Origin of the sequence: Enterobacter sp. 148H3 (assembly GCF_034107425.1) — a bacterium.
GTDB lineage: Bacteria > Pseudomonadota > Gammaproteobacteria > Enterobacterales > Enterobacteriaceae > Enterobacter > Enterobacter vonholyi.
In genome coordinates, this window is the sequence record NZ_JAWNEI010000005.1 from 1 (window position 1) to 57,671 (window position 57,671).

Annotated in this window: 48 protein-coding genes and 5 pseudogenes (1 of these 53 running past the window's edge); 33 read left to right on the forward strand and 20 right to left on the reverse strand. The window is 52.5% G+C overall.

The window, feature by feature from the left end; genetic code table 11:
* A pseudogene (locus tag USH94_RS08550) lies at positions 1 to 502 on the forward strand (hypothetical protein); the annotation flags it as partial.
* A gap of 283 nt (positions 503 to 785) precedes the next feature.
* Here USH94_RS08550 and USH94_RS08555 read toward each other — a convergent pair.
* From USH94_RS08555 to USH94_RS08580, 6 genes are all read right to left on the reverse strand, one after another.
* On the reverse strand, positions 786 to 2,057 hold the full coding sequence (locus USH94_RS08555; RefSeq protein ID WP_228728730.1) for a phospholipase D family protein: 1,272 nt from the start codon (positions 2,055 to 2,057) through the stop codon (positions 786 to 788).
* Between the two features lie 505 nt (positions 2,058 to 2,562).
* Complete coding sequence (locus USH94_RS08560) at positions 2,563 to 5,136, reverse strand: DEAD/DEAH box helicase family protein (protein ID WP_320731320.1); 2,574 nt, start codon at positions 5,134 to 5,136, stop codon at positions 2,563 to 2,565.
* Positions 5,133 to 7,343, reverse strand: coding sequence for a site-specific DNA-methyltransferase (locus USH94_RS08565; protein ID WP_258525062.1), 2,211 nt, complete (start codon positions 7,341 to 7,343; stop codon positions 5,133 to 5,135). The genes USH94_RS08560 and USH94_RS08565 overlap by 4 nt, the downstream gene beginning before the upstream one ends.
* 382 nt (positions 7,344 to 7,725) lie before the next feature.
* A complete protein-coding gene (locus USH94_RS08570) occupies positions 7,726 to 8,172 on the reverse strand; it encodes a putative zinc ribbon protein (protein WP_111965518.1) in 447 nt (148 codons plus the stop codon).
* Positions 8,173 to 8,426: 254 nt separating this feature from the next.
* Positions 8,427 to 8,645 carry a helix-turn-helix transcriptional regulator gene (locus USH94_RS08575; protein WP_111965517.1) on the reverse strand — a complete coding sequence of 73 codons (219 nt, stop codon included), beginning with the start codon at positions 8,643 to 8,645 and terminating at the stop codon, positions 8,427 to 8,429.
* Positions 8,646 to 8,784: 139 nt separating this feature from the next.
* The gene (locus USH94_RS08580; protein ID WP_111965516.1) at positions 8,785 to 9,414 is read right to left on the reverse strand and encodes an inovirus Gp2 family protein; all 630 of its coding nucleotides are present in this window, start codon (positions 9,412 to 9,414) and stop codon (positions 8,785 to 8,787) included.
* A gap of 1,162 nt (positions 9,415 to 10,576) precedes the next feature.
* Here USH94_RS08580 and USH94_RS08585 point away from each other — a divergent pair.
* From USH94_RS08585 to USH94_RS08635, 11 genes are all read left to right on the forward strand, one after another.
* On the forward strand, positions 10,577 to 11,503 hold the full coding sequence (locus USH94_RS08585) for a hypothetical protein (protein WP_111965514.1): 927 nt from the start codon (positions 10,577 to 10,579) through the stop codon (positions 11,501 to 11,503).
* Positions 11,504 to 11,922: 419 nt separating this feature from the next.
* Complete coding sequence (locus tag USH94_RS08590) at positions 11,923 to 12,387, forward strand: hypothetical protein (protein WP_111965513.1); 465 nt, start codon at positions 11,923 to 11,925, stop codon at positions 12,385 to 12,387.
* Between the two features lie 54 nt (positions 12,388 to 12,441).
* Positions 12,442 to 12,801, forward strand: coding sequence for a hypothetical protein (locus tag USH94_RS08595; RefSeq protein ID WP_010434179.1), 360 nt, complete (start codon positions 12,442 to 12,444; stop codon positions 12,799 to 12,801).
* 80 nt (positions 12,802 to 12,881) lie between these two features.
* Positions 12,882 to 13,094: a hypothetical protein gene (locus USH94_RS08600; RefSeq protein ID WP_111965512.1), complete on the forward strand. Its 213-nt coding sequence runs from the start codon at positions 12,882 to 12,884 to the stop codon at positions 13,092 to 13,094.
* A gap of 110 nt (positions 13,095 to 13,204) precedes the next feature.
* On the forward strand, positions 13,205 to 14,026 hold the full coding sequence (locus USH94_RS08605) for a DUF932 domain-containing protein (RefSeq protein ID WP_111965511.1): 822 nt from the start codon (positions 13,205 to 13,207) through the stop codon (positions 14,024 to 14,026).
* 79 nt (positions 14,027 to 14,105) lie between these two features.
* Positions 14,106 to 14,585, forward strand: coding sequence for an antirestriction protein (locus USH94_RS08610; protein WP_111965510.1), 480 nt, complete (start codon positions 14,106 to 14,108; stop codon positions 14,583 to 14,585).
* Between the two features lie 10 nt (positions 14,586 to 14,595).
* Positions 14,596 to 14,829, forward strand: a complete 234-nt coding sequence (locus USH94_RS08615) for a hypothetical protein (RefSeq protein WP_111965509.1) — start codon at positions 14,596 to 14,598, stop codon at positions 14,827 to 14,829.
* Positions 14,826 to 15,308, forward strand: coding sequence for a RadC family protein (gene radC, locus USH94_RS08620; RefSeq protein WP_111965508.1), 483 nt, complete (start codon positions 14,826 to 14,828; stop codon positions 15,306 to 15,308). Before USH94_RS08615 ends, radC begins: the two co-directional genes overlap by 4 nt.
* Before the next feature lie 13 nt (positions 15,309 to 15,321).
* Positions 15,322 to 15,543, forward strand: coding sequence for a DUF987 domain-containing protein (locus USH94_RS08625; RefSeq protein ID WP_111965524.1), 222 nt, complete (start codon positions 15,322 to 15,324; stop codon positions 15,541 to 15,543).
* 22 nt (positions 15,544 to 15,565) lie between these two features.
* Complete coding sequence (locus tag USH94_RS08630) at positions 15,566 to 15,925, forward strand: type IV toxin-antitoxin system YeeU family antitoxin (protein ID WP_111965507.1); 360 nt, start codon at positions 15,566 to 15,568, stop codon at positions 15,923 to 15,925.
* Positions 15,926 to 15,974: 49 nt separating this feature from the next.
* Positions 15,975 to 16,349 (forward strand): TA system toxin CbtA family protein, encoded by a 375-nt coding sequence (locus tag USH94_RS08635; protein ID WP_111965506.1) that lies wholly within the window; start codon positions 15,975 to 15,977, stop codon positions 16,347 to 16,349.
* Between the two features lie 76 nt (positions 16,350 to 16,425).
* Here the strand turns inward: USH94_RS08635 and USH94_RS08640 are convergent, their stop codons facing one another.
* Together USH94_RS08640 and USH94_RS08645 are read right to left on the reverse strand one after the other, a co-directional pair.
* On the reverse strand, positions 16,426 to 16,884 hold the full coding sequence (locus tag USH94_RS08640) for a hypothetical protein (RefSeq protein WP_258525061.1): 459 nt from the start codon (positions 16,882 to 16,884) through the stop codon (positions 16,426 to 16,428).
* Positions 16,885 to 16,887: 3 nt separating this feature from the next.
* On the reverse strand, positions 16,888 to 17,877 hold the full coding sequence (locus USH94_RS08645) for a glycosyltransferase (protein ID WP_111965505.1): 990 nt from the start codon (positions 17,875 to 17,877) through the stop codon (positions 16,888 to 16,890).
* Between the two features lie 606 nt (positions 17,878 to 18,483).
* On the opposite strand from USH94_RS08645, the gene USH94_RS08650 reads away from it, so the two are divergent.
* The 3 genes and pseudogenes from USH94_RS08650 to USH94_RS08660 form a co-directional block, all read left to right on the forward strand.
* Positions 18,484 to 19,272 carry a helix-turn-helix transcriptional regulator gene (locus USH94_RS08650; RefSeq protein ID WP_111965504.1) on the forward strand — a complete coding sequence of 263 codons (789 nt, stop codon included), beginning with the start codon at positions 18,484 to 18,486 and terminating at the stop codon, positions 19,270 to 19,272.
* A gap of 335 nt (positions 19,273 to 19,607) precedes the next feature.
* Positions 19,608 to 21,776: a hypothetical protein gene (locus USH94_RS08655; RefSeq protein ID WP_111965522.1), complete on the forward strand. Its 2,169-nt coding sequence runs from the start codon at positions 19,608 to 19,610 to the stop codon at positions 21,774 to 21,776.
* A gap of 491 nt (positions 21,777 to 22,267) precedes the next feature.
* Positions 22,268 to 22,414: pseudogene (locus USH94_RS08660) on the forward strand (integrase); the annotation flags it as partial.
* Positions 22,415 to 22,560: 146 nt separating this feature from the next.
* On the opposite strand, the gene USH94_RS08665 reads toward USH94_RS08660, so the two are convergent.
* A complete protein-coding gene (locus USH94_RS08665) occupies positions 22,561 to 22,806 on the reverse strand; it encodes an ogr/Delta-like zinc finger family protein (protein ID WP_111965503.1) in 246 nt (81 codons plus the stop codon).
* A pseudogene (locus tag USH94_RS08670) lies at positions 22,803 to 22,994 on the reverse strand (glycoprotein 3); the annotation flags it as partial. The pseudogene USH94_RS08670 and the gene USH94_RS08665, both read right to left, overlap by 4 nt.
* 144 nt (positions 22,995 to 23,138) lie before the next feature.
* Between USH94_RS08670 and USH94_RS08675 the strand changes: the two are divergent.
* The 6 genes and pseudogenes from USH94_RS08675 to USH94_RS08700 all read left to right on the forward strand — a co-directional run.
* Positions 23,139 to 23,318: pseudogene (locus tag USH94_RS08675) on the forward strand (IS3 family transposase); the annotation flags it as partial.
* Between the two features lie 542 nt (positions 23,319 to 23,860).
* Positions 23,861 to 24,394 carry a fimbrial protein gene (locus USH94_RS08680; protein WP_240168130.1) on the forward strand — a complete coding sequence of 178 codons (534 nt, stop codon included), beginning with the start codon at positions 23,861 to 23,863 and terminating at the stop codon, positions 24,392 to 24,394.
* Between the two features lie 91 nt (positions 24,395 to 24,485).
* Entirely contained in the window at positions 24,486 to 25,187 is a 702-nt protein-coding gene (locus USH94_RS08685; RefSeq protein ID WP_111965520.1) for a molecular chaperone, read from the forward strand.
* Positions 25,188 to 25,240: 53 nt separating this feature from the next.
* Positions 25,241 to 27,916 carry a fimbria/pilus outer membrane usher protein gene (locus tag USH94_RS08690; protein ID WP_111964160.1) on the forward strand — a complete coding sequence of 892 codons (2,676 nt, stop codon included), beginning with the start codon at positions 25,241 to 25,243 and terminating at the stop codon, positions 27,914 to 27,916.
* A gap of 8 nt (positions 27,917 to 27,924) precedes the next feature.
* On the forward strand, positions 27,925 to 28,965 hold the full coding sequence (locus USH94_RS08695) for a fimbrial protein (protein WP_181574020.1): 1,041 nt from the start codon (positions 27,925 to 27,927) through the stop codon (positions 28,963 to 28,965).
* Positions 28,966 to 28,974: 9 nt separating this feature from the next.
* Positions 28,975 to 29,556, forward strand: a complete 582-nt coding sequence (locus tag USH94_RS08700) for a fimbrial protein (RefSeq protein WP_111964158.1) — start codon at positions 28,975 to 28,977, stop codon at positions 29,554 to 29,556.
* A gap of 626 nt (positions 29,557 to 30,182) precedes the next feature.
* Here USH94_RS08700 and USH94_RS22530 read toward each other — a convergent pair.
* A pseudogene (locus USH94_RS22530) lies at positions 30,183 to 30,436 on the reverse strand (restriction endonuclease subunit R); the annotation flags it as partial.
* Between the two features lie 263 nt (positions 30,437 to 30,699).
* On the opposite strand from USH94_RS22530, the gene USH94_RS08705 reads away from it, so the two are divergent.
* Positions 30,700 to 34,215 (forward strand): AAA domain-containing protein, encoded by a 3,516-nt coding sequence (locus USH94_RS08705; RefSeq protein ID WP_111964157.1) that lies wholly within the window; start codon positions 30,700 to 30,702, stop codon positions 34,213 to 34,215.
* 142 nt (positions 34,216 to 34,357) lie between these two features.
* Here USH94_RS08705 and trpS read toward each other — a convergent pair whose 3' ends face one another.
* Positions 34,358 to 35,359: a tryptophan--tRNA ligase gene (trpS, locus tag USH94_RS08710; protein WP_111964156.1), complete on the reverse strand. Its 1,002-nt coding sequence runs from the start codon at positions 35,357 to 35,359 to the stop codon at positions 34,358 to 34,360.
* A 198-nt stretch (positions 35,360 to 35,557) separates the two neighbouring features.
* On the opposite strand from trpS, the gene fosA reads away from it, so the two are divergent.
* A complete protein-coding gene (gene fosA, locus USH94_RS08715) occupies positions 35,558 to 35,980 on the forward strand; it encodes a FosA/FosA2 family fosfomycin resistance glutathione transferase (protein WP_111964155.1) in 423 nt (140 codons plus the stop codon).
* Here the strand turns inward: fosA and USH94_RS08720 are convergent.
* On the reverse strand, positions 35,966 to 36,973 hold the full coding sequence (locus USH94_RS08720) for a LacI family DNA-binding transcriptional regulator (protein WP_111964154.1): 1,008 nt from the start codon (positions 36,971 to 36,973) through the stop codon (positions 35,966 to 35,968). The genes fosA and USH94_RS08720 overlap by 15 nt on opposite strands.
* A 185-nt stretch (positions 36,974 to 37,158) precedes the next feature.
* On the opposite strand from USH94_RS08720, the gene USH94_RS08725 reads away from it, so the two are divergent.
* Entirely contained in the window at positions 37,159 to 38,250 is a 1,092-nt protein-coding gene (locus USH94_RS08725; protein ID WP_111964153.1) for a cellulase family glycosylhydrolase, read from the forward strand.
* A gap of 47 nt (positions 38,251 to 38,297) precedes the next feature.
* On the forward strand, positions 38,298 to 39,719 hold the full coding sequence (locus USH94_RS08730) for an MFS transporter (protein WP_111964152.1): 1,422 nt from the start codon (positions 38,298 to 38,300) through the stop codon (positions 39,717 to 39,719).
* Here the strand turns inward: USH94_RS08730 and USH94_RS08735 are convergent.
* The 4 genes from USH94_RS08735 to USH94_RS08750 are packed head-to-tail and all read right to left on the reverse strand — an operon-like array spanning position 39,682 to position 44,428.
* The gene (locus USH94_RS08735; protein WP_111964151.1) at positions 39,682 to 40,503 is read right to left on the reverse strand and encodes an alpha/beta fold hydrolase; all 822 of its coding nucleotides are present in this window, start codon (positions 40,501 to 40,503) and stop codon (positions 39,682 to 39,684) included. The genes USH94_RS08730 and USH94_RS08735 overlap by 38 nt on opposite strands.
* Before the next feature lie 30 nt (positions 40,504 to 40,533).
* Complete coding sequence (locus tag USH94_RS08740) at positions 40,534 to 42,153, reverse strand: MFS transporter (RefSeq protein ID WP_111964150.1); 1,620 nt, start codon at positions 42,151 to 42,153, stop codon at positions 40,534 to 40,536.
* Entirely contained in the window at positions 42,150 to 42,557 is a 408-nt protein-coding gene (locus tag USH94_RS08745) for a DoxX family protein (protein WP_111964149.1), read from the reverse strand. Before USH94_RS08745 ends, USH94_RS08740 begins: the two co-directional genes overlap by 4 nt.
* Positions 42,557 to 44,428: an amidohydrolase gene (locus tag USH94_RS08750; RefSeq protein ID WP_111964148.1), complete on the reverse strand. Its 1,872-nt coding sequence runs from the start codon at positions 44,426 to 44,428 to the stop codon at positions 42,557 to 42,559. Before USH94_RS08750 ends, USH94_RS08745 begins: the two co-directional genes overlap by 1 nt.
* Before the next feature lie 218 nt (positions 44,429 to 44,646).
* On the opposite strand from USH94_RS08750, the gene USH94_RS08755 reads away from it, so the two are divergent.
* The 5 genes from USH94_RS08755 (at position 44,647) to USH94_RS08775 (ending at position 51,869) form a co-directional block, all read left to right on the forward strand.
* Entirely contained in the window at positions 44,647 to 45,333 is a 687-nt protein-coding gene (locus USH94_RS08755; protein WP_047059056.1) for a hydrolase, read from the forward strand.
* 61 nt (positions 45,334 to 45,394) lie between these two features.
* Complete coding sequence (locus USH94_RS08760) at positions 45,395 to 45,616, forward strand: DUF1427 family protein (protein ID WP_111964147.1); 222 nt, start codon at positions 45,395 to 45,397, stop codon at positions 45,614 to 45,616.
* Entirely contained in the window at positions 45,613 to 45,873 is a 261-nt protein-coding gene (locus USH94_RS08765) for a XapX domain-containing protein (protein WP_111964146.1), read from the forward strand. Before USH94_RS08760 ends, USH94_RS08765 begins: the two co-directional genes overlap by 4 nt.
* Positions 45,874 to 45,896: 23 nt before the next feature.
* Positions 45,897 to 46,277, forward strand: coding sequence for a response regulator transcription factor (locus tag USH94_RS08770; protein ID WP_111964145.1), 381 nt, complete (start codon positions 45,897 to 45,899; stop codon positions 46,275 to 46,277).
* Between the two features lie 9 nt (positions 46,278 to 46,286).
* On the forward strand, positions 46,287 to 51,869 hold the full coding sequence (locus USH94_RS08775) for an ATP-binding protein (protein ID WP_111964144.1): 5,583 nt from the start codon (positions 46,287 to 46,289) through the stop codon (positions 51,867 to 51,869).
* Between the two features lie 3 nt (positions 51,870 to 51,872).
* Here the strand turns inward: USH94_RS08775 and USH94_RS08780 are convergent, their stop codons facing one another.
* Positions 51,873 to 52,490 (reverse strand): response regulator transcription factor, encoded by a 618-nt coding sequence (locus tag USH94_RS08780; RefSeq protein ID WP_111964143.1) that lies wholly within the window; start codon positions 52,488 to 52,490, stop codon positions 51,873 to 51,875.
* Between the two features lie 284 nt (positions 52,491 to 52,774).
* Between USH94_RS08780 and USH94_RS08785 the strand changes: the two genes are divergently transcribed.
* Together USH94_RS08785 and USH94_RS08790 are read left to right on the forward strand one after the other, a co-directional pair.
* Positions 52,775 to 53,377, forward strand: a complete 603-nt coding sequence (locus USH94_RS08785; protein ID WP_008501342.1) for an ATP-dependent Clp protease proteolytic subunit — start codon at positions 52,775 to 52,777, stop codon at positions 53,375 to 53,377.
* A gap of 142 nt (positions 53,378 to 53,519) precedes the next feature.
* On the forward strand, positions 53,520 to 54,641 hold the full coding sequence (locus tag USH94_RS08790; RefSeq protein WP_111964142.1) for a cupin domain-containing protein: 1,122 nt from the start codon (positions 53,520 to 53,522) through the stop codon (positions 54,639 to 54,641).
* Between the two features lie 60 nt (positions 54,642 to 54,701).
* Here the strand turns inward: USH94_RS08790 and USH94_RS08795 are convergent, their stop codons facing one another.
* Complete coding sequence (locus tag USH94_RS08795) at positions 54,702 to 56,120, reverse strand: PLP-dependent aminotransferase family protein (protein ID WP_111964141.1); 1,419 nt, start codon at positions 56,118 to 56,120, stop codon at positions 54,702 to 54,704.
* A gap of 176 nt (positions 56,121 to 56,296) precedes the next feature.
* Here USH94_RS08795 and USH94_RS08800 point away from each other — a divergent pair, with 176 nt between their 5' ends.
* On the forward strand, positions 56,297 to 56,458 hold the full coding sequence (locus USH94_RS08800) for a DUF1127 domain-containing protein (RefSeq protein WP_045357378.1): 162 nt from the start codon (positions 56,297 to 56,299) through the stop codon (positions 56,456 to 56,458).
* 39 nt (positions 56,459 to 56,497) lie between these two features.
* On the opposite strand, the gene USH94_RS08805 is transcribed toward USH94_RS08800, so the two are convergent.
* Positions 56,498 to 57,671: the 3' portion of a PLP-dependent aminotransferase family protein gene (locus USH94_RS08805; protein WP_111964140.1), read on the reverse strand. The gene runs 215 nt beyond the window's last position; the window shows 1,174 of its 1,389 coding nt (coding positions 216–1,389); its start codon lies beyond the right edge, outside the window; the stop codon is at positions 56,498 to 56,500.

The window sequence follows — 57,671 nt, forward strand, 5'->3', positions numbered from 1 at the left end:
CCATAATGTCATACCTCCAATCATCAAATCCATTGATAATAATGCGCAAATAAAAGCTGATTACAAAAGATATAGAAAGGACAGATACTTCAAGAAATTTAAAAAAATAAAGCCAAGGAAAATATGGGGTTGTGATTCACCAATCGAACTTTTTTTACTTCAGGCAATGGACAGCCTAGGTTTAACACCTGAAATTCAGACGATAATTACTAAAGATGGACTCACGATCCCTAGCTTGCATAAATTGTGGGAAAACTCTCGCTCACGTAAACGCTTGAATGCCATAACAGATGCTGACTTCTATTTTCCTGAAAAAAAGTTGGCAGTTTTTTGTGATTCTAAAGAGCATCATTCGTCCAAGGAATCTACTGATAAAGACAGTAGTATTGATAAGTCCTTAGCAGAAATTGGTATTTTTAGCATAAGGATCTTTGGTAAGGATATTGTGGCAGATCCCATAACATGTGCGATGAGAGTCAGGGACCGTTTGAACGAGTTATAAGTTAAAAATAATTTTTTTGGGTTTGATTTGAATAATGCCGATGGGCCTGAATGTTCAGGCCTTTAATCAGGGATGCGACTGTCGCCGCTCATTCTGAATGTGAGATATTTTAACCGCAGCTATGAGCGAGGAACGGAAGTTGACTTAATTGTAATAGAGAACACGGAAGCTTTGATTGTGGATGTTCCGATTAAACTGGGCATCGACAACTTGATTACCAGTGCTGTTCTGAAATAAGTATATTCTCTTTATTCAGATATTCACATTAATTATTTTTTTACAACTATTCATTTATTTGACGAATTTTATTTCCAAAGTATCTCAACACCTTAGTTGTTCTACCGTTGATTACAGGTAACTCTTCATTATTTATCCAGCCAATAAGTTCCTGAATATTCGATTTACCAAAATGGTTTAACTTATATTCCCTATCGTAAATACAGTCAGCCATGCGCGATATAGTATCCCCTGTGCCGTATAGAAGATACGTCAGAGTATTTTTAACCTGTTTTTCACTATTGTACTCAATGAATGAAGATTTCAATGTTTCGAGGCCACCTTTGTAGAATCGGAATCGGTCATGGAATGAATGTAAAACACATAGGGCATCAACTATATTATCCATTGATGCTGCTTTTATTGACTCTTTTGAACCCAACACCCCTTTAATTAAAGGATAATTAACTGGCACAATTCGATCTTCAAAATGCTCCCATTTCGTTGTTAACCATTCATCAATAAGGATTTTAGTTCTATATTTTTGTTGTTCATCCCATCCAAGAGGCTGGTCTTTCCAAGTATCTTGGGTTGCATAAAAATCTCGAACAAAGCTGAAAAATGAGTCAATTTCTAGTCGTAATGGAATTAAATCTCCATCTACTTTTCTTTCATGGTTATTATACACATTTTCAATACGGCGAAAGGCCGTTACAGCTTCTTGATAAGATTTCTGGTAAGTGCCCAAAAATATAGATTTATTAGTGGTTTTCTTGCTGCCACGGCTGATATTTGAGAAATTCACATCACCTATTATATCGGTAATAGTATTTTCCATTTCTGACAAAGATCTGTTTACCTGTGAGAATTTACTATAAATGCTGCGATATTTTTTTATAGCATCTTTTGTTAGAACTTCTGCTTCATCCCAATATTCAGCAAAAAGCTCTTGAAGATCAGCGAATCGATGATCTTCAGCGTCAAGTCCTACCATAACCTCTTGGTTAGATAAAGTGGCAGATCGAGTTAGGTTAGCGGATCCCAATAAGATTGTTTTATCGCCAAAAATGTATAGCTTTGGGTGAAAAGAATTACTTGTGAAGAATCTAGCTTCTACGTTATCGTGATTTAGAAGTTTCTCAAGTGCCACAGGTGAGGTTGGAAAACCAAGGCGAACAATGATTCTCAAATGACACCCTCTAGCAAGGAATTCATCAATAATATCAGATTCTGTAAAAAATGCTGATGCAATAAAAAGATCCATACCATCTTCAATATGGTTGATGATACCGTGTTTAATGAAGTCATTCTTTGAAACTCGATTAGTATACAAATCCATCAGTATTATCCTGTAGATGTTCTGGCAAACCGGACCATGCACTTTTAGATATCTTGAGCTGCTTCTCATATTAAGATAACACAATATCAGCAACTTCTGCTCTCGGCACAAAGCGGACTGCCAATTGGGTCCGACTCTGTGCTATCGCTGTGTCAGGTCAAATATGAGCTAATGTATCTCAAAATCATTCTTATACACTTTATCATGTAGTTAATCCGCTCGTATCACCGTATCTTAACTCGAATTGTTATGGTGGTGCTGACCCATTTGAGGCCTGTATTTTCCTCGACAGCGATCATATTAGGGGGTGGGGAGCCCCGTCATAAGGGGTGAGCGGATATGTAGATGCAGGCTGAATGGTATCCTTCCATAATCCTAATTAATTGGATTATGTGACTGAATTTTATGAAAAATTATTTGGTGAGGAAGGAGGGCCGAGGATAGTATTTTATAAGAATGGCCTTTTATAAGTAAAAGGCCATTTCCGTTCTTGATAATCAATAGATTACTGATAATAATCCGCAAGATTGCTGCTAAATAATGATTCTGCATTTTCAGCCGCAGCTACAGCATCCTGAACATCCTGCCGTTTCAAATCCAAAACCCGCAATTTACCCTTCACTTCGGCGACGGATTCGATTCGTCTGAAAGCATCGGAATGATGTTTGGCATACAACGCCAGCCCTTTTAGTTTGGGTAAAGCATCAGCCAGATGTAGGCCATGTGGATCTACTAGATCCACAACCACTTCGCTATTCTGTTCGGCAAAGAACAGGAAATCGGGACGAACAATTTTGTATTGTTCGGTTTCAACATAGGCGATGCCTAGTGACGACTGCCCTGTGTATTGTGGATTACGATACCAGAAAGCAAATCCTTCACGCTTGGTTTCGGTCTCGAAAACCGTGGTTTCCCAATGGTTCAACTGAGCAGGATAGTTCCCGCTTTCATCACACAACAGATGGTGCTTCCAGGTTGGAAGAGCAGTTTCCATCTCTCCTTCACGAGCCCGGGTCATTTCAAACTTGTTTTCTGGCCTAACTAAATCTACGTCCTGCGGTTCGGTACTCATTTCGACGATTTGACGATAGGCCTCTTTACGCTCATCTTTCAATGATTTGATCTGCGGTGTGTACTCGGCCAGCCATGCCTTCGCCAGTTTATCCGCCTCGCCATCGAAGTAATCCTGCACCTCCATCACTAGACCTAGGCCAGCAACGGTTACACGAGCTTCCATGATCGCTTCCAGGTACTCCTCTGCATCCTTTTCTCGATCCGCGACCTTATCGGCCAGATATTCCACATAGGTACGTGAAACATCCGGGCTGAAGATTCGGGCTGCACGCCGGTAGGCGTCATCAATCACCGCTACGTCCGCCTCCTCCCAGAATTCATTGAAGGTCATTGCTTTGTTCTTCAGGCTGGCAACCACCGCCTTACCATCTACAACGAGCACTGCATTGCGCTTGTTTTTGATTTTTTCAGCATTTTCTGTCTGGAACTTGTCCAGGACAGCGTGCAAAGCAGCATGGACTTTCCTGACTGCCCCATCAAGAATGCCGTCATCAACCAGTTCCTGTGCCAGCGCGGTCAGACGTCTGGCGGGTCTGGCTCCTTTCTGTGGTCGGGTTTGCGAAGGTAGCACTTCAAATGCTTCCCATACGGCAGCTGAAGCCGCCGGGTTAGGTTTCATCTCCACAGGGTTAACTAGGATGCGTCCGCTCGGAGGAGATGTATCATCGCCCTTAAACAAGGTATTGACGACATCTCTCACGGTATTAGTATTAAACTTGGGCAGCAGGCATTCTACTGAGTTTAAGCGCTCATTACCCGGAATACGTCTTGCCAGTGGAGTACGCACCATACGCCCCAACAATTGCGTAATATGCGTCCTGTCGCTGGCAGCGCGGAAGGAGACCATCACTTCGGCACGCGGGCAATCCCAGCCAGTGCTGATAGCATCTTTAGCAATCAGTACACGCACCCAAGTTGATTCCTGCACCCGCTGCGGTTCAATATAAGGTACTTGGTGTTGGCCGAAACGCTGCGTGGTATGTTCACCGAAAACATGAGCAACACTGTCAATGGGCAATTCGGGGTAACGAGAGAATAGCGTATCCAGCCAACGCCCCACTTCGTTCGGGTCAGGCGTATTGGGTACCTGGAATACCATCAGCGGCACTACTTCGCGCACAGTTTCCTGCTGTTTTGCATACTCTGCCCATGCATCGGTCACTTCCCTGAGTCTGTCGGCAGCACGGCGTACCCACACGGTATCAAAGTCACCGGCTTCATCTGGTACACCAAGAATGATATCGTCCTTGATAAGTCCAGATTCCTGCACTTTAGCCGAGTCAACCATCACATTCGGCAGTTTGACATGATGACCAGCATTCGCAATGGCTTTGTCGAAACGTTCAACTGTGGCGGAAATACCCCACACTACTGGAATACCCTTAACTCCAGCCGAACCATTGATGAGCCGTTGTACAATGGTACTTTTAGCTGCTTCGCTGGAAGTCGTAGACGAACCCATCCCCCTGTGCGCTTCGTCCAGTACCAAATAAAGTGTCAGATCCGGGTCTTCGATGGTGTTCTGGATGGTATCCCACAGCGTATAAGCCTGTGCATCAGGGGCTGCTTCGAAAAGCCCGCCCTTATCATCAAACCCGCGCACCAGCAGGCTTTTTTTGCCAAACTTCTGCGTGTTAAGGAAATAGATTTTTCCAGCCTGAAATTTGCGCCGACTGAAAGGATGTTCAACCACCACCATATCGTTGTAGTTGATACGGTCACTGGCTTCCATCAAGCGAAAGCGAGTTTGCTCGTTCAGTGCAGGATCGTCACTGAACCAGATCACTACCGCGCCAGGATCGGCATCGAAATTAAATTCGTCGTCACCATGAAACAATGCTTCAAACGCAGCGGCAGCCATGACGGTCTTACCCGCACCGGTCACTGCCGTTAAAGAGAAGGCACTCTTGTCATTTTCGTTATGCCAGTAACGGCGAGCTTTTCCGAGATTCACCAGCGAATCACGTACCGCATCGCGCTGGTAGTCCTTGAGAGTGAACTTCATTCTGTTAATTCCCCACTGGTGAAGCTGAAATTGGTCAGGTACGATTCGTACAAACGTACCGGCTCAACACCTTTTGGCAGACGCCTGGTGACAGCCTGGAAGTGGCGGTCATCGTCAGTGACGATAAAGGCTACCCGTACGTCACTAGCATGGCTAATGGCTTCAATGAAAGGTGTGGCCTGATCCACAGCCGACAGCAGGCCATAAGCATCAGCTACTTCCCATCCTTCAGCAGGCAGTTTTTCAATACGATTGCCGCGCGCGCCCGCGCGTAGCCACAGCAACGGCGCAATGCGTGCATAGGCTAGGTTATGGCTAACCGACTTCTCAGCTTCGTAGGTCAGGGTGAAGAACTCAGCGTTTTCCTCGAACCCTTCAGACATGGGGAATACATCAGTAATTCTATATTCTCCTTTAATCTGTGTATCATCAGGGGTTTTACCTGTGATAGCAGCTTGCACACGCGGCTTGGTAATGTAATCGCAAATCCCTCGTTCTTCCCAACCAGAATCACCGGGACGTAATCCTTGTTCACGTAACTTTTTTTGTTCGTCGGCAGCTACTTCGTTATTAGTGACGGAGATGCACTGACGACGTCCACCATCTTGCTTGTTCAGGCGCATGACCGCGTGGGCAGTTGTTCCAGAACCACTGAAGAAATCGAGAATAATTGCTTCGGGCTTGTTAGCAACGAAAAAGCGAAGTGCGTCTTCAACTGCATATAACGATTTTGGAAATGGAAAACGCCGGCCTGGAAGCAGAGCGCGGATAATGTTCGTTCCATGACTTCCAGCATCATGTGAAGTCATATTCCAAATAGTTTTTGGTGCTGTTGAACGGCTACCTTCTGTATAGGCAGTAATTAATGAACCATCGGCATTCCGTCCCGTGACCTGAATAACACCATCTTCGATTAGCTGAAGCTGATTAAAAGAGAGGTAGTAAACCGGAACAGATTTTTTTGCCAAATCCACTCGTCCGAGACGGACTGCTCCACGGGAGATTAATTCCCGAAGAGTGGAGGGCACAACGGACCAACTGTACTGTTGCCCATCGTTAGAGGGAGGCCATACGGCAATAGTTCCCTCAGGAGTAGTAACTGGATCTTCTTCATCGAGCGGAACTGTGTCGCCAACCGAGTGAATTCCAGAGCCATCCGTTTTAATATAGATTGGATACCATGATCCAGGATTGTGTGGTCGGAGCCCTTTTCGACCTGTCCGGGCAAGTCCTCGCCATCTGACATCGCCGTCCTCTGAGTAGTCGCGATCCGTTAGCATATCTCGACTCCAACGGGTCAACTTCGAGCTACCGAAGGTAACAAAGAAAATGTATTCGTCAATTCTGGAGAATTCATTAGCGCGCGCTGTTCCTTTTGGATTTATCACGCTACTAATCATTTGTATGCTTCCTTCTGGAAACGTCTGTTCCAGCAGCAGTCCCAATCTTAAATACTCTTTTTCATCAATGGTGACGATAAGTACAGAATCAGCGGGGTTCAACAATTCCTTTGCAATCTTCAATCGGCGCTCCATGAAAGCTAACCACTTACTGTGCCGATACAAATCTTGTTCTTCGACGTAGTCGTTGTTGTACTTCCAGTCCTTTGCACCTGTGTTATACGGCGGGTCAATATAGATGGCGTCCACCTTTCCCCTATGGGTATAGGTCAACGCCTTCAACACATGGTAGTTCTCGCCATTGATCACTGAATGGAAAGGCTTGTCTCCACCTCGTTGCACTTTTCCCGTACTAACTAGACCCGGCCAGATCGTGTCACGAAATTCAGCTATAACTACAAGGTCGCTCAGCGCTACAGTTTGAGTCTCGACCTCAACCGTGCCCAGCAACTCCAGATCAGCGACCTTCCTCGTCTTGTGGATGGTTTTAACCTGCCACAACCGTTGATCACCTTTCTTAGTAGAACCACGCTCTGGCAGAACGCGAACCTTGTCCCCTTTGCGAATAGGTCGCAATGGTAGTTCTACTACTTCAGGGCTATGTCGTTCGAAATTCAGCCCGAAGGGAAGGCGTGATGACAGGATCTTGATTTCTCGATCTAGGTCAGCACCCAGTTGTGGGTCTTTGGCCTTCGCTTTAGCAATTAAATCAGTCAGCCTGGACATATATTCCTTTTTTCTTATCAATTCTGAGCAATGCAAGTTCTGAACGTTCGGTTCGTAGGAACTCCCAATACGTTGATCCATTGACGGAATCAGAACATTGAAAAATTGGCTGTAATACTAACATTAATCAACGACTTCATCGATCCTAAAACCGAGTGTCACAGGTTAATACCAGCATGTCTGTAGCCCGGTTCTCGTTATCTAAGTGACATCAGACAATCCAAATAATTTCAAACATATATCACCCCATCGAGCACAGCCACTCATACGGCGATCCTACTGGTTCTCCCTTGTTGTTTCATTTTCTGAGTGGGTAAAACTATTTAATAAACAATAAAATCTTAACACCATCAGTAGGGAAGTGGCCGCTCTGCCCACACTATGCTCATGTTAAAATCATGGTTGCTCATGTGACAGACCAAGTGAAGCTGTTGTTTGGCCTCTCCCCAACAAGTAGAGCAATTCAAGTGTAATTATTCTGCCAGCAGGCTTCCTCAATACTGTAAATACCGGCCCCGCAGGTAGTGCAGCGTTTTTCCCCGCTGTAATGATTAGCGCACCAGACGCAGTACCAGGCCAGCGACATTACCGGGGAATCCGGGGTGTTAAAAAGACTGCATAATGTTCTGTTGCGTATCTCCGCTTTCACTGCCGGGTCAATATGCGCACAGCTCATCAACGTATTGGCAGCTACTGTCCTCTGGTCATGTTCGAACCAGGGTGAGTCAGCGTGCGTGCCAATATGGAAGATGAGTCGACAGCCACAGGATACGCAGCTCCATACCTGTCCAGGCATGTTCGCCGCTTCACTGGTTGTCACAAAATGTCCACGGTGGTCACTGGCGAGGTAGCACTTCAGCATACGAATTTCGGCGTGCTGATTCTCACTGGTGATGGTCTTAAAATTCATCGGACTGACTCCTTACCACCATACGACATGCAGGCAGGTACCGTCCCGGAACGAGATGGCTGTCTGTGTGGAGGATGGTGGGTTACAAGTTGCTTATGGATGACTGGAACTGATGGTTCAGGGCTTTCGGCTGCAAATGGGGCAGGGTTTCACGCCGCAATAGCGCCGTTCGCAACGTTCGCACTGCCAGCGGAGTGTTATGCAGTTAGCTACTTTACGGGAATGACATTTCCCTGTGGGCGAGGGCTTTATATTCAGGCTCCCCGCGAGTCTGCAATACGCTGTTGCATCCAGCTTTCTACTTCGCTTTTATACCAACGGGAACTCCGTCCCAGCTTGATGGGTTTCGGGAATTCGCCATCCTGAATAAGCTTGTAGAACCACTTGTCGGTCATACCTGTGTATGTGGTGATGTATACCATGTCGATAAGTGGGTCTTCTGCGCAAAGAATGGGGTAAATGGCTGTAGTCATGGAATCTCTCCCTCTGAAAATGAATGACGGGAGGAGTCCGGCGTGGTTGAGTTCTATTGCACGCCAGTACTCCTTCAGAGGATAGGGATTGCCAGTAAAAAAAATACCGTGTTACAGCCAGAACGAAGGTGTAGCCAGCCTACCCCTGGCTGGCACCCATGGAACGTGTATCAGCGGAGTAATGTTTTGTCCGCTCTTTTGCCAGGTAACTTGCACGGAAGACCAGGTCTTCGTACTGCTGATAAAATACAGGTTTGTCACGCTCAAGAATGTAAGAGCCACTTTCCGGGAAATGGACCAGGCGGCTGTATTCGGGATAATCGGTTAACCCCAGTGCGCTCAGCCAGGCTTCGTGTATCATGTTCCACAGGCTGCTGTATCCCGCCGATCCCAGAGACCGGAATAAGTCTTTATTGAAGAACAGTAGCGCGTGGTAGTGACTGTGCAGAGCCGTTTCAGTTTCCCTGACCCAGAAATAACGTAACTTGCAAGAACAATCCCGCAGGCCTCTCAAACAACGTTGTTGACGATAATGGCCGATCTTTGCTGTCAGGGAGCGAGTAAAACGCGCCATGACGTTAGATGAGGTATTAGGGTGACAGCAGATACTGTCGTCTGCTGCCCATTCAGGGGAAAAGTGTAAATCTACCCTCAGGGCAAAGGTTCGTGGATACTCAGCTATAGCACAAGCCATGACATTCTCCAGCCGTTCTAAATAGCGTGAATTAAACGGGGAATGACGATGGTCCAGTAATGCTTTATTAAACATAGCGTAACTCCTAGTATTATTTGGAAATAGGTGGACTATCAAAGAAAGCGCATGGTAATGTTCGCAGGTAGTCAGCGGAGGCCGCCTGCGCGTAGTACATACAAATGGTGAATCAGGTATTTAATTACATTGTTTAACAGGCTTGTTATAGAAATAAACTTGCGCGCTTATTAAAGACTTTGCATAGTTGGTTGGCTATTAATTACATTGTTCGTGGCTTGATTTTTATCGGGCTTTTAGGTATCGAGAGACATAACCATGACTACAATGAGAAATCATTTGATATTCCCTATGATATCATTTCATTGGCAATAAAGATAATGGTTGAACAGTGACTCGTATCAACTAACAAGTGTATACTTATTGGAAAGGGTGTGGTGGGATTTAATATTGTGAGAGGTTATGTTATAAATAGATTGTAATTGAATATGTATTAGTCACCATGATATAACTTAATCTCACCTAAGAGTGGTAATGATGCATGCCTTAATCAGAAAAGACATATATTACTATTACCAACACAAGAAGCTAAACTCTCAAAGGTAAAAACAGGTCTTACACGATAGTTTTTGTATTTTTAACAGAACAGCATCACTCTCAAGTTAGTCAGTCTGCTATACAGCATTTTTTGTCACTTCAGAACAGTTATCTATCGAGTTTCACTGGGAGTGCTTACGACCTGTCTAAGACGATGACAAGTTCATGGCGGGAGTAACAACTGAGGGCGGTTTCGCGTTAATTCCCTGGTATTCTTGTCGCATATCTGTTTGTCAGTCTGGTAAAAAATAACATATCAAGTTCCACGCCTGCCATGGAATAATCGTTGTCCTTTCTGCACGGGTCCTCAATGAGCCGGTATAACAAACCACCCTGCATCTCTGCCCTAAATACCAGACCGGGGCCTCCAGCGCCATCCTTTTTATCCGGTACCTTACCATGCAGAATCCGAAACTGCCTGCGAGCATGAACAATCCCCACCATGCACAGCAGATAAACCGCATAAACCCAGTATGCAGCTATAGTACATTTCACTCCTTATTCTCAATGATTATTTCTACAAGTCATGCCATTTTTTTACCACAACAAATGTTACTTTATTGCATGGCTATGTTATAAGGTCATAGTGACTTATGGTCCTGTTGCCCGTTGAAAAGGAAACCAGATGAAGGCTTACAACATGATGGACGATTTCAGGTTCCTCTACCCCAGGAAATCTGACATGCATAAGAACATAAGGCGAGACAGAGGACATCTGAACATGTTGGTAAATACTTGGTGTCTTTTTTATAATGACAGCGTTAGAGAAAAAGCCATAGATCTCATTACTGAATTAAATTATTACTATGAGGGGATTACTGATGGCGAGATCATGTTCTCTGATGAATGCTCTCCTGAATATAAAGAACAAATCATTGCAGTAACAAGGCAGTGTATCTATAAAAAAATGTCGGCATACCGAAGACTGAGAGACTATCATCACGAAGTGCTAAGATCTCATCCCAAAGCAGGGTATGTTTGCTTTTCTCTGGATATTGATAAAAACACACACAACTACCTGACGACCGATGTCCATAATAACCTCATTAAGGATTTGGTAAAGAAATTCACTAATAACTTTAAATCCCTGACGTTGTATTCACACGTAGCAGCATATTTCTGGGTTCTCCTTCGACGCCGTGATGGATACCCCTATCTTCATTTCACCCTCTACTTCAAAGAAAAAGATTTCAACCATGTGGTTGGATTATCGATAAACAAAACATGGTTGAATGTTCTGGAAAAACAAGGTCTCAAAGGAAGTATTCGTTACTTTATAATAACAGAAGATTTTATTGGTCCTCGTTTATCAAAAGGAGGTGTTGCCGGAGACAGGTGCCTCTATGAGGTCAGCCCATACCACGATGACGAAAAAAATGAGTTGTTCATTTATAATGACTATAATGGAGCGGATATACTCCAGGAGATGTCCTCCAATATAAATAAAATTAATAACAAAGTGTTTGAGTTACACCTGTACACACTGTCAAAGCTGACTTTTGTTTTTCCTGGAAAAAACAAAAGTCAGGGGTTCTCGAAAATAAAGAAATAAGCCAGATTTTGATTCATCACCCGAAGAGTATGCTGGCGCATATTCAGCCCTGCAGTTCACATTACCGGTAGCATTCCACCAGCTATCGTCTGTTGATACACATAGTAACGTGTGATGCCCACCATAAACAAAAACCTACATAATCTGTCTCCTCCTGCTTTTCAGTAAATTTTGAGATACATACCATCCTCCTGAAGCGAAGCCCGACTGTCGATAAACCCTGTGGGGCTTTTCGATAAATATCTTTGTTTAACTACGATCGATTTTGTCGATCGGACCGATCGAATTTCATTGTTATCCCCTTCACCTATGTGGCTATAAAATCCCCATGGGATACTTATGGCTGTTAATGTTCTATTTAAAATCAGATAGATATCTCCTTTCTGGTAGGGGATTCTACAACCAAAGGAGTTTTAATAATGAAAAGAAAAATGATGCACACTTTTCTGCTGGCCTGTTCACTGATACCCGTACTGGCACAGGCCTTCGGTAATCATGAGACATGGAGCAAGGGCTGGGCCCAGGGAGTATCAGAGTTTGTTATCAACGGGGAAGGTCAGTCGCAATTGTCTCTTACCTGCGAGGATTACGGCTCGCAACCGACCACGATCATATTCACTGATGCCAGTGGGCATCAGGTCAGTATGGACGGGGATAAAAACCTTCAGCTCAGCATTGACGATGGAGTACCCATTGATATCAGCGAATCTGAGAGTCGGGTGGGTGGTAACAACCTGGCGCAGGCCTGGGCTCAGTTACGTAATGGCAAACAGGTCTCAGTGACAGGAGACGGTGTTAAGTCTGCCATTTTCACGCTAGCCGGGGCGGCTAAGGTACTACCGGCATTCGGGACACACGGTTGCGTGGGTAAAGATGCACTCTAGCCTGCATCTGAGTTTGACGCCTGTTGATTACGTTATTTTAAAAAGGAACAGATTATGAAATTTAAACACATGCTGGTGCCCGCACTGCTTGCACTCTCAGCTCATACGCTGGCAGAGCCAGCGCCGACCATCAAAGTGGAGACTAGTAATCAGGTTCATCCTGCCGGAACACGCTATGTCACGGTCGTTGTCACCTCGCTGGATGATAGTATCAAAGTTGAAAAGATAGATGTGAACCGGGGTAACTGTCGTATTGATAACCAGAAGTACCTATATTCCAGCAATAAGGAAACTATTCTGCCCGCCTCCTTGCGCTACGGGGAGTCCGTCAAAGTAAATTTTTATAATAACTGCGTTGCTTCAGAAGTCGTCGTCACTACTGACAAGGGGGGATGGCGTTACACCTACCACTGAGCCACTTTCCTATATCAGCTTCCTCAAATAAATCTTCACTCCACCAGAGGGCTGCCGCCAGGCAGTCCGGAGCAAACCCTATGATCTTTCTGAAAATGCTGGTGACGGCCCTGAGCCAGGCACTTACCTGGTGCGGCGGGCATCAGGCCCGGCAGTTTATTGAAATTCGCCTGCGTCAGGCAGGCTACGATGACAACAGTATTGATAAAGCCCGGGAAGCGGTCACGTTGCTGGTCACTGCACTTATCACCGCCCTGATGGCGCAGATACTGAAGATTCTGGATACGCTGTAGTCCTGCCCGCCATAGCCCTCCCACAGTGAACAACATATCTGCCCCTGCCTCCTCACGGAGCAGGGGCTTTTGCTTTTATGCCTTCAGATTAATCAGATGAGGAATCAACTATGCGATTAGCCAGCCGTTTTGGTCGGGTGAACCAGATTCGCCGTGACCGTCCCTTAACCCGCGAAGAACTGATGCAGCATGTCCCCAGCGTCTTCGGGGAAGACAAGCACGACTCCAGAAGCGAAAAGTACACCTACATACCCACCATTACCCTGCTGGAGAACCTTAAACGTGAAGGGTTCCAGCCATTCTTTGCCTGTCAGTCACGAGTGCGCGACCAGAGCCGACGGGAACATACAAAGCATATGCTGCGCCTGCGTCGTGCCGGTCAGATAAACGGTCAGCAGGTACCGGAAATCATCATTCTGAATTCGCACGATGGCGCATCAAGTTTTCAGTTGCTGCCGGGGATATTCCGAAGCGTCTGCACCAATTCGCTCGTTTGCGGACAGTCGTTTGGCGAGATCCGCGTGCCACACAGGGGCGACGTTGTCGGGAAGGTGATTGAGGGGGCCTATGAGGTTCTCAGCGTCTTTGAGCGGGTGGAAGAGAAACGTGACGCCATGCAGTCCGTGCAACTCCCGTCACCCGCACAACATGCACTGGCTAAAGCGGCGCTCACATATCGTTTTGGGGAAGAGTACCAGCCAGTGACTGAATCGCAAATTCTTGCACCTCGCCGCTGGCAGGACGAGAGCGATGACCTGTGGACCACTTACCAGCGCATCCAGGAAAACCTGCTGAAAGGCGGACTAAGTGGCCGTACCGCGCAGGGGAAACGTACCCACACCCGCCCAGTAAACGGGATTGATGGCGACATTAAGTTAAACCGTGCGCTCTGGGTGATGGCGGAGAACATGCTGAACCTGTTGGACAGGTAATCACCCGCGCCCCGCCACCGAAATCAATCCCCGGCCCGAGACCTCCATTCGACATCTACATGCATAAGGAAAAATTAACATGACCGATATTATTAATGTCTACGATAACAATCAGATACCTCACCAGGCTGGCGATAACGGTTCTGCACCTGCTCTGGCTGCCACGCCTGTGCTGGACGAACAGCGTGTGGAATTCTGGCCGCAGTACTTTGGCAACATTCCACAGTGGATAACCCTTGAACCGCAGGTCTTTGCGTGGATGGACCGGTTCTGCGCTGACTACAGCGGCGGTATCTGGAGTTTTTATTCTCTCAGCAACGGCGGGGCCTTCATGGTTCCGGAAACGGACAACGATGCCTTCTGGTCGCTGTTCAACACTATGAATGGCAACGCCGCAGACATGAGCGCCGAAGCCGCCGGGATTGCAGTCTGTCTTGTCGCTTACAGTCATCACGCTTGCCGCACGGAATGCGACGCCATGACGGAACATTACTGGCGTCTGCGTGACTATGCGCTGAACCACGCAGAATGCAGCGCCATCATGCGCATTATCGACTGAGCGTCCTGCCATGCCGTATGAACTGTCTCACCTGAATGCCCTGTGGGATGCGCTGGGGAAAACAACGGTCAGGGATGAGGACGGTGACGTTGTGACCGACGACCCCTTCCTGCATTTCCCGACGGGTACCCCTCTCTTCCATATCTGGTCATGGTTTGAATCCCTGCACGACGGGTTCGTCGTTGCCGTGAAACTGTACAACACATCCCCTCCCGACACGTCAACAGACAGGAAAAGCAAATGAATGCCACCACTTGTTCCCCTGATCGCGGGGGAATATCTCCCGCAGCACAGCGCACCATCAGACGCGCACTGACCTTACTGGAACGCCAGTTACGCGAACCCGGCGAGGCATTCACCTCCAGCCAGTCGGTCCGCGACTGGCTCCGTCTGCAGCTCGCCACGCTGGAGCGTGAAGTCTTCATGGTGCTCTTCCTTGATAACCAGCATCGGCTTATTGCTCATGAAACGCTCTTCACTGGCACCATCAACCATACGCAGGTACATCCCCGTGAAGTGATAAAGGCAGCACTGAAATACAACGCGGCTGCCATTGTGCTTTCACACAATCATCCGTCAGGTTATGCGGAACCCGGCCATGCCGACCGACTGCTCACTGACCATCTGAAGCAGGCACTTAAACTCGTGGATATCTGCCTGCTGGACCACCTGGTCGTGGGAGGCATGGACATCGTCTCGTTTGCCGAGCGTGGCTGGCTTTAGGGAGAGAATAATGATGAGAATCATCAGTAAACGTCAGGCAATGGCGATATACCGCCAGCATTCTGAGTCCCGGCTGTTTCGCTTCTGTACCGGGAAATATAAGTGGTCCGGCAGTATCTGCCATTACCACGGCAGGGAAGTGCAGGATATCCGGGGTGTGCTGGCCGTGTTTGCTGAACGCCGACAGGACCGCAACGGTCCGTATGTGATCCTGCGCAGCGTCACCCTGAATTAACGCACCGTTAAGGAGTACTTATATGCAGAAAGCAACCCGTGTCATCAACCATAACATCGCGGAACCCTGGTGGGGCCTCAGACGCAACATCACGCCGTGTTTTGGTGCCCGGCTGGTACAGAAGGGGAACCACCTGCATTACCTTGCTGACCGCGCCAGCATTGCCGGGACATTTAATGACGCAGATTTACGCCATCTGGACCAGGCATTTCCGGTACTGATGAAACAGATGGAGCTCATGCTGACCAGCAGCGAACTCACGCCCCACATTCAGCGCTGCATTACGCTCCACGCAAAAGGGCTGATATGTGAGGCCGATACGCTCGGCTCCTGTGGCTATTTGTATATCGTAATTTATCCGACATCTGCAACAACCGCATAAACCACAGACACTTTTCCTTAGTCAAACCAACCAACAAAGAGCGCAAACCATGCAAACACAATCCCGACCCCCTCAAAGGGCGGCCTCGCCACTTCTGTCGTTAATAGAAATCTGGCAAAAATTACTGGAGTATCTGCTGAAACAACACTACGGTCTGATGCTGAATGACACGCCGTTTGGCAACGACGAAGTGATCCAGAAGCACATTGAAGCGGGCATCTCACTGTGTGACGCGGTGAATTTTATCGTGGAAAAGTACGACCTGGTGCGTACTGACCGTCACGGTTTCAGCGTTAAAGAGCAGTCTCCGTTTATCGGCAGCATTGATATGCTCCGCGCCAGGAAGGCTACCGGGCTGATGACACGCAAGGGATATAAAACCGTTACTGACATCACAGGTGGCAGATCCAGCAGAGGGAAATAATGACGTTAGCTCTGATAGCTGACGCCGACACCGTCAGCTATCAGCCCCTCAGGCACCAGCACAACGACTGGTGCTTTTACCAAATCATCAACAGTTGATACAGGTGTTCGCTCAGACAGCTCGTATGGCGGTAACACCTTAACGGAGATATCTGTCTGCAGTAGAGGAGGGTACGGCAGGACGCCGCCAGAACATCGGGAGTCATATCGTCTGTCAGAAGGGAGCTTAATTCCGGGGCGTTCAGTAAAATGAAACACTTCTCCGGGAGCATGCCACCGGCATTCCCTTTCGGAAAATAACCGCCCAGATAAAGTAAGACGGCCAGCAGCCGGAACTGTCGGGTGAGTACCGCTTCAGTGTCCCGGTAATGTGCGGCTATCCACAGGCATTCCCGCAGCATAAATCGCCGGGTCCGTTGGGTGAGGTCACCGCCTTTGTCATACCAGCGTTCGACGATATCCCTGGCAGAGCGAATGGAGTCATTACCCGTTGTCGCAGTTTGCCACGACCGTGCCAGAAGCGTCGAGATATCCATGGATTAACGTCGCGCCTGCGAAACGGCTGCGGGAGTATTGCGGACACCAGGCAGATAAATATTGCGAACCAGCTTCAGGAGGAAAAAGACATCGCTCAGGTTGCTCACGCCGGGTACCAGATGGCGAAAGGCTATCCGCACACGAAAACGCGCCCGAACCGCCTGCCGGTCATTCACCCTGCGCCGGTACAGGCCCAGAAAGTGACGGCTTTCCACCAGCGCATGCCTGACCAGCGCTCGTCTGACAGACCGGTACAGCGTCTGTGTACTGAGTGCCAGAATATCTGCAATCACATCGCTATAGCTGAACGCGCGGATATCGTAATAATCCGGGCGGTGGGTAATTGACGCCGGGTTATTCACCCAGAAGTAATCCTGTCTGTCAGAGAAATAAAACCGGCCATCTGCGGCGGCAAGCTCTATCGTCCAGAGAATATCCTTGTGGCTTTTCCCTTCCTGGAATCTCAGGTCATGCTCGCGGATATACGCTGAACGGATTATCTGCAGCCACAGGTAATGCGGCCACTCCCTCTGACTGACGCAATGGCGTATCCAGTGTTGCCCCGTCAGCGTCTGGCCGTAAGGCTGTCTGCGGTGAACGGTATGCCGCAGATGTCCGGCGCTGTCTGTATGCCGGGCATTGAAAAGGACGACATCGGCCCGTGCTTCGCGGGCTGTGCGCAGCCGCTCCTGCAGAAAATCTGCCGAAACCCGGTCATCCGCATCCAGGAACACCACCCATTCGCCACGGTGAATCGCCAGTGCAGCATTACGGGCAGCATACACACCCTGATTTTCCTGACGAATGAGAATAAGCCGTTCATCTGTAATGGCGCTGAGTACCGTCCATGTTTCGTCGGTTGAACCGTCATTCACAACAATGATTTCAGCACTGAGCGTTGTTTCGCCAAGCAGTGCATGGACCAGAGCTCCGATGCTGTCAGCTGCATTGAAGGCAGGAATGATGACGCTGATATCGATGTTGATTTTCATTGCACTAAGGGAATGTAAACAGAGGAAAGGTTCAGAGTTGTCACCCCATAAGGGGCAATAACCTGCCGGGTATGAAACATTATCAGGAAGAGCGTTCAGGTGATTTCCGTGCTGGTGTGGATACCACTCGTTTTTCTCTGATTTCCTGGTTAACCACCATCAGACAGTCATCGCAGAATTCTTTATCCAGCCCGAAAATCCGGTCCAGAACGCCTCTTTTCTTGTTACATCTGGCACATCTTTTCATTCCATCACCTGCTGTCGCATTCCCATGCCGTGCCCGCAGGACAAAAGAAGGCCGCCCGCCAGAAGACAGGAAATAAATTAATAAACAATACGTTAAATGAGTTTTTTGGAATTTAGCACAGGCAGTGCCGGGGCTGATAATTCATTTTGCAGATCAATTTTTATCAATCGATCGGTTTAATCGATCATCTTTTTCACTCTGCGTTAAACACCATCCGTGTTCCTACACACCATACTCCGGTAAGAAAGTGCTTTTACATTAACGAATATTGCCTTCCGATATTAAACTCATTTTTGTGTTTTTTACTCTTTTGTGTGTTTTAATGGCATCCATTACTTCTTAGTAGTAGGAATGTCATCTTGCAAAACAAAATCAAAGAACTTCGTACCCAACTATCAATCACTCAACGTGAGTTGGCAGATATGGTTGGTACCAGCCAACAGCAGATCCAGCGTATCGAAACAGGGAAGGTTGCGGCCAAGTTGGGACTGGCGCAAGCAATCAGCGCGGTCTTAAAAAAGCCATTGAGCGCTGTTTTTCCAGATAGCGATAAATTGCTGAAGAAACTACGCAATCAAGGTAGCCGTAGTGACGATGAGCTGGAAAATATCGCGGCTAATGGCATTGAAATGGATGGCTGCATTTGGACGGTGAAACTCTGGCTACGAGGGCAACAAGCTTATTTGCTGTTACCTATTTCCCCAGCTGATAAGCGTCGTTTTTACTCACACTTTCAGGAAAGTGTAGCGCCAGACCGTGAGCTTTTTTTTGTTTTTGACTCTGAGCGGCATCGTTACGCTTTAAATTCCCGAGAGGTGATTTTTCACCAATTCTTGTTTGATGGTTTTGCACCTGCTCCTGATGATGAGGACAGTGAAGGAAGCTATGGGAATGTTCATATCACCATGGTGAACGGTGGACCAGTTATTGGGCTGTACTGTGAGCCTGAGGTTTCGGACGACGACGAAATCGATGATATTGGTCAAATGAATGCATTTTTTGACATTCTTGAATCAGAGCCGGAATCAACAGAGCGATATCAGTTAACCGACATAGATGGAGAAGATGCTTTCATCCGTATTGGCTCTATTGCGATGGTCCGAATAGATCTTGATGCTTTGGAGTCTGTCGAGGAAGATGATTCATAACAGATTTCGGCATCTTAAATCTGTTGTATTAGCTCAGACTTGGTCTGACCGTTTTCACTGGCAGCACACAATCAAATTTGACAGTCTGCTTTGATCGAAGAGCAGAAGTCCGTAGTTGAGTCACCATGAAACTTGCTAACAATGCCGTGTGTCAATCAACTGGGAACAGGTCAACCATGGTCTGGCTAAAGTGGATCGGTAATATGCAAATTTATTTAGGTAGAAGTAATAAAAAGATCACCGGAATTCTATAATGTCTGTTCTTGTCTAAGGGCGGTTCCTTGAACCGCCTGCGATTTGGCTACGGTAGACTTATTGAGAATTTGCAGACCACCATGGCGAAGGTCGTCGGTGCCAGCTACGGGGAAAGGGAGATCATCTTGTTCGTAAATATTGACTTCGACAATCAATCGGCAGTTGCCAGTATTTCGTTGGAAGGTTGGGCTCAGCCGCTTGTCGAATTCCTCGCACAGTATTTTACCATCCACAAAGACATGCTCCATCTGGACTACTCCCACCTATCAACTGAGTACCCCAGTGTTCCGGTTAGGAATTGGATATGTAGTTCGCAAACAGAGCGTGAGCACTTTATGTTCGAATTCGAGAACGCGGCACAGCAGGGGCAGATAGCGCTGACCTTAAAAATTCTCGGACACGGATCCACGGGGATCGAGAAGTCGTCCTCTATCTTGGACCCAAATTCTTACCGGCGTGCTCAGGATACTTTCTGGGATGGCATACTTAATGATAATCCCCCGGGCTTACGTAAAATCATTTTGGCGGAAATCGAGCCACGTGCGATTTGGGTGGACTGGTTGCTCGCTGACCGTTCATATACTCGGTATAAATATTTGGACGATCAGGAGATCATGAAGGCGTTGGTGGTCAATACGTCCGAGGAAGATTGCATCAATGTCCTTCAACTAGTCGACCCTCATCAGGGGGCGAATAATTGGGCTTTCGATCAACTGGTCAAGCAGCATTGGCAGCGTGTATGCGGCTACCTGGAAAAACATATCGACATGTCGTCGGGCTATCCAAGCGACAGAAGGCTTGAGCTCGTCTTCTCTCTATTTGCGAATTCGCCGACAGTGCAGACGTCCCGGTGGGCTTGCGAACAAGTTTTTGAACGAGCAGATCCGTCAGTCTTTCCTGAGCTAATCCAACATTGCCGCACGATATTTCCGGAGGATGTACGTAATCTGTTCCTGCGCTGGAACATCCGTTCGCAGAAAGAGAAGAAAGACAATATCAAGGAGTGCGTTGCCAAAGCCTTCTCGAGGCTTGCTACATTGTACGTGGATACCATACCCTCGGACCTCGCGCTTGCGGCGGCTTGGCACGAGTTTGGAGACCCAGCGCTGTCTAGCCAGCAAAGCGTCGCTGCCAGCCTCAGAGAATTGCCATCTCTGGAGAGGGGTCGAGAAACGCTGTGGACACAACTAGGCCCGGCCGCCCGTGAGGCCTGGCGACAGGATCTGTTCGATCAGGTGAATGAGGAACCTGAATTAGCCCAGGGGCTCCTCAATTTTGCTTGCCTTTGGCTCGAGCAGACGGCATTCGCCGAAGTCGAGCCAGTGCTTTTGCGATTGATGGATGACGAGGAACATCTGGCGTTTGCGAATCGGCTTGTCGGCACTGATGTAAGGCAACTGCAACTGAGGTGCAAGGGACTACTGCGGTCCAAGCAGGGTTCACTGGACCTAGAGGGGCCGGTAGGCCGGGGCGAGGGAGCCACTGAGTTGCCTAGCGTAGGAGCCCAAACTTGGCTGAGCGACCCTTCCGTGGAGCAAGTCATCTATAGGGCGCTTAGCCAGATTGAGGAAGAATTTTGTCGCGAATATTCGGAGACCTGGGGAGAGGACGAGGAGGCCCATACGGCGCGCCTCCTGACTCTGACGAAGGAGGCGATTGGCAACGTAAGCAGCCAGTTGCGCCAGCTCTCGGTTACGACGCGGGCGAGGTATCCGAGCCTGACAGTGAAGGTGCGTCAACCCAGCAAGCGGGAGGAAGGGGCGAACACACCAGCCGGTGCCCCGCTGGGGGCAGACGTGCTGTTCCTGAGCCGTATCGTGGAAAAGGGGGAAACAGTGATTCAGCGTGCGACCCTTATGCAGGTGAAAAAGCGCAGAGGCACTGATTCGGGGCGGGGGTTCAGTTCAAGGGTAGGCATCGACCTGAAGCAGTGCGAGGACATACTCAAGCAGTCAGAACACGCCTACTATCTGTTCGCGACTCCGGCCTCGCCTCGCCCGGTTCTCTGGGTTGCCCCAGCTCGGCTCGTTAGGAATTTGACCCAGTTGCACACGAGCAAAACCTCAGTTTCGGCGATGCAGGTGCGGGACGCCAGCTGCTCCTACGCGGATTTTTTTCTGCACGAGCTTGTTGGCCTGTGGGCTGGCGACGAGCATGAGGACATCATCGCCGTCGCCAACGGCGTTCCTCGGCTTGGGCGAACACCTCGCCACATTGTTGAAATCGAGGTTCGCCGCCAATCTGATTAATGCTTCGGGGAGAAATCATGCTCCAACTATAGGGCAGGATCATCTACCGAGGCAGGGTTAGTCCAGTCTAATTGACCTACACCCCGTTGATTACCACAGATTGTTCTCATTAACGTCCGCTCCTGGCACAGCGCTGCCTGTCAGATTAGGTTGAGATCTGTGCCATAACGGTGTCAGAGCAAATCTGAGCTAATACAACTCAGCCATGTTTGTCCGGGTTCGATGCCGAAAAACAATGAATTTACTTGTTGGTATCTGTGTTGGTATAAGATGAAAGTGTTTTTTAATAGCTATTTTAAATCATGAGGTTGAATGTTATGTGCGAGTCCGGCCTTCGCACCATCAGTACTTCTAGGATCATTCTAGAAATTTCAATTATCCTTTAAAAATCAATGCATTTGTCGTTTTTACGCCCTGAGTCGTCCAAGATAGTCCATTGAAATCCGGATGTCATTGGGGGCATCTTAACTTCGATTAGAAATGTGCCCCAAATGAAGCTTAACGTCAGACAGATCGAGGCCGCTAAGCCAAAAGAGAAAACCTACAAATTGGCCGATGGTAGCTGTTTTTATCTCGAAGTTTCGGGCAAGAGTTCTAAATACAGGCGCATGAAGTTCAGACGCTCCTCTCAAAAAAAAAGATCGCCTCGCAAAAAATATGTCTTCTTTAATGGCGCGCAATGCTCTTCCCGCCAAGCCTGCCTGCTTAAGGTGCCGCTTTGTTCGTCTGACAGGCGTCATAGGCCTGCTGTAAGGTCAGGGTGGTCACGGGTTGTCTCTCCTGATTAGTGGCGGAACGGCGAGCTGTAGCAGCCTTTTACCCGACGGGGTGCCACGGGGGCTGTCGGCAACGGCGCGGGTTTCTCATAGATGACCGGAGAACGTATCACTTCAAAAATCGACTCATGCGTTTTAAATGTCGCCGAGCAGTGCATATTCTGACACTGCAGGTAACTTTCTTTGACGCTCTCAGACATATAGCGGCTGGTGCGAACGTGGGCCGCCGTGCGGCAGAAAGGGCATCGCATCATGACAATAGCCCCCGTGCTTTCAGGTCAGCTTCACATTCCCGCATTTTTTCCTGCCAGACTTTCCGCTGAACGGGCGTGGCCGCAACGTCATGCTTGCTATGCGGCAGCGTGGAGGCCGACAGCCTTGTTCTGAACAGCACCGATTCATCGGTCAGACGGATATCGCAGCCCTTTACGGCCTGATCAATCCACGCTTTCATCTGGCTAATAGCCGCCGCGGATTCATCTATGCGTCGGGCATTAGTTAGAGAGAGGCGCTTCTCTGACTGTCTCAAGTTGTTCCATTGCAGGTTTAAGGTAGTCGGGAAAAACTGCGGTTTGAGTGATGTCAGGTCATCGACATCACTTATATCTGCACCTGACAGGACTGGTTACTACTGGCAGTGGTTATCGTTTTCTTCGACCGTAACGTTGTCGGCTGGTCGATGAAGCACACTCTCTGATGCTAACTGGTTCTCGGCGAGATGATGATGGCCGTCTGGAGTCGAAAACCGGACGGCGAGGTCATCGTTCGGAGGACTTTGAACGCGCCTCGCCGTGAGGACAGTATTCGTCTACCGCGTGGGAACAGCCCAGTTTATGGGGTAAATTAACTTATAGCTTAGAAAGTGAATTATTTTTAGATAATTAAACTGTTTGTTCCATTCCCTTCGCCGCAACAGCGTTACCAATTTCTCAAGCGTTTAAGTTACAATTCAGTTAACAGGTCTAATGTTCTTGTTACTTTTTTATCGCTTTATTAACAGGGGGGACACCCTCGGTCTTACCTTTCTTATCCAGCGTGTGCGCTTAATTGAAGAGCGTCAGGATATTGTCAGCGTCGCTATCAAAAAATGAACTAACTATTGTAATTTTATATTTTCAAAAAATTAACAATTCAATAATTATACATTTTTCTATATTTTTTCACTATATGAATGTTGTACAAAAAAGGACATATGTTTTGTATTGTTTTTCATTCACCGAAATTATAATTATGCTCGGTTAAAGGAATTGATTAATCAATGTTCTTATATTGATTAACTTTTTGGTCTTCACGAGTAAGGATTTTTGTATGAAAACAAGATTTAATGGCGGCATGAAACTTTTGACTTTACTGGTAGCTTTTTCTGGTATCACACATACAGCTCTAGCGGCTGATGGAACAGTGAAGTTTAAAGGTAATATACTTGATACAGCATGTACAGTTGATTCTGGAAGCGCAGATCAAACAGTAACATTAGGTGATGTAGCGAAAGCAGCTTTTAAAGCAAAAGATGATACTGCTGCACCAACTAAGTTTAGTATTAAGCTGACTGCGTGTCCAACTGGTACTGTCAATGTGAAATTTGATGGAGTCAGCGATCCCGCGAATCTAGATTTGCTTAAACTTGATACAGGACAAACTGCTACTGGTGTCGCAATCCAAATTACAGATGCACAGAACAATCTGATTAAATTACACGAATCGAATTCACTTTCAGCCGTTACAGTTGCAACGGATAAAACAGCGACCATGAACTTTATTGCACGTTATCAGGCTACCAGCGCGACTGTTGGCTCTGGTACTGCTAATGCGACAAGTCAGTTTACGGTTATTTATAACTGATATGAGGATATGGGTATTTATTACTAATAAATACCCATATAGTTTTTAAATGTTTTTTGATAATAAAGTGTTTTTTAGGAGGCTCACTTTTATGAATATGAGAATTACTACTCTATTATTTTCGTTAGGCCTCTTTACTGCTAGCGTTCAAGCTGGGGTAATCGTTGGGGGAACGCGCATTGTCTACAATGGTAGTGCAAGAGAAGTTTCGCTATCGGTAAAAAACGCTGATAAATCCCCTTACCTTATTCAGGCATGGGCTGACGACAATGGCGCTGATGGTAAAGTTAAATCAGCAAATAAACCTCCTTTTGTTGCAACACCACCTCTTTTCCGTCTTGACGAAGGGACAGAGAATTTGATTCGTATAATCAGGACTGGGGGAGATTTCCCTCAAGATCGCGAGTCAGTATATTGGATGAACATAAAGTCTATCCCTTCAGTAGCACGTAATAACGATAAGAATGTATTGCAAATATCCGTAAAAACACGGATTAAGCTATTTTATCGTCCAGATGGAATACAATCACCAACCGAAGATGATTTTAATAAAGTATCATTTAAGCGAAGCCAGGGCAAGGTTGAGGTTATCAACCCTACACCCTATTACATAAGCTTTTATACTTTAAAAGTAGGTGGGGTTTTATTAGACACAACTAATGTAATGGTTCCCCCAAAGGCTAGTGCGACTTACAACTATGCTGGTGGCAAAAGTTCAAGCGATAAGGTCGCCTGGCAGTTTATTAATGATTATGGTGGAAATAGTAAAGTCATTTGGTCCCAGCTGAGATAAGTTTTTAGAAGATTATATTGGTAATATTTATAATTTTCTAGAGCAAATAAAGTATGATTTCTTTAATCTTTAAAAGAAAATTAAATCGTCTCTCTGGTTTTGTTTGCCAACGTCCTTTGCTATTTCATCCAAAAGTAAGCTTAATACACGTTGGTGTCACACTAACTTTATTTCTATTCGCGAAACAAAGTTTAGCGGAAGAGATTTTTTTCAATCCTAATGCTCTGGAAATTGATAATCCCAATACAACTCCGATCGATTTATCTCGCTTTTCAACTAAGGGCGGCCAAGCTCCAGGTACTTATCGCGTTGATATTTATATTAATAGCGAGCTTCAAGAAACCCGTGATGTAGAGTTTGTTGAGGGAACGACAGGTAAACTGATGCCAAAGCTCACGTTAGGGCAATATAGACGATGGGGTGTTGCCATAGACTCCGCTGCTGAGCTAAAAGATGTGGCTGAGGATAAAGTAATTACAGATCTGAGTAGCTATATTCCCTCAGCAAAAATAATATTCGATTTTCAACATCAGATATTAAAAATTTCTGTTCCACAGGCGTTGATGAGAACAACTGCTCAGGGAACAATTGATCCCCAATATTGGGATGAAGGCGTTACTGCGTTGTTGCTGAGTTACGGTTTGAGTGGATCAAGAGAGTGGCATAGTCAGGGGGTTAATGACAATTATTTTCTTAATTTGCATAGCGGTTTTAACATCGGTGGTTGGCGTCTGCGTAACTACAGCACTGCTATGCTTAATAAAAACAGCGATAATACTGGAAATAATAACGAGGCATCGAATGAAAATAATCACCTTAATTGGGATTCAATTGATACCTACATACAACATGATATCCCTTCAATAAAGGGGCAATTCATCGCGGGTGAAAGCTATACACCTTCTGATGTTTTCGATAGTCTCCCCTTTCGTGGTGTGCAGATTGGCTCTGATGACAATATGATGCCCGACAGCCTACGGGGATTTGCTCCAACTATACGTGGCATTGCTAATAGTAATGCTCAGGTAACGGTAAAGCAAGACGGAAACGTGATTTATCAAACTTATGTTTCTCCTGGAGCATTTTCGATTAAAGATTTGTATCCGACATCATCAAGTGGTGAGTTACAAATAATAGTTAAAGAATCTGACGGTTCAGAGCATACATTTATACAACCCTTTTCTAATGTTGCTGTAATGCAACGTGAAGGGAATCTCAAGTATGCTGCAATGGTAGGGAAGTATCGTCCTGTTAGTTCTCACGATGATAACTCTTTAATAGAACAGTCAACATTAATTTATGGATTACCTCATGACATGACGGTCTATGGAGGGGTTCAACATTCGCCAAATTATCGATCAGCCGCATTAGGTTTAGGTGTCGGTTTAGGTGATTGGGGTGCCTTCTCAGTGGATGCAACTCAGGCCAATACATCGTTAACGACAAATGAAGGAGATATAAATAAAAAAGGTCAGTCATATCGCTTTCAGTATTCAAAAAGTATTGCCGCTACTGACTCGACAATTAACTTAGCTGGTTATCGTTATTCCACTAAAGGGTTTTACACTCTGCAGGAGTCGCTGGACTACGACCAGCCTGATGATACATATAATAATAACTGGCATGGTAACAAGCGTAGTAAGCTCCAATTAACGTTCTCCCAAAATCTTGTGGGACTTGATTGGGGGTCCTTAGCAATATCAGGGTACCAGCAAGATTATTGGAATGAAGAGGGTTATGAGCGTAATCTTTCGGTAAGCTATAACAACTCTTTTGTAAATGGCATTGCGTGGTCATTAATGTATATGTATACGCAATATACAAATAAAAGTGCAAATACAAGTTCAAATACGCATGCTAATAATAACAAACAAGTTTCGATCAATGTCAGTATCCCATTAGGAAAATGGCTTCCAGGTGCTTATGCTACCACTAGTATGAATAGCGATCTTCATGGTGGCATGTATAGTCAGGCTGGAATTAGTGGTACTGCACTTAAAGATAATAATCTTTCTTATTATATGTCTCAGGGTACGGGAAATAACAATCAAAATTATAATGGTCAGGTGGGGATGGATTATAAGGGAAGCTATGGGGAATTAAATGTAGGTTACAACTATAGTGATAACTCCAGGCAGGTAAATTATGGTGCACAAGGATCTGTAGTGCTCCATCAACATGGTATCACTTTTGGTCAGCCTTTGGTTGGCGATATTTCAGCGCTGGCACTTGTTGAAGCTCCAGGGGCGGACAATGCTAAAGTAAATAATGGCACTGGGCTGAGTACTGACTGGCGTGGCTATACTATTGTACCTTATTTAAATTCCTATAGACGTTCTCGTATAGCCCTTGAACCATCAACATTGAAAGATGATGTTGATATTAAAAATAACGTTACAACTGTTGTACCAACAGCAGGTGCCGTAGTTGCTGCTGCTTTCAAGACTAATGTTGGACATCGAGTGTTAATAACATTTCAACAGGATAAATTTGCAGTGCCATTTGGTGCAATGGTTTCTGTCGATGGTAGTGAAAACCCGGATGTCGGTATTGTGAATGAGAATGGCGAAGTATACCTGAGCGGTCTTCCAGAGCGTGGAAGCATAACCGCAAAGTGGGGTTTAAATAACGAAATGAAATGTCACGCTGATTTTGTATTACCGGCTAGTACCGGTAAAAATAAAAGCAATTATATCGGCTTGCAACAAATCAATGTTATCTGTAAATGAGAAACGTTATGGCATTTTTAAAAATAAAATACAATCTTTATCCGTTATTTATTTTTCTTGTAATATTTTTCGGATATTCACATCATGCGAGTGCAGTTACGGGTTGGTGTACTCCTACAGGCGGCACTCCATATCATTTCGATATCGATTTTACATCTACAATTACCGATCCTTCTCTCGATAGTCCAGGCAAGATTATAGATCCTGTAGATTCGTGGGATTTAGGAACAACGTATAGTATTACATGTGATTGTGATGGTACAAACAGAGCAAGAATGTTTTCGGGGCGCTCAACTCTTACGCAGTATGGAGTTTTTAATAGTAAGGCATATTATAATTTAAATGATAATATGGCTATTGCGACGACTATTTTTGTCGGAGGGAATGGTTATTATACGGTTCCATTCGAAAATATCAGTAATAATTCACCGGATAAAGCCTGTAATACCCCGATTAACACTGCTAACTCCGGCTCAAAAGGAAATGTTTCCTTATATATTAAAAAAGGCTTTGTTGGTTCAATTGATATCCCATCAACTTTAGTAGCATCTATGTATTCAACAAAAGCGACGGGGAGTTATTCTTCTACTCCTATATCTCAAGTATATATCAGTGGGACTATAAGCGTCCCACAGTCATGTAAAATTAATGATGGGCAGATTATAGATATAGATTTAGGCCGGCTGGTAGATACCTCGCTAAAAACTAAGGGAGCGAAACCCGACGGGTATGAAGAAAAAACTGCATCGGTAAACTATAGTTGTACTAATATAGCAGAAGGTATTAAGGTTAAGTTTAGCTTTAATGGTCAGGCCGCGCCTGGGGATTCCAGTTCACTTTTAACCACTAATAGTGATATTGGTGTGCGAATTGAAGATCGTAATGGGGCGATTGTCAGTCCCAATAGTGGAGACTTGCTCACGCAATTTGATGCAAGTACACAAACAGGGAATGCTTTGTTTAAAAGTTATCCGGTTAATGTGTCAGGAAATATGCCAGTTCCGGGTAAATTTACGGCGACAGCCACCGTTATGATGAATCTGGAGTGAATCGCTAAAATGAATCAATTCTTTAAGATCTTCTCTAATTACTTACATATCTGTAAGCCGAGCATTGTTTATAAAAATAGTGTTATTGCGATAATTTTATTTATTCCGCAATTAGTCTATGCTTTAACTGCACTCGAGTCGGTGCCAATTAAATTTCATGGTGAAGTTTTTGCTGCCACATGTGATATTAAAGGCATTGCAGACCAAACAGTAACCCTTGGCGATGTGAGTACAATTGATCTTGCTGAGGCGGGCGATGTATCTCGTGCGATACCATTTTCGATTACGGTCACCTGCCCTGAGAATGGACCAAAAAAAGCAGTCGTGACCTTTAGCGGCACAGCAGCATCCGACCCATCACTACTAGAATTAGATAGTGTTACCGGTGCGGCAACTGGCGTGGCGGTTAGAATTAACCAGGGTGATACTACGACTGAATTGAAACTTAATAATCCCTCAGCGGCCATAGCTCTCATTGGCGGGGATAATCTATTAAGTTTTAATGCGCAATATCAGGCTCTCGTATCGCGCCCTCAGATAACTCCTGGTGTTGCAAATGCAACCGCTCAGTTCACAGTTACTTACCCTTAACAACGTAAATCGGTGAGGTATGTGGCGCGAAATTTTATTCTTTTTAACCATCTAATTCCATGTTCTTTACATCAATTACATGTTGGTTTGCATTAAAACTGAATTAGGTGGTTTGCAACTTTATCTTTAAAGAGTAATCGTCATAAATTTTAAATAGAATAACCATAGGGTTCTATTTAAAATTTATATATGCGGTGCTTATTCCTGGCAAAATAAAGGATGATATTTGTATAATTGTGTGATCTTGGGTTTGAAACGAGGTTCATAATTATTCAAGTGTTATTTCGCGAGAATGTTTATTGAACGAGCATGCTTTTTAGAAATACATCGCATAGGTTTACTTGCCCTGGGTGATACATGTTGCATTGATCAAATACCAGTATGCTATCAAATTCTTTCAGGCTATAGATTCGGTCTTCAATCTCTTCGTCGTTTTATCCAGCCGGCCAGTAGCATTCCTCAATCGACGTCAGGTCTAAGAAATTCGGTTCTACCTATTTTTAGGCTTTCTGATGATCTTCCTGCCTGGTAATAGCTTTATATAACCTAAGGTGAACATAGCTAGCCGATTCTGTGGTTAGTACGGTTAGGTTGGCCATTGCCGTACCGAAAGGGGGGAATCGCGTGCTGATGGCGTGCTTATTGGTCCTGGTTTCGATAACCGCCAGCGGCAAGTTAGGTATGCGGTACTGCAAGATATCGGCAGATTCCACATTGATAGGTGAGGCCAGTTTGCCAAGGCTAAAATTTTACCATTCCGAAGTTTTACTTTCTGACGGGTATGTGACGCGACATCCCAGCCTGCGGTTTTGACGGCGGGCAGGATATATTTGGGGATAATGTTTTTTTCCGTCAGATGAGTTTTGTTTTCGCCAACCATGGCAGAGCATTCAACGAGATTGGATTAGCTCCGGTTTTACTGGATTAATGTATCAGGTAATGAACTGAAAAGGTGTTTTGGGGAACCACGGGCAAATTCAGGAGGACAATTCCAATTATTAGCATTCGTCCACCACGGGAATTTAATACATGTTTGTTACGAACAATTTATTGCGATCGCGCTCGCAACGTGGACAATACTTAATTATGCGGAGAACTTATAGCAGCGAAATCAATAATTTCATTTAAGTCACGGGATGGGGAATGGACAGTAACACTCAGGGATTCACTTCATACTGGCGTAATACTTTAGCTGATGCCGAGTCTGGAAAAGGGGCATTTGAGCGTAAAGATGAAGCTTCATTTACTCAGTGGGTGAATGTCGATCGGGGCAGGTTGGATGAAGAGATCGTGCAGTCGTTCTTCGAGGGCGAAGACGAGCAGGTTAAAACCGTCGAGGTAATGTTACGGCCGCAGGTATGGATCCGCCTGTTAAAGCATGGCAAGGAACGTACGGCAGGGGCACCTGGTATCGTTACACCTTTGGTGACTTCTGCTCTGTTGAACCGTGAAGGCTTTTTGTTCCCCGCATCTCCTGCCACCATTCCCCGCGACCTGCTTGAACCACTCCCCAAAGGTACCTTTTCTGTTGGTGAGATGGCGGAATATGACAAATACAAAACCACGCATGATTCATTCACTTTTGGTCCTGATGTCGATGACCAGCAGCGTGAGGAAACAGACGAACAGCGGACGGAACGATATGCTCGCTATAAGCAGTTGTGGCAAAAGTACCTGAAAGACACAAATGAACTTTTAAAAAGTGTGGCCGGGAAATGGCTTGATTCTCCAGAGCAATATGAGCCGGCTGGACATGGCTACATTATTAAAGCCAACCAGTCTGGAGGGGCAAGCATTCATATCCTGCCTATGTACGATCATCTACTGTCGTGCAAAAAAGAGGTGCCATTGCTGGCACGCTTTGCTTCAAAGGATAAATCACCTGTTGAGCCGCTTCTTGCCAGTCATGCCATGTTCAGTGAGCGTCTGGGACATTCCGGCGATAAGTTTCCGCTGGCGGTCGCACAGCGCGATGCGCTTAGCCATTATCTAACTCAGCAGCCGGGCGATATTCTTGCCGTCAACGGTCCTCCGGGAACCGGAAAAACTACGCTGGTACTCTCTATCATTGCCACGGAGTGGGCGAGGGCGGCGCTTAACAAAACTGAACCGCCAATGGTGATTGCGACATCGACAAACAATCAGGCCGTTACCAACATAATCGAGGCCTTCGGTAAAGATTTTGCTACCGGCAGCGGGCCTATGGCCGGCCGTTGGTTACCTGATGTAAAAAGCTTTGGTGCCTACTTCCCGTCTTCAAGCCGAAAAGCCGAGGCAGCAAAAAAATACCAGACGGAAGACTTTTTTAACCGTGTTGAATCACTTGAATACGTAGAAGATGCCCGATTCTTTTTCCTTGAAAAGGCAAGCGCAGCTTTTCCGACTGTGTCATGTCATTCACCTGAACAGGTTGTGGAGCTCTTGCATCAGCGATTAGTTGAACTCTCTGCAGAGCTTGAGCAAATCGAACCTGCGTGGGACGCCCTGAACGCCATACGCGAAGAGCGGAACGCCGTCAGCGACGATCTCGAACAGTATATTGAGGATAAGAGAACATCACTGCTTAATAGCACAAATGAAATCTCGCTATTAACGCAGGGCAAAAAAAAGTGGGAACAATATCGAGCCGGTGAGTCGATCATGTTTGCTCTCTTCTACTGGCTTCCCGCCGTTCGTACTAAGCGTCACTATCAAATGAAGCTGTTTTTGGAGGCTACGTTTGGCGAAAGAATGACTGCATTCCAGGGAACTCTGCCTGATGGAATTGATGCTTTTATCGATGGCCTGATTGCACAATCGCATAATGAACATACCGGGTATCAGCAGCAGATCGCTATTGCTGAGGACATTTCCCGACGTGAAAGCGAAGCGGCACTGCGCTGGCGCGAGATTACTCGCTCACTGGGAAATCAGGACGAAGCAGAGTTGAGTCTGCGCGAAGCCGATGAACTTGCCGATACACAGCTCCGTTTCCCCGCGTTTCTGGTGGCGACGCATTACTGGGAAGGTCGTTGGCTGATGGATATGGCTGCTATCGATAACCTTCAAAAAGAGAAAGGTCTCAAAGGGGCGAAGACCATTAAAGCCCGCTGGCTGCGTAGAATGAAGCTCACCCCTTGCGTCGTGATGACCTGCTTTATGCTTCCTCACCATATGCTCGTCAGGGAACACATTGGCGGTAAAAAGTTTGATGATGGTTATTTATATAACTTCGCCGATTTGCTGATTGTCGATGAAGCGGGGCAGGTACTTCCTGAGGTTGCCGCTGCATCCTTCGCACTGGCGAAGAAAGCCCTGGTGATTGGAGACACAGAACAGATTGCGCCTATCTGGAATAGCCTGCCTGGTATTGATATCGGCAACATGGTTGAGGAAAACATTCTTCCGGGAGGTACGCAGGAAGAACTTACTGAAGCGTATACCCTGGTGTGTGAATCTGGAAAAAGTGCTGCCTCTGGCAGCGTTATGAAGGTTGCGCAGTTCAACTCGCGCTACCAGTACGATCCGGATTTGGCGAGAGGGATGTACCTTTATGAACACCGTCGTTGCTTCGATAACATCATTGGCTACTGTAACACGCTCTGCTATCACGGTAAGTTGCAGCCCAAACGAGGGGAAGCTAAAGAGACAATATTTCCTGCAATGGGTTATCTGCATATAGATGGTAAAGGTATGCAGGCAAGTGGTGGAAGTCGCTATAACGACTTTGAAGCGAAGACGATAGCAGCCTGGCTTGCCGCGCATAAAGAAGAGATTGAGCGGCACTACAATAAACCTCTGCATGAATTAGTCGGCGTTGTGACCCCATTTTCGGCGCAGGTCAGCGCGATTAAGTCGTCATTGCGTAAGCTGGATATCAATTGCAATGGTGACGAAAGCTCACTGACAGTAGGTACGGTCCACTCATTGCAGGGAGCCGAACGAGCAATTGTGCTGTTCTCTCCGGTGTATTCGAAACATGAAGATGGCGGATTTATCGACAGCGACAGCAGCATGCTGAACGTTGCCGTTTCGCGTGCTAAAGATAGTTTCCTGGTCTTTGGCGATATGGACCTGTTTGAGATCCAACCCGGATCGTCACCTCGGGGACTGCTGGCGAAATACCTGTTTGCTTCCACCGATAATGCATTGCAGTTCGAGTTTCAGGAGCGCCAGGATTTAAATACCTCACAAACACAGATTTCAACCCTGCACGGGGTGGATCAACATGATGCGTTTTTGAATCAGACTTTTGACGAGATTAATCAGAGCATTACTATCGTTTCCCCGTGGCTCACCTGGCAAAAGCTGGAACAGACCGGTTTTCTGGCGTCGATGTCTCAGGCGCGCGCCCGCGGCATTGATATCACTGTAGTAACGGATAAAACGTTGAATACAGACCATGCCAATTTCGAAAAGCGAAAAGAGAAATATCAGCGTCTAAATGAAGCCCTGGAAAGGTTGAATGAAATGGGCATCACAACGAAGCTGGTTAACCGTGTTCACAGTAAGATTGTGATTGGTGATGAGGGGCTGCTTTGCGTCGGTTCCTTTAACTGGTTTAGCGCCTCGCGAGAGGAAAGATATCAGCGATACGATACGTCGATGGTCTATCGCGGCGATAGCTTAACAGCAGAGATCAATACGATTTATTCCAGCCTTGAGCAGCGTCAGTTATAAAAAGATATACAGTGCCTGAGCACCCTTATAAATCACAGGGTGCTCAGGAGGTTTAATAAAATCATGTCTATTAACCCTTACAAACATTTTGTCGGTGCCATTCCTACACACTCCACCGCCCAACCTCAATTAATTCACCTAATCAAAACACCGGCACCCCCAGCCCAACCTTCACCTCCTTCAACGTCTCCTGCGTCACTCCCTGCGCCCGCTCCGTCCCGCGCTTCAGCATCGCCATCAGCTCGCCCTTATCCTGCATATACATCGCCCTCCGCTCCCGCATCGGCGCAATCAGCTCCTGCAAACACGCCTCCAGCTCGTTCTTGCACGCCCGGTCGCCCAGCCCGCCCGCCTGATAGTGCGCCTTCATCGCCGCCACTTTCTCCTTGTCCGGATGAAACGCGTCGAGATACGTAAACACCACGTTCCCCTCAATCTGCCCCGGGTCGCTCACCTTCAGGTGGTTCGGGTCGGTGTACATGGCGCTCACCGCGCGGTGAATGGTCTCTTCGCTGGCCGAAAGGTGCAGCGTGTTGCCCAGCGATTTCGACATCTTGGCGCTGCCGTCGATGCCGGGCAGGCGGCTTGTGTCGCTCAGCATCGCCCTGCAGTGGCGCAGCACCGGGGCGGGCAGCAGGCTGTTCATCTTGTGCACAATCTCGTTGGTCTGCTCAATCATCGGCAACTGGTCGTCGCCGACGGGCACGCACTCGGCCTTAAACGCGGTGATGTCCGCCGCCTGGCTGATGGGGTAGGCCATAAACCCGACCGGCAGCGAGCGGGCGAAGCCCTTCTGCGCAATCTCGTTTTTCACCGTCGGGTTACGCTCCACGCGGGCGACGGTGACGATATTCATATACAGCATCGTCAGCTCGGCGAGGGCGGGCAGGGCAGATTGCAGGCAGATCGTGGTCAGGTTCGGGTCGATGCCCGCGGCGAGGTAGTCGGCCAGCACTTCGGGGATGTTGTCGCGTATCTTCTGCGGGTTGCTGCCGTTGTCGGTCAGCCCCTGCAGGTCGGCAATCAGCACAAACTGGCTGTGCGTCTGCTGAAGCGCCACGCGCTGGCGCAGCGATCCGACGAAGTGGCCGAGGTGCAGCGGGCCGGTTGGGCGGTCGCCGGTGAGGATGGTTTGCGTGTTCATAAAGACTCCTTAGCGTTGTAATGCCGAAAGGGGTCTTAGAAATGTGAAAGCCGCCTTTCGGCGGCTATCTGAAAATGGGAAAACTACTCCGTGCCGCCTTTAAGAAGGCAGCCACCAGCGGTTTACGGTGAGGACGGCGTGGTTTATGTTCATCTCTTTACCGTACCACGTCCGGCGCGAAAAACAAAAGGGCACGTCATGCTGCAATCACTCAACCATCTGACCCTCGCGGTCAGCGACCTGCAAAAAAGCGTCACCTTCTGGCACGAGCTGCTGGGCCTGACGCTGCACGCCCGCTGGAATACCGGTGCTTATCTCACCGGCGATCTGTGGGTCTGTCTGTCGTACGACGAGATGCGCTATTACGTGCCGCCGCAGGAGAGCGACTATACCCACTACGCGTTTACCGTGGCGGAGGCTGATTTTGAACCGTTCTCGAACAAGCTGGAGCAGGCGGGCGTCACCGTCTGGAAGCAGAACAAAAGCGAGGGGGCGTCGTTCTATTTTCTCGACCCGGACGGGCACAAGCTGGAGCTGCACGTGGGCAGCCTCGCCGCGCGGCTGGCGGCGTGCCGCGAGAAGCCCTATGTGGGCATGGTGTTTACCTCAGACGAGGCTTGAGGCGCGCACCTTCAGCCTGCCCGCCAGCGTCACGTGCGTGGCGGCATCTTCCTGATTGCACAGGTACTCCACCGCCAGCCGTCCCAGCTCGCTGTAGGGCAGCTGGATACTGGTCAGCGGCGGGGTGAGCTGCTCGGAAATCTTCTGGTCGTCGTAGCCCGCCAGCAGCATGTCCTGCGGGATGCGCACGCCGTTCACCGCCAGCGCCTGATAGCAGCCAATCGCCAGCCAGTCGCTGGCGCAGAAGATGGCGTCCGGGCGCTCGGCCAGTTCCAGTAGGGAAGCTGTCGCGGTAAAGGACTCGCTGAACTGCCAGTTGGTCTGGCGCACCAGGCCGTCGTCGTACGCGAGTCCGGCCTGCTGCAATGCCGCCTGGTAGCCTGCCAGACGCTGGCGTGAGGCCTCCATCCAGCTCTCGCCGGTGATGTGGGCGATGCGCGAGGCCCCGCAGGCGATGAGGTGTTTAGTGACCTGGAAGGCGTTGGCGTAGTCGTCCGGGATAAACGACGGCAGCAGCGGCGAGCCGGGATCGCGCTGGTTGAGCAGCACCAGCGGGATGCGGGTGCAGTCCTGGAATGCCGTCATGTCCACCAGCGTGGTGATCGGGGAGGCGAGGATAATCCCGATGCAGTTGCGCTTCTCCAGCTGGCGGATGATGTTCAGCGCCAGCTCGATGTCGTCGCCGTAGTCGTAGACGGTGAGCAGGGTCTCGTTACGCCACGCCGCTTCCCGCGCCTGGCTGATGGCGTCGATAAACGGGTCGAAGCTCTGCAGCGAGCTGACCAGCAGGGCGATCTCTTCCTGGTTGCGCGGGGCGTGAACGGCGGGGAGGCGGTCGTAGCCGAGCTCGGTAGCGACGCTAATCACCCGCTGGCGGGTGTCGTCGCTGAGCTTGATGTTACGGGACTGGTTAAGCACCAGCGATACCGTCGCCTGCGACACGCCCGCCGCCCGCGCAATATCGTTCATCGTCACTTTCGTTTTTCGCTTCATCCGTCCTCTCCCTTTCGCGACTTCGCATCATACCCTAACCGCACGCTTTAGCGCCGTCGATCACGTTTCTCATTCATCGAAGCGTGAACTTTGTGAGAGGCATCGCTTTTCTAAACGCCGTGATTTGCGCATTTATCCTGCAACTAATATTTATTAGCTAAATATTATCAGTAAGAGGACGCGTAATGAAAGAGCAGTGGAGCAGGGAGCAGGCACAGGCGTGGTATCAGCAGAAGGGCTGGCTGTGCGGGTTTAACTATCTGCCGTCGACGGCGGTGAACTGGACCGATATCTGGCAGGCAGAGACCTTCGATGTCGGGACGATTGGCCGCGAGCTGGGCTGGGCGGCGGAGGCGGGCTACAACACCCTGCGCATCAACCTGCCGTTTATCGTCTGGGAGCACGACCGCGACGGGCTGATGGCGCGCATCGACCGGTTTTTGACGATTGCCGACGGTCACGGGTTCAGCACCATGCTGACCCTGATGGACGACTGCGGCTTCTCCGGCGACGAGCCGTACCTCGGCCCGCAAAAGCCGCCGGTGCCGGGCAAGCACAACAGCCAGGCGGCGGCGAGCCCGGGGCGCGACAAGGTGTGCGATCCGGACTGTTGGGCAGACATTGAACGCTATATCCGCGACGTTGTCCGCCAGTTCCGCGAGGATAGGCGCGTGCTGCTGTGGGATCTCTACAACGAGCCGGGCAACCGCGGCATTTTCGCGACCGGCACGCAGGAGGTGCAGTACGACGCGAAGCTGGAGACCTGCGCCCACGCGCTGATGAAGCTTGCGTTCCAGTGGGTGCGAGAAGAAGACCCGACCCAGCCGCTCACCGTCTGCGCCTGGCGTCTGCCGCCGGAAGAGGAGGGCGAGACGTTCTTCCGGCATCCGCTGGACCAGACCGCGCTGGCGCTCTCGGACGTGGTGAGCTTCCACGCCTACACCCACACGGGACGCATGACGGCAATTATCCAGCAGCTGCAGGCGCTCGGTCGCCCGCTGTTCTGCACCGAATGGCTGGCGCGCCACGTGGGCAGCACCATCGAAGAGCAGCTCCCGCTGATGTACGCGGCGAAGGTCGCGCCGTACCAGTGGGGGCTGGTGCGCGGCAAAACCCAGACCTGGCTACCGTGGCCGGTGGTGATGAAAGAGTCCACGGACTACTGCCGCCTCTGGTTCCACGACGTGTTTGAGGAAAACGGTATTCCGTTCTCACGCCGTGAAATCGCCCTGATGCAGCAGCTGCGCAAGATCGCCCCTCAGGCGCAGGACAAATAATATCGACCCGGCGGTCCACCGCCGGGCAACCAGGCAGGCATATAACAATGGCAACGACAATGAAAATACCGTCTCGCGAGCTGTGGTCTTATTTTGGTTATGGTTTAGGTCAGTGTTTTAGCTTTGGTTTAGTGGGTTCGTTTATTAACTATTTTTACACCGACGTGCTGGGGATTTCGGCGCTGGCGGCGAGCACCATCTTCCTGATTGCCCGCGCGTGGGACGCGGTACACGATCCGCTGTTTGCCAGCATCATGGACACCATTAACAGCCGGTTCGGCAAATTTCGCCACTTTTTGCTGATCGCCCCGCTGCTGATCACCGGCGTCACGCTGCTGTCGTTCTATAAAATCGAAGCGGACATGACCACCAAAATCCTCTACGCCGGGGTGACCTATATTCTGTGGGGGACGCTGTACGCCATCTCCGATATCCCGTTCTGGTCGATGTCGTCGGTGATGACCAACGACTCCGGGCAGCGCACCCGCGCGGTGACGGCGGCGATGCTCGGGGTGAACGCCGGGATTGCCTGCGCCAACATCTTCTTCCCGAAGCTGGCGGCCTACTTCGCCCAGTACAGCAATGACAAAGGCTACTTTATGGCGGCGCTGGTGATGATGCTGGTGGGCCTGCCGCTGATGCTCAACGGCTTTATGCAGATCAAAGAGCGCGTGCCGCCGAGCCCGGAGAAGGTGACCATCCGCGACACCTTCCACAACCTGCGCCAGAACAAGCCGCTGTTTATCGTCCTGCTGTCGTTCTTTTTCTGCGTGTTCCACAACGTGGCGGGCGGGCTCTATATCTACTTCTTTATCAACAACCTGGGCGACGGCAGCCTGCAAATGGCGATTGGCGTGATGGGGATAGTCGCGGCGGTGCTGTGCCTGGTCGCCCCAATGCTGACGCGCCGGATGCAGAAGCGGAAGCTGTTTATGATCCTCTGCGGGCTGGACGTGGCGGTGCGCGTGGTGATGTGGTTTGTCGGCTATCAGCAGGTGACGATGCTGTTTATTCTGCTCGGCCTGAGCACGCTGTTCGTGATGATGACCAACATCCTCACCTCATCGATGATTGCCGACACCATTGAGTACGCGGAGTACCACACTCACAAGCGCTGCGCGGCGATCACCTTCTCCGGGCAGACCTTCACCGGCAAGATGTCGGTGGCGGTGGGCGGCGGGTTGATCGGCGTGTTTCTGACGATGATCGGCTACGTGCCGCAGGCGCAAATTCAGAGCGAGAGCGTGCTGTCGGGGCTGTTCTTCGGGATCTGCCTGCTGCCGGCGATAGGCTCGCTGATCCGCATGGGCTTTATGTCGCGCTTTACCTTTACCGAGGAGAAGCACGCGGAGATTTGTCGGCTGCTGGCGGAGCGGAACGCGTCTGCGAAAGCGCCGGGTGGCGGCTGCGCCTTACCCGGCCTACAGAAAATTACAGCGACTTCACAAACGCCAGCAGATCTTCGTTGAGCTGGTCCTGGTGGGTCAGCGCGAAGCCGTGCGGCGCGTTGTCGTACACCTTCAGCGTGGTGTTTTTGATCATCTCTGCCGCCAGCTTGCCGGTGCTTTCAAACGGCACGATCTGGTCGTTGCTGCCGTGGATCACCAGCGTCGGCACGTCGATTTTCGCCATATCCGGGCGGAAGTCGGTTTCGCCGAACGCGGTCACGCAGTCGATGGTGCCCTTCAGGGATGCCAGCAGGGCGATGTTCAGCGTCTGGGTCAGGGCTCCGGCAGAGACGGTCTGCCCGGCGTTGGTGCCGTAGAACGGGGTGGCGAAGTCGCTGATGAACTGGGCGCGATCTTTACGCAGCCCGTCGCGAATGCCGTCGAACACGCTCTGATCCACACCCTGCGGGAAGGTATCCGATTTGCCGAAGATTGGCGTGACCGCGCCCAGCAGCGCCAGACCGGCGACGCGCGCGCTGCCGTAGTTGTTGATGTAGCGCGTCACGTCGCCGCCGCCCATGGAGAAGCCCACCAGCGTCACTTCGCGCAGGTCCAGGGTGGTGATCAGATCGTTGATGTCGGACGCAAAGGTGTCGTAGTCGTAGCCGTTCCACGGCTGATCCGAGCGGCCAAACCCGCGACGGTCAAAGGCGATGGCGCGGAAACCGCGCTCGGCCAGGTAGTTCAACTGGCTGTCCCACATGTCGCCGTCCAGCGGCCAGCCGTGGCTGAAGAGAATCGGTTTGCCCGCGCCGCCTTCTTTGTAGTAAATCTGCGTGCCGTCTTTTGCCTTAAACGTTGCCATAGTGTGTTCCTGTGCAGGTGATGGTTATGGTTATACCGGCGCGACCAGATAACGAATTGCCGGTGATGTTGTGCCCTGGTGAAAAGCCAGAACGCGGCTTTGCAGCAGGAGGTCATTCATGGTGTGGCGCTCCTGCTGGCGCAGATGCTCAATCCACGAGCCCATCAGGAAGGTTTCAATAAACAGGCCGGGGCGCTCAATATCCTCATATACCGCCCAGCTCATCGCTCCTGCGCGGCGTCGCACCCTGCGCAGCTCGTGGACCGCCTCCAGGAAGGTTTTCGCGTTGTGCGGGTCGATGATGTACTCGTGCGAGACCAGCACCGGGCCGCGCTCGTTCGGCAGGTCGATCTCCACGCCGTCCAGCGGCTGTCCGCTCAGGTCGAGGTTTAATTCCGGGTCTTTCTCCAGCTTCCAGCGGAACACGGTGGCGCTTGCCAGCACCATACCAAGCGTGGCGACAACCAGCGCGGTCGGGGTGCCGAACCGGGAGGCAATCTGCCCCCAGATGGCGCTGCCCGTGGTCATTGAGCCGAAGAACACCGTCAGGTAAACCGCCAGCGCCCGGGCCTTCACCCAGCGGGCGGCGCTGCGCTGCGCGCCGAGGTTCAGCGTCGAGAGCACCGCAATCCACGCGAAGCCGGTGAAGAACTCAAACAGGTTGAGCAGCCAGACGTGGCGCACAAACGCCAGCGCCAGCATGGTGAGGGCAAAGACCAGGCTCGCGGCCACCATCAGCCGGTCGGCGTTCAGCCGCTGGCGCAGGCGCGGCAGCAGAATGGCCCCGGCAATGGCGCCCAGGCCAATGCACGCCAGCATCACGCCGTAACCCGCCGGGCCTAAGCCCAGCTCGCGGCGCGCCACCAGCGGCAGCAGTGCCCAGCCCGCGCTTCCGAAAACGAAGAAGGCCACGGTACGCACCAGCACGTTGCGCAGCACCGGTGCGGCGTGCACGTAGCGGATGCCGGTGCGCACCGCAGAGAAGAAGTGCTCCGGCGGCAGACGCTGAATGGACGGGGCCGGACGCCAGCGCCACAGCACCCACGCCACGCCAATCACGGACAGCGCGTTCAGGGCGAACACCATCCACGGCCCGGCGAGCGACAGCAGGAAACCGCCCAGCGCGGGGCCAATCGCCCGGCTGATGTTCACCCCGAGCGAGTTCAGCGCCACGGCGGCGCCCAGCTCCGGCTTGCTCACCAGATCGGGCACCACGGCCTGGAACGGCGGCGAGCTCATCGCCGCCCCCACGCTCAGCAGAAACGTCGCCACCAGCAGAACGGCGGGAGTGACGTGTCCGGTGAAGGAAAGCACCGTCAGCCCGGCGGCGGCGATGAACACCCACAGCTGGGAGAAGAGCAGGTATTTACGCCGGTCAACGATGTCCGCCATCACCCCGGACGGCAGGGCGAAGAGGAACATCGGCAGGCTGCTGGCCGCCTGCACCAGCGCGATATCCAGCGGGTCGGCGCTCAGGGTCAGCATGCTCCAGTTGATGCCGACGTCGCTCATCCATGAGCCGACGTTAGAGACCACCGTGGCGATCCACAGCATGCGGAACACCGGCTGGCTCAGCGGCTGCCAGGGAGAAACCGTCGATGCGGGCGTCGTCTCGACGTGTGCGTCGCGAACGTCGTTAACCTGGGTCATGCGAACCTCTCCGCTGCCTTACGCTGCAGTCGCCACTGGCCCGGCCCGGTGAGGGCAAGGGTGGTGAAGATAATCAGCAGCAGCCAGCCAAACTGCCCTTCAGCAATTGACCAGTTCGGGTGGACCGCCAGCATCGCCACCAGCAGCACGGCGATAATCGGCAGGCACGCCAGGCGGGTGTAGACGCCCGCAATGATCAACAGCGGGCAGATCACCTCGGCGACAATCGCCGGGATCAGGCTGGCGTAAGGCCCGAAGCCGAACGGATCTTCAATGCGCGTCAGCTCTTCGCTGAAGTGCAGCACCTTCGGCAGGCCGTGCACGTACAGCAGCAGCAGGCTGCCGGTCAGGCGCAGGAAGAACAGCCCCAGGTCGATTCGGGGCGGCATAGTGGTGTTTTTCATCAGAATGCAAAGCAGCTGCAGCCCAGCGCCCCCCAGAAAGCGTTATCGTCTGACACCGGCATCTCTGAGGTGCGGGCGAAATCATGCTGGTGGCTGTGAACCCCGCACGGGCCGCTGCAGTGGTGGACGGCGCTCATGCCCACGCGTGCGGCCTGCGGCGGCGCGCTGCGGTAGTGGCCCGGCACCTTCACCACCGGGGACCACTCGGGCAGAACCGGAATAGCAGGCGGCGCGAGCGGGCCAAAGCTGCCTGCGGCGTAGACGATGCCGCCGTTCACCACCGTCAGGACGGACTCGATGCCCTTGATCTCCTCTTCCGGCACGCGGAAGTAGTCTTTGCTGAGAACGGCCAGATCGGCGAGCTGGCCGACCTTGATCTGCCCCTTCTGGTTCTGCTCGCTGGAGAACCACGCGCTGCCCTGGGTCCAGAGCATCAGGGCGGTATCGCGATCCAGACGGGCGCTGTGATCGTACATCTGCATCCCGCCAACGGTGCGACCGGAGACCAGCCAGTAGAGCGCGGTCCACGGGTTGTAGCTCGCCACGCGGGTGGCGTCCGTTCCTAAGCCCACCGGCACGCCGGTCTCAAGCATTTTCGCTACCGGCGGCGTGTGGTGGGTGGCTTCAATGCCGTAACGCTCGGCAAAGTACTCCCCCTGGAAGGCCATGCGGTGCTGCACGGCAATGCCGCCGCCCAGCGCTTTGATGCGGTCGATGTTGGCCTGGGTAACGGTTTCCGCGTGGTCGAAGAACCAGTGCAGGCCGTTGAACGGAATGTCGCGGTTCACCTTCTCGAATACGTCCAGCATGCGGCTGATGGATTCGTTATAGGTAGCGTGCAGGCGGAACGGCCAGCGGTGCTCCACCAGATGGCGCACCACGCGCTCCAGCTCGTCCTCCATGCCCGGCGCGAGGTCCGGGCGCGGCTCGAGGAAGTCTTCAAAATCGGCGGCGGAGAAGACCAGCATCTCGCCCGCGCCGTTGTGGCGGAAGAAGTCGCTGCCCTGGCCCGGCGTGAGCATGTCGGTCCATTTTTCAAAGTCTTCCAGCTCGTGGCCCGGACGCTGGGTAAACAGGTTGTAGGCGATGCGGATGGTCATCTGCTTTTTCTCGTGCAGCTCGGCAATCACCTCGTAATCTTCCGGGTAGTTCTGGAAGCCGCCGCCCGCGTCGATGGCGCTGGTCAGCCCCAGACGGTTCAGCTCGCGCATGAACTGGCGGGTGGAGTTGACCTGCTGCTCCAGCGGCAGCTTCGGCCCTTTGGCCAGCGTGGCGTAGAGGATCATAGCGTTCGGACGGGCAATCAGCATCCCGGTCGGGTTGCCGTTGGCGTCGCGCTGGATCTCGCCGCCCGGCGGGTTTGGCGTGTCTTTGGTGTAGCCGACCACCTTCAGCGCGGCGCGGTTGAGCAGGGCGCGGTCGTACAGGTGCAGGATGAAGACCGGGGTATCCGGCGCGGCGTCGTTGATCTCGTCCAGCGTCGGCATGCGGCGCTCGGCAAACTGGAACTCGGTCCAGCCGCCCACCACGCGCACCCACTGGGGTGACGGCGTGCGCAGGGCCTGCTCTTTTAGCATCCGCAGGGCGTCGGCCAGCGAGGGCACGCCTTCCCAGCGCAGCTCAAGGTTGTAGTTCAGCCCGCCACGGATCAGGTGCAGGTGCGAGTCGTTCAGGCCGGGGATGGCGGTGTGGCCTTTCAAATCCACCACTTTGGTACCGTCGCAGTGGTGTTGCATCACCTCGGCGACGGTACCTACTTCCAGAAATTTTCCGTCGCGCACGGCAACCGCTTCCGCGACAGGATTCTCGCGATCGACGGTGTGAAACTGGCCGTTAACCAGAATGAGATCGGCTTTACCGAGGGTAACCATAACTGCTCCTGACTGAGAGGGGAATGGTCAGGATTATGGGAACCGGTTTCGGCAAAGATCCAGTTATACAATAGGATAGGTATACCAAAGTATAACTATACCTAAGGTTAACTATACGAAGAGATAATTACGCGCGGAGAGGGAAAACCGCAGGATGAGAGTGACTTTATCGTCGCGGCGCTCGCGGCGATTTCTACCCTTAACCACTGGAAAATGCTATGACCTCTTCAAAGCTCGAAGTGTTAACCCCTGCTAACTGTCAGGTAATCTTTATCGATCACCAGCCTCAGATGGCGTTTGGCGTGCAGTCTATTGACCGTCAGGTGCTGAAAAACAACACCGTGGCGCTGGCGAAAGCGGCTAAGGTGTTCAACATTCCAACCATCATCACCACCGTTGAGACCGAAAGCTTCTCCGGCAATACCTATCCTGAGCTGCTGGACGTGTTCCCGGGTCAGGACATTCTGGAGCGTACCTCCATGAACTCCTGGGACGACCAGAAGGTGCGCGACGCGCTGAAGGCCAACGGCAAGAAGAAGGTGGTGGTTGCCGGTCTGTGGACCGAAGTGTGCAATAACAGCTTCGCCCTCTGCGCGATGCTCGAAGGCGACTACGAAATTTATATGGTGGCGGACGCGTCCGGCGGCACCTCCAAAGAAGCCCACGACTACGCGATGCAGCGCATGATCCAGGCGGGCGTGATCCCGGTGACCTGGCAGCAGGTGATGCTGGAGTGGCAGCGCGACTGGGCGCGTAAAGAGACCTATACCGCGGTGATGGACATCGTGCGCGAGCACTCCGGCGCGTACGGCATGGGCGTCGATTACGCCTACACCATGGTGCACAAAGCGCCGTCTCGCCAGAAGAGCGAGCACCGCACCTTAGCGCCGGTCCCGGCTCGCTAAGTTCCGCTGGCGGGCTGGTCCCTCATCCGGCTCGCCGCTGCCTCTTTCTCTGGAGTTCACAATGAGTACTGGGCTGATATCCCTTGCGGCAGGCGTGTTGATTGGCCTGATGTATGCCGTGCTGAAGGTGCGCTCCCCCGCGCCGCCCGCGCTGGCGTTGATTGGCCTGCTGGGGATGCTGGCGGGTGAACAGGCGACGCGTCATCTGTTATCCCGGGACGGCGTGCCTCCTCCTCAGGTGACCGTGCCGCAGGCTAAATCGCAGACGGGAGCGTCCTCATGAAGGCATGGATAATTTCGCTGGTGTGCGGCGTGGTTGCTGGGGTAATTTACGCCCTGCTCGACGTTCATTCCCCGGCACCGCCGGTTGTCGCCCTGCTTGGCCTGTTCGGCATGCTGGTGGGCGAACAGCTCATCCCGGTGGGACGACGTTTACTGAGTCGCGAACCGCTCACCCTCGCCTGGTTTCGTCACGAATGCGTACCGAAAATCAGCGGCTCGGCGCCCCCTGCGCCCGCGAAGGACGATCGCGACGTATAATGATTTTTTAGAGGAAAGACAGCATGACGCTGCCGTGGCGCATTGCCATCATTGATGACGAACGTTCCGTCCGCAGCGGGCTGAGTAATCTCCTGGAGTCGGAAGGGTATTCGACCGATACGTTTGATTCGGCAGAGGTATTTCTGAGCCATCCGCTTGCCCTGTCCGGCGCGGCGTTGGTGATCACCGACATCAAGCTGCGGGGCATGAGCGGCCTGGAGCTGTTTGAAAAGCTGCGCCTGCTGGCCGTACCGCCTCCGCCCGTGCTCTTTATCTCCGGTCATGCTGATGAAAATATGCAGCGGTACGCTCTCGGTCTGGGCGCCGCTGCATTTTTGCGTAAGCCCATTAACATCGATATTCTGCTGGATCATATTCAGCGGGAGCTGGCCCGCCGACAATAAGGATCGCGGATGAACGAACACGAGCAGCCTGCATTCTGGCCCGCCCAGGGGAATCTTCACCAGGGGCGGGTTTTTGTCCTTAAAGAGGATGTGATTTTTACCGTGCTGGCGCAGGAGGGCGGAATCGCCTGGATGCACGCGCGACATCCTCATTCCGGCGGCTCATTTATTATCGCCACCGCGGTCAGCGATGAAGAGGAAGAGCGGGCCACCCGGCTGCTGAAAAACGAGTTTGCGCTGCGTGACGCGCTGCAGGACAGCTGGGCCATTCGCGCCGTCGCATCCACCCAGTACCGGGGGCGCTTCGCGCTGGTGTATGCGCCGTTTGCGTTTGAGCTGCTGGCGCGGCGCGCGGGCAGGGCGATCTCGGGTATCACGCGCTTTATCGAGATGGCGATCCAGATCTGCGTTCCCCTGCGCCAGATGCATCTGCAAAACCTGATCCACGGCGATATCAAGCCCGGCACGATTTTTGTTCATCACGATGCCACCTGCCGTCTGGGCAGCTTTGGCCTCTCCTGTAGCCTCTCCGGAGCCTTCACCCAGACCCGGCTTGCCGTGTCCGGCGGCACTCCCGCCTATATGTCTCCAGAGCACACCACCCGCACCCAGCGCCCCGTCGACAGCCGCAGCGATCTCTACAGCCTCGGCATGGTGCTGTATGAACTCCTGACCGGACGCCTGCCGTTTGAGCTGGGAGAGGACGAGCAGACCAACTGGGCGCACTATCATATTGCCTCGGCGCCGCTGGCCCCGGATGCGATCCGCCCGGACGTGCCGGGAATGCTGTCGACCATCATCCTGAAGCTGCTGGAAAAGAACCCTGATAACCGCTACCAGACGGTCGACGGGCTGATTGCCGACCTCCGCCGCTGTCAGGCGACGTTAACCTGCGAGGGCGAGATCGTCGCCTTTACCCCCGGTCAGCAGGATCGCACTCCGGCGATCCATCTGGCGGACTCCCTGTTTGCGACGCATCCGCAGGCGAATGACGTTATTGCCGCGTTTGAGCGGGTGGGGCAGAGCCTGGTACCGGAGCTGGTGACGATCGGCGGGCCGTCCGGGATCGGCAAATCCTCCATTATCGCGACGGCGCTTAAAACGCTGCAGCAGCGTACGGTGCTGCTGGCGGTGGGCAAAGTCGATCAGTTTTCACCGTCGTTGCCTTACGGCGTATTAAGCTCTGCGTTCCGCGCCCTGACGCTGCACCTGCTGGGGCTGCCCGCAAACGACGTGGCGAAGTGGAAAATCCGCCTGTCTCGCGCCCTGGAGGGACACGAGGCGCTGGCCGTCAGCCTGGTGCCCGAGCTGGGACTGCTGCTTGAGAGCAAGCCGCGCTTCTCGACGGATACGTTTACCATTGATGCCCGGGCGCGCTTCAGCCATATGGTGCTGGCGCTGGTGAAGACCTTTGCCTCGCAGGGCTGCCCGCTGGTGCTGGTGCTCGACGATCTCCAGTGGAGCGACGCTGCCAGCCTGCACACGCTCAAATATCTGCTGATGAACTGCGGCGCTATCCCGCTGCTGGTGGTCGCGGCCCACCGGGATATCGGCTCTGTGACCGACGCCTCCCTGCAGGCGCTGCTGGCAAGCCTGCCGGAAGCGGCGCAAAACGCGAGCGAGATTGTCCCGCAGGCGCTCTCTGTCAAAGCCGTGTCCCGCTGGCTGGGGACGGTATTTCGCACCCGCAGCACGGCGACGGCCGATCTCGCCACGCTGATCCACGAGAAGATCGGGGGTAACCCGCTCTTTGTGCACGAGTTTTTCCGCCGTATCGTTGATGACGGGCTGGTAGTACACAACAAATATCAGGACAAGTGGCATTACGATCTGCAGGCGATCCGCGCCCGGCATTACACCGAAAACGTGGTCACCCTGGTGCTGGAGCAGCTCGAAGAACTGCCCGACGAGACGCGTCACCTGCTGGGCAGCATCGCCTGCCTTGGCGGCACGGGCGAGATGGAGATGGTCTGCCGCGTTGTCGGCATGTCGATGGCGGAAATGCGCTATGCGCTGCACCCGGCGGTGATGGCCCAGCTCATCGTGCTGACGGAAAAAGCGTATTCCTTCACCCACGACCGGGTACAGGAGGCCGCCTTCGCGCTGCTGGATCGGCATGAGAAAAGCCATATTCACCTGACGACTGCCAGCCTGCTGGCCGACGCCGCGCGCCAGGCGGCCGGGAACGAACTGCTGTTCCGCGCCGTTCACCACGTCACGGCCGCGCTGGACAGCATTCAGCCCGCGCCGCAGCGCCAGATGTTCCGCGAGCTGAGCCTGCTGGCCGCGCGGCGCGCGAAGCGCTCGGGAGATTACCCGTCGGCACTCAGCTATATTCAGACCGCCAGAGCGCTGGGTAACGCCGGGACGGTGTCGGACTTTATGCTCGATATCGAAGAGGCTAGCTGCGAGTTTGCGCTGGGGCACCTGGAGCGGACCCGCGAGCTGTGTGACGCAATTCTCGGCTGCCCCGGCGCGCTGACCGAAAAGGCGCTGGCGGCCAACCTGCTGGTGGAGGTGTACATTCGCCAGTCGGACAGCCGTCTGGCGCTGGAGGCGGCGCTCTGCTGGCTGGGGGTCTTTGGTATTCAGATCGGCCGCTATCCGGAGGATGCCGACTGCGACGAGGCCTGGGAACACTTCTGCAACCGCGCGAATGACGCGCCACAAAACCTGTTTGCCCAGCTGTCGCGGATGGATAACCCTGAAACCGAAGCGGTGATGAACCTGCTCTACAGCGCCAGCATTTGCGCCAGCTTCATCTGCCCGCGCCTGCACTTTTTACTGCTCTGCCGCATGATGCACCTGACCCTCGACCACGGTATTACCGGCGCCTCCACCACGGCGATGGCCTGGTTTGGCGTGCTGATTGGCCACCGCTACGCCGAATATCGCCTCGGGTTCCAGTACGGCACGCTGGCCCGCGAGCTGGTGAATCGCCACGGCTACGATGCGTTCGAAGCCAAAACCCTGCTGCCGCTCGACCAGCTCAGCGTCTGGACCCAGCCTTTGTCGTTCACCATCGAGTGCGCGAAAGCCTGTTTTACCTCAGCGGTGACCCACGGGGATATGACGATGGCCTGCTTTGCGGCCTGCCACCAGGTGATTAACTTCCTCTCGCGGGGCGATCACCTGGACGGGGTGCTGACCAGCATCGATCGCGGCCTGGCGTTTGTGCGTAAAACCCACTTCCAGGACGTGGAGACCATTTTGATGGTGCAGCGCGGCTACGTTGAGTTCCTGCGCACGCCGGTCATCGGCACCTGGACCGCGTCGCAGGTATTGCCGGAGGCGCTGCTGCCCGCGTCGCCGGAGCAGGCGCCGGAGCAGACCTCCACCATGCTGTTCTGGTACTGGCTCTACCGCGGTATGGCCCACTTTACCTGCGGGGAGTATGCCGACGCGCAGGCGGATCTGGAGATGGCGGGGTGGTACGCGTGGTCTGCGCCGGGGCACATCCATCTGCTGGATTACCATCTTTACAGCGCGCTGGCGCTTTCCCGTCAGCTGACGCCGGAGACCTTCTCGGCGAACCACCGTCGCAGCATTCACGCCCACTATGACAAAATCGCCCTCTGGGCGCGCGTTAATCCCGGCACGTTCGCGGATAAAGAGGCGCTGATCTACGCCGAAATCGTGCGTCTGGACGGGATGAACAGCATTGCGCTTGAGCAGTATGAGAAGGCGGTCCGGCTCTCCCGCGAGGGCGGGTTTAACCCGATCAACGCCCTGGCCCACGAGCTGGCGGGGCGCTTTGCGCTGGCCTGCGGCTACCCGACCGCCTCAGACGCTCACTTCCGCGGCTCTATTGCCGCCTGGGGGCGCGCGGGCGCGCAGGCCAAGGTGCGCCAGCTGGAGCAGGATTTCCCGCATCTGCTGGCCTCCGGGCAGGCCAGCGCCTACGACACGGTGGCGTTCGCCCAGAACGAGACCATCCGCGATCTGCAAAGCGTGATCAAAGCCTCCCGCGCGCTGTCGGAAGAGATTAATCTTGAGCGCCTGATCGAAAACCTGATGACCATCCTGCTCGAACGCGCTGGGGCGCAGCGTGGCCTGCTGCTGCGCGTGAGCGATAACCTTATCCCTGAGATCGAGGCCAGCGCCTGGACCAGCACCGAGGGCGTGCGGGTGCGGATCCTGAAAGACGTGCCGACGGCGACCGACCTGCCGCTGTCGGTGCTGGCGGCGGTGATCCGCACCGGGCAGGAGATCCGCACCGGCAGGCCGGAGGAGTTCCATCCCTTCAGCCAGGACCCTTATCTTGTGACCTCGGGGGCGGCGGTCATGTGCGTTCCGATGTTCAAACAGGCGCGGCTGGTGGGCGTGCTCTATCTCGAAAACCGCCTGATGCCGGAGGTCTTCACCGCCGAGCACTCGCGCGTGGTGAGCCTGCTGGGCGCGCAGGCAGCGGTATCCCTGGAGACGGCGCGGCTGTACGCCGAGCTGCTGGCGGAGAACATCCAGCGCCGCCGTGTGGAGAAAGAGCTGCGATCCAGCCAGACCTCGCTGATGCTGGGCGAGCAGATCAGCCACACCGGCAGCTGGCGCTGGGAACTGGAGCAGGATCTGATGTATGTCTCGGAAGAGTACGCCCGCATTCTCGGCCTGCCCGAGCAGCAAAAGATGATCTCCATGGCAGAGTTTTTGACCTTCGTCCATGAGGACGATTACGCCCGCATCAGCGCCATCGTCACCCAAAGCGTGCGCGAAGGTCTCTCCATGCGCGCGGAGTTTCGCGTCAAGCGTCCCGATGGCTCGACGCGCTACATCCTCGGAATTGGCGATCCGGTGGGCGTGGGCAGCGAGGTGAACGAGTACTACGGCATTATCACCGATATCACCAGCCAGCGCGCCGCGGAGGATGCCATGCGGGTGGCGCAGGCGGATCTGGCGCGGGTGTCCCGGGCCACCACCGTCGGACAGCTGACCTCCTCCATCGCCCATGAGATCAACCAGCCGCTGATGTCGATCGTCTCGAACGCCGGAGCGAGCCTGCGCTGGCTCAGCCGCGAGCCCGCCCGGCTGGATAAAGTGCGGGAAGGGCTGGAGGAGATCGCCGCGGAAGGTGCGCGGGCGGGGGAGATCATTCGCAGCATTCAGTCCCTGACGCGCAAGCAGGATCCCACCTTCTCGCGCATCGATCTGCACTATCTGATCCACCATATCATCGCGCTTTCGCGCAGCGAGCTGGAGCAGCGACACATAAGCGTTGATTATCTGTTGAACGCCAGCGACAGCTTTATCACCGGCGATAGCGTGCAGATCCAGCAGGTGCTGTTGAATCTGGTGATGAACGCGGTAGAGGCGATGGCCGAGGTGAAGGATCGCGCCTGCACCATTACCCTCAGCACCGCCAACGCGGACGGGAAAGCGATCGTCGAGATTGCCGATACCGGCAGCGGCATTGAGCCCGAGCGGCTGGAGCAGATTTTTGACTCGTTCTATTCCACCAAGCCACAGGGAATGGGGATGGGGCTGACCATCAGCGCCAGCATCATCGAGCGCCACTGCGGGAAGCTGAGCGCGCGCCGCCGGGAGCCGTACGGCACTGTGTTTGCGTTTGCGCTGCCGCTGGCGGCGCAGGAAGGGTAAACGTTACTCCGCAGGCTGGCTTTTGGTCAGGCGCTCAACGGCCCTGACCAGCTCTGCCACAGAGCGCACCTGCATTTTCTCCATCACGCGGCGGCGGTGCACCTTCACCGTGATCTCGCTAACGCCCAGCTCGGCGGCAATTTGCTTGTTCAGCATGCCGCTTATCGCCAGCGTCAGCACCTCGTGTTCGCGCGGGGTGAGGGACATATGGCGCTGCTTCAGGGCGTAGTGCTCTTTATTGCGCACGGCGTTGTGTTCCGCCAGCTGAAGCGCGGATTCAATGGCGTCGATAAGCGCGTTAGATTCGACGGGCTTGGTGAGGAATTCGTACGCGCCGCCTTTAATGGCGCGCACCGACATCGGGATGGTGCCGTGGCCGGTGAGAAAAATAATCGGGATCTCGCGCCCGCTATCCTTAAGGGCGTCAGCCACCTCAAAACCCGAGATGGTGGGCATTTGCATATCAAGAACCACGCACGACGGGAGCTCTTCAAAGCGGTACTGAAGAAACGCTTCTGCCGATGAAAAGCCGACGGCGTTTAGGCCTGCCGATTCCAGCAGCCCAATCACGGACTGCCTGACTGCGTCATCGTCATCTACAACATACACAATGTGTTCCATTCACCGCCCCGGTGCTGATTGACATGTCGAGGATGCAAACAGTCACTACGGCGACGTAAGAGACTGTTTATGCTGACTTTCATCTTAACACATTAACTATCATTATCATTTAACAATATGATAACCGTATGAAGTATAGCGAGCCGGGGCGGGAGTGGTGAAGGAACGAAACGCGTGCAACATGGGCAGTATGCCCCAGCGCCCTCGTTATTTGTCGGTGAGGACTTTGATCGGTAAAACAGGCTACACTCTGGTTTTGAGCGCTAAATGCTGAGGACATAACAATGCACTACACACTGAAAGAGAGCGACAAGGATAAAGCTGAAGGGTCAAACGGCGCGGGCGCTCTGCAGCAAAAACTGCTGGAGTCTCGTTCGATTGTGATCTCCGGTGAGATCAATCAGGAGCTGGCGCAGAAGGTCATCACCCAGATGATCCTGCTGCAAAGCGTCAGCAACGATCCGATCAAGCTGTATATCAACAGCCAGGGCGGCCACGTGGAAGCGGGTGACACCATTCACGACTTCATCAAATTCATTCGCCCGGAAGTGCACGTCATCGGCACCGGCTGGGTGGCGAGCGCCGGGATAACCATCTTCCTGGCAGCGAAAAAAGAGCACCGCTACTCGCTGCCAAATACCCGCTTTATGATCCACCAGCCGCTGGGCGGCGTGCGCGGTCAGGCGACGGATATTGAGATCGAAGCGCGCGAGATCATCCGCATGCTGGATCGCGTGAACAAGCTGATCGCCGACGCGACCGGCCAGCCGCTGGAGAAAGTGAAAAAAGACACCGACCGCAACTTCTGGATGTCTCCGGCAGAAGCGCTGGACTACGGCATCGTGGGCAAGCTGATCACCCATTATGACGAGCTGAAGCTGGATTAAGTTTTCGCGGCGTGTTTGTGTCGGGTGGCGGCTTCGCCTTACCCGACCTACACGCTTTTTACCCTCGCTTGACCCACGACAAAGCACTCCCGCTTGCTCTCTTCCATAATCGCGCCTGTTTCCCTTCTCACTGGTGCTACCCATGGCGTATCAACTGAACCTGAACTGGCCGGAATTTCTTGAGAAATACTGGCAAAAACAACCCGTCGTGCTGAAAAATGCCTTCCCGAATTTTGTCGACCCGATCACCCCGGACGAGCTGGCAGGGCTGGCGATGGAGCCGGAAGTCGATAGCCGTCTGGTAAGCCATTTCAACGGTAAATGGCAGGCCAGCAACGGTCCGTTTGAGCACTTCGACGATCTGGGCGAAACCGGCTGGTCGCTGCTGGCGCAGGCGGTGAACCACTGGCATATGCCCGCCGCGGAGCTGGTGCGTCCGTTCCGCGTTCTGCCGGACTGGCGTCTGGACGACCTGATGATCTCCTTCTCCGTGCCCGGCGGCGGCGTGGGTCCGCATATCGATCAGTACGACGTGTTCATCATTCAGGGGATGGGCAGCCGCCGCTGGCGCGTGGGCGACAAGCTGCCGATGCGTCAGTTCTGCCCGCATCCGGCGCTGCTGCATGTCGATCCGTTCGAGCCGATCATCGACGAAGATCTGGCCCCGGGCGATATCCTCTACATCCCGCCAGGATTCCCGCACGACGGCTTTACCCATGAAACGGCGCTCAACTACTCCGTCGGCTTCCGCGGGCCGAACGGCCGCGATCTGATCAGCAGCTTCGCCGACTACGCGCTGGAAAACGATCTGGGCGGCGAGCACTACAGCGATCCGGATCTGACCTGCCGCGAACACCCGGGCCGCGTGGAGCAGTACGAGCTCGATCGCATTCGTCAGATGATGATCGACATGATCGGCAAGCCTGATGATTTCACAAAATGGTTCGGCAGCTTTGTCTCCACGCCGCGTCATGAGCTGGATATCGCCGCCGCCGAGCCGCCTTACGCGCCGGAAGAGGTGCTGGACGCGCTGCAGGGCGGCGAAACGCTGTCTCGCCTGAGCGGCCTGCGCGTGCTGAACGTCAACGGCAGCTTCTTCATCAACAGCGAACTGCTGGAGACGGTTGACGCGAAGGCGGCGGATGCGCTGTGCCGCTACACCGAACTCGGCCAGGCCGAGCTGGGCGATGCGCTGAATAATCCGGCGTTTGTCGAAGAGCTCACCGGGCTGATTAACCAGGGGTACTGGTACTTCGACGAGTAGTGCGGACGGTTTTCTCCCTCTCCCTGTGGGAGAGGGCCGGGGTGAGGGCATCAGGCCGCACTAGCCCTCCTCCATCGCTATCACAATCGCTTCACCCAGCTTCTTCAACGCCTCGCGATGTTTCTCCGTCGGCGGCAGCGCCACGTTGATCCGCAGGCAGTTGCGGTACTTCCCTGATGCGGAAAACAGCGACCCGGCCGCGGCCTGGATCTTCAGCCGGCACAGCTGCTTGCTGACGCACACCATGTCGACCTTCTCCGGCAGCTCAATCCACAGCAGGAAGCTGCCCTGTGGGCGCGTGACGCAAATCTCTGCCGGAAAATACTGCCGCACCCAGCAGGTGTAGGTTTCCATATTCTGCTGATAAATCTGGCGCATGCGGCGCACGTGGCGATGGTAATGACCGTCGCGAATAAACGCCGCCACCGCCATCTGCGTGCCCGGCACGTTAAACCCGCCGGCGGCGTATTTCATGTGCATCACCCGGTCGTAGTAGCGTCCCGGTACAATCCAGCCGACGCGCAGGCCCGGCGCCACGGTTTTGGTAAACGAGCTGCAGAGGATCACGCGTCCGTCGATATCCATCGAATGAATGGTGCGCGGGCGCGGGTACTCCGCCGCCAGCTCGCCGTAAATGTCATCCTCAACAATCACGATATCGTGCCGCTGGGCGAGGGCCAGCACCTGTTTTTTCCGCGCCTCCGGCATGATAAACCCGAGCGGGTTATTGCAGTTGGGCACCAGAATCACTGCTTTGATCGGCCACTGCTCCAGCGCCAGCTCTAACGCTTCGATGCTGATCCCGGTTTCAGAGTCGGTAGGAATTTCAATCGCCTTGATATCAAACCCGCGCAGCATCTGCATGGTGCCGTGAAACGACGGCGATTCCACCGCCACGATATCTCCAGGTTTGCATACCGAGAGCAGGGCGATTGATAGCGCACCGTGGCAGCCGTTGGTAATCACAATGTCGCTTGCCGAGACGGTGGAGCCGCCGTCCAGCATCAGGCGCGCGATCTGCTCGCGGAGCTCCAGGCGCCCGTCGAGCACGTCATAGCTCAGCATCTCGCCGGGGTTATGCTGCGCGATGCGGCTCATCTCGCGCCACAGGGGCTTCAGGCTCGGCTGGTTAATGTCCGGCGAACCGCCGCCAAAGGAGATCATCTCTTTGTCGGCGCGGGCGTCCAGCAGCATCATCACCTCATCCCACTGGGTAACGTCCACCGGGCGCTGCACCGGGCGCGTCATTGCCGGGACGGGCGGCTGGGCTTTTCGCGGTGAGACAAAATAGCCGGAGCGCGGCTGAGGGGTTATCAACTGGAGGTTTTCGAGGATCTGGTAGGCCTGCTGTATGGTGCTGATGCTCACGCCGTGCTCCTGGCTCAGCGCACGCACCGACGGCAAACGTTCACCGCTGCGATACAGACCTTGTTGAATGCGTTCTGCCAGAAGGTTGGCGAGATGTTGATAGCGCGTCATGCTGTATCCTTTGTTTTCACCATACAGATTATAAAACCAGTACAGATTGCTGCAAAAATTGGCATGCAGATACTGTTTTAGCGGATCTGTATGTTAAACAAAAGCTGTTTTTGCATCTGTATTGCACGGGTGGATTTCCGGGATGATAACCCCACTGGCACAGTGAGGAGAGCATCATGGAATTCTACGAGAATCGTTCAAAACGTCCGTTCGTCGTGTTTGTGTGGATCGGAAAAACGATCTGCAACTGGTATCGCATCAACCGTACCCGCCGCATCCTGAGCCAGATGAGCGACGAGCAGCTGAAGGACGTTGGTTTATCCCGCAATGATATTTAAACCCCAGGCCGGGTAAGGCACAGCCTCACCCGGCGATGTTCAGCGCAACAGCTCAAACGTCTGTCGTTTCGGCCTTTCCAGCAGCTCAACCGCCTCTTCATACGACCGCACGTTGTTATAGCCCATCACCAGCCCGTAGCGTTTGCCCGACCCGCGATACCACTCCGAAAGGGCATTGACCTGCAGCTGCTGTTCCTGCCAGCAGCGCGCCACTTCCCGGTCACGGCTTCCTTTGGTCAGGAACGCCACGATATGCATCCCGCCGTCGTTTTGCTCGGTGAAAAACAGATCGCCATACACCTTCTGCAGGGCGGCAATCATCCAGTCGCGGCGGGTCTGATACAGCGCACGCATCTTTTTCAGATGACGGAAAAAATGCCCTTCGTTGAGAAACGCGGTGAGGATCTTTTGCGTCAGCACCGGCTGGCCGCTGGTGGTGATGTCCGCGCAGTCGGTAAAGGCTCCGACGGTGCTGGCGGGCATGACCACGTAGCCCATGCGCAGCGACGGCATGATTGTTTTACTGAAGGTGCCCATAAAAATCACCCGGTCGTGCTGGTCGAGGCTTTTCAGCGACGGCAGCACCTTGCGGGTATAGTGGAATTCCCCGTCGTAATCGTCTTCGATAATCCACGCCTCGTTCTGGCTGGCCCAGTCGAGCAGCTGCTGCTTGCGCGGCAGGGAGAGAGTTACCGCCAGCGGGCTCTGGTGCGACGGGGTGACGATGGCAAAACGTGCGTCGCGATGGTAGCGGAGCAGGTAGTCCGTATCGATGCCGCAGCGATCGACCGGCACGGTGTGCAGGCGCGGCACGATCCGCTTGAGCAGCTGCTGGCCCATAAAATAGCCCGGATCTTCAAACAATACCTTGTCGCTGCGGCTGGCTAGGGTGTCGAGGATCAGCCGCAGGCTACCGCTGTAGCCGCTGGTGATCAGCACCTGTTCGGCGCTGCAGGACAGCCCGCGCGAAATGTTGAGATAGCTGGCGATGGCCTGGCGCAGCGGATACCAGCCCAGAACGGGCGGGTTGAGCATCTCCTCCTGACGCATGGCCCGCGTCGCCTGGCCCGCCAGCAGCAGCCATTTTTTATATGGAAAGCTGTCGAGGGCCGGGATGCCGGGGCGCAGAAACCCCGCCCGCTCGCGCTGGCTGATGAGCGATGCCGGAAGCGTGCCGGTGGGCTGTTCCGCGGGGGCTGTCTGGTCCGGCAAC

What these genes read in the sequence shown, in the direction of transcription:
- USH94_RS08555 (WP_228728730.1), bottom strand. Translation starts at nt 2,057, where the DNA reads ATGGATTTGTATACTAATCGAGTTTCAAAGAATGACTTCATTAAACAC.
- USH94_RS08560 (WP_320731320.1), bottom strand. Translation starts at nt 5,136, where the DNA reads ATGAAGTTCACTCTCAAGGACTACCAGCGCGATGCGGTACGTGATTCG.
- USH94_RS08565 (WP_258525062.1), bottom strand. Translation starts at nt 7,343, where the DNA reads ATGGATCAACGTATTGGGAGTTCCTACGAACCGAACGTTCAGAACTTG.
- USH94_RS08570 (WP_111965518.1), bottom strand. Translation starts at nt 8,172, where the DNA reads ATGAATTTTAAGACCATCACCAGTGAGAATCAGCACGCCGAAATTCGT.
- USH94_RS08575 (WP_111965517.1), bottom strand. Translation starts at nt 8,645, where the DNA reads ATGACTACAGCCATTTACCCCATTCTTTGCGCAGAAGACCCACTTATC.
- USH94_RS08580 (WP_111965516.1), bottom strand. Translation starts at nt 9,414, where the DNA reads ATGTTTAATAAAGCATTACTGGACCATCGTCATTCCCCGTTTAATTCA.
- USH94_RS08585 (WP_111965514.1), top strand. Translation starts at nt 10,577, where the DNA reads ATGAAGGCTTACAACATGATGGACGATTTCAGGTTCCTCTACCCCAGG.
- USH94_RS08590 (WP_111965513.1), top strand. Translation starts at nt 11,923, where the DNA reads ATGAAAAGAAAAATGATGCACACTTTTCTGCTGGCCTGTTCACTGATA.
- USH94_RS08595 (WP_010434179.1), top strand. Translation starts at nt 12,442, where the DNA reads ATGAAATTTAAACACATGCTGGTGCCCGCACTGCTTGCACTCTCAGCT.
- USH94_RS08600 (WP_111965512.1), top strand. Translation starts at nt 12,882, where the DNA reads ATGATCTTTCTGAAAATGCTGGTGACGGCCCTGAGCCAGGCACTTACC.
- USH94_RS08605 (WP_111965511.1), top strand. Translation starts at nt 13,205, where the DNA reads ATGCGATTAGCCAGCCGTTTTGGTCGGGTGAACCAGATTCGCCGTGAC.
- USH94_RS08610 (WP_111965510.1), top strand. Translation starts at nt 14,106, where the DNA reads ATGACCGATATTATTAATGTCTACGATAACAATCAGATACCTCACCAG.
- USH94_RS08615 (WP_111965509.1), top strand. Translation starts at nt 14,596, where the DNA reads ATGCCGTATGAACTGTCTCACCTGAATGCCCTGTGGGATGCGCTGGGG.
- radC (WP_111965508.1), top strand. Translation starts at nt 14,826, where the DNA reads ATGAATGCCACCACTTGTTCCCCTGATCGCGGGGGAATATCTCCCGCA.
- USH94_RS08625 (WP_111965524.1), top strand. Translation starts at nt 15,322, where the DNA reads ATGAGAATCATCAGTAAACGTCAGGCAATGGCGATATACCGCCAGCAT.
- USH94_RS08630 (WP_111965507.1), top strand. Translation starts at nt 15,566, where the DNA reads ATGCAGAAAGCAACCCGTGTCATCAACCATAACATCGCGGAACCCTGG.
- USH94_RS08635 (WP_111965506.1), top strand. Translation starts at nt 15,975, where the DNA reads ATGCAAACACAATCCCGACCCCCTCAAAGGGCGGCCTCGCCACTTCTG.
- USH94_RS08640 (WP_258525061.1), bottom strand. Translation starts at nt 16,884, where the DNA reads ATGGATATCTCGACGCTTCTGGCACGGTCGTGGCAAACTGCGACAACG.
- USH94_RS08645 (WP_111965505.1), bottom strand. Translation starts at nt 17,877, where the DNA reads ATGAAAATCAACATCGATATCAGCGTCATCATTCCTGCCTTCAATGCA.
- USH94_RS08655 (WP_111965522.1), top strand. Translation starts at nt 19,608, where the DNA reads ATGGCGAAGGTCGTCGGTGCCAGCTACGGGGAAAGGGAGATCATCTTG.
- USH94_RS08665 (WP_111965503.1), bottom strand. Translation starts at nt 22,806, where the DNA reads ATGATGCGATGCCCTTTCTGCCGCACGGCGGCCCACGTTCGCACCAGC.
- USH94_RS08680 (WP_240168130.1), top strand. Translation starts at nt 23,861, where the DNA reads ATGAAAACAAGATTTAATGGCGGCATGAAACTTTTGACTTTACTGGTA.
- USH94_RS08685 (WP_111965520.1), top strand. Translation starts at nt 24,486, where the DNA reads ATGAATATGAGAATTACTACTCTATTATTTTCGTTAGGCCTCTTTACT.
- USH94_RS08690 (WP_111964160.1), top strand. Translation starts at nt 25,241, where the DNA reads ATGATTTCTTTAATCTTTAAAAGAAAATTAAATCGTCTCTCTGGTTTT.
- USH94_RS08695 (WP_181574020.1), top strand. Translation starts at nt 27,925, where the DNA reads ATGGCATTTTTAAAAATAAAATACAATCTTTATCCGTTATTTATTTTT.
- USH94_RS08700 (WP_111964158.1), top strand. Translation starts at nt 28,975, where the DNA reads ATGAATCAATTCTTTAAGATCTTCTCTAATTACTTACATATCTGTAAG.
- USH94_RS08705 (WP_111964157.1), top strand. Translation starts at nt 30,700, where the DNA reads ATGGACAGTAACACTCAGGGATTCACTTCATACTGGCGTAATACTTTA.
- trpS (WP_111964156.1), bottom strand. Translation starts at nt 35,359, where the DNA reads ATGAACACGCAAACCATCCTCACCGGCGACCGCCCAACCGGCCCGCTG.
- fosA (WP_111964155.1), top strand. Translation starts at nt 35,558, where the DNA reads ATGCTGCAATCACTCAACCATCTGACCCTCGCGGTCAGCGACCTGCAA.
- USH94_RS08720 (WP_111964154.1), bottom strand. Translation starts at nt 36,973, where the DNA reads ATGAAGCGAAAAACGAAAGTGACGATGAACGATATTGCGCGGGCGGCG.
- USH94_RS08725 (WP_111964153.1), top strand. Translation starts at nt 37,159, where the DNA reads ATGAAAGAGCAGTGGAGCAGGGAGCAGGCACAGGCGTGGTATCAGCAG.
- USH94_RS08730 (WP_111964152.1), top strand. Translation starts at nt 38,298, where the DNA reads ATGGCAACGACAATGAAAATACCGTCTCGCGAGCTGTGGTCTTATTTT.
- USH94_RS08735 (WP_111964151.1), bottom strand. Translation starts at nt 40,503, where the DNA reads ATGGCAACGTTTAAGGCAAAAGACGGCACGCAGATTTACTACAAAGAA.
- USH94_RS08740 (WP_111964150.1), bottom strand. Translation starts at nt 42,153, where the DNA reads ATGACCCAGGTTAACGACGTTCGCGACGCACACGTCGAGACGACGCCC.
- USH94_RS08745 (WP_111964149.1), bottom strand. Translation starts at nt 42,557, where the DNA reads ATGAAAAACACCACTATGCCGCCCCGAATCGACCTGGGGCTGTTCTTC.
- USH94_RS08750 (WP_111964148.1), bottom strand. Translation starts at nt 44,428, where the DNA reads ATGGTTACCCTCGGTAAAGCCGATCTCATTCTGGTTAACGGCCAGTTT.
- USH94_RS08755 (WP_047059056.1), top strand. Translation starts at nt 44,647, where the DNA reads ATGACCTCTTCAAAGCTCGAAGTGTTAACCCCTGCTAACTGTCAGGTA.
- USH94_RS08760 (WP_111964147.1), top strand. Translation starts at nt 45,395, where the DNA reads ATGAGTACTGGGCTGATATCCCTTGCGGCAGGCGTGTTGATTGGCCTG.
- USH94_RS08765 (WP_111964146.1), top strand. Translation starts at nt 45,613, where the DNA reads ATGAAGGCATGGATAATTTCGCTGGTGTGCGGCGTGGTTGCTGGGGTA.
- USH94_RS08770 (WP_111964145.1), top strand. Translation starts at nt 45,897, where the DNA reads ATGACGCTGCCGTGGCGCATTGCCATCATTGATGACGAACGTTCCGTC.
- USH94_RS08775 (WP_111964144.1), top strand. Translation starts at nt 46,287, where the DNA reads ATGAACGAACACGAGCAGCCTGCATTCTGGCCCGCCCAGGGGAATCTT.
- USH94_RS08780 (WP_111964143.1), bottom strand. Translation starts at nt 52,490, where the DNA reads ATGGAACACATTGTGTATGTTGTAGATGACGATGACGCAGTCAGGCAG.
- USH94_RS08785 (WP_008501342.1), top strand. Translation starts at nt 52,775, where the DNA reads ATGCACTACACACTGAAAGAGAGCGACAAGGATAAAGCTGAAGGGTCA.
- USH94_RS08790 (WP_111964142.1), top strand. Translation starts at nt 53,520, where the DNA reads ATGGCGTATCAACTGAACCTGAACTGGCCGGAATTTCTTGAGAAATAC.
- USH94_RS08795 (WP_111964141.1), bottom strand. Translation starts at nt 56,120, where the DNA reads ATGACGCGCTATCAACATCTCGCCAACCTTCTGGCAGAACGCATTCAA.
- USH94_RS08800 (WP_045357378.1), top strand. Translation starts at nt 56,297, where the DNA reads ATGGAATTCTACGAGAATCGTTCAAAACGTCCGTTCGTCGTGTTTGTG.